Genomic DNA, 57671 nt, shown 5'->3' with positions numbered 1-57671 from the left:
TTCTGTTTGTTATAAACTAGATTTTTTTGATAATAAAGTCTACATCACTTGAAATACTTTGTGATGAGTTAGGTTTAGCATAGTGATGTTGTGCAAGCCAAGCGCGAACTTCCTCTTCAGATAACGCATGGAAACGATTTCCGATCAGTGAATCATCAATAATCCACCAGATGTTACCCATGCGATCGCTTGTCTGCCAAATAAAAGCAGTTGAACTATCCATCAAAGCTAGAGCGATCGCTCTAGCCGCATAATTCAAAGGTTGGCTGACTTCATTAAATTGAGGTCTAAATCCATCAGAAATAAACGTCAAATTGAGATATTTACAGCCAATTGTCCTCTTTGTGATGAAACAGTCCGTACAGTGCAAGAATTAGCTTGTTCAAATTGTGAAGTATTAGTCTATGATTTGCGTTCAAATCAGGAGCAGCAGACTTATCTAGCGAAAGCTGAACATTATGGAGTTCAGTCAGTTCCAGCCATCGCTATCAACGGAGTGTTAGTGCTGACAGGTAAACCAACTCGTGACCAATTGCTAGCAGTGGGTGTGGGTCAACCACTGAATTAAGTATGGATGTCAAACAAAGTCCAAAAAGCGCGATTGCCTTTAGCAGTGTCCTTCGGGCAATCGCATCTATCACGACACCAGTAAGGATGCGATCGCCTTGATTATGTAAAGAAACGTGTATAAGAAAAATATTTCATCCTCTTTTCATCTCTAGATGTAAATCTTAAAGTATAGGTTTTTGTTGAAGATAAAACGATCTAGCTATTTGATTGGAAAAAAATAACTTGATTTTTGCAAGAAAAGTGAAGCCAACAAAACTTGCATATTACTTGATTTCTGAGCAATTTTATTGAGTTTAATTTAAGATTTTTCGTCTCACAAGTTCCTCACAATCTCTCGATAATTTCATAAATATAAGTTGTCTTTAACTCCTAAAACAAGGTGGGGCTATGAAAACAAAAACATTTTTGTATGGCTTGGCCGGTCTATTAACCAGTGGTACGCTCGCTGGATTAGTAATTTTAAATAACGCACAAGCTCAGGTTTCAAACTCAGAACACAATACTCATCACCCATCTACAGAAACTACTCCTCCTCCCCAAAGAGGGATGATGACTAATATGGATCAACATTTCATTGAAATGATGATTCCTCATCACACTCAAGCAGTGGAAATGGCTGATATCGCATTAAGTCGCGCTCAACACCCAGAAATTAAAAAGCTAGCTCAAGCTATTAAACAAGAACAAAACCGCGAAATTCAGCAAATGAAAACTTGGTACAAGGCATGGTACGGGAAAGAAGTACCTGTAACAGCCATGACTCGTCAAGAAATGATGGCAATGCATCAGCGTATGTGCCAACAGATGAACCCAGGCATGATGAAAATGCCGATGAACTGCAACATGATGGGTATGAATGTAGATTTGGCAGCCTTGAAAAATGCACCAGATTTTGACAAAGAATTTATCCGTCAGATGATTCCTCATCATCGTATGGCTGTAATGATGTCGCAGATGGCGACTCAAAAAGCTACCAAGCCAGAAATTCGTAATTTAGCTCAGTCCATCATTAAAACTCAAACAGCTGAAATTAACCAGATGCAGCAGTGGTATCAGGCCTGGTATAAATCCAACCCCGAAGAAAGTTGAATTCCGGAGAGATTTTGACCTGACACGATTGACATCTGCTCTCAAGGAGGTCAATTATGTGGAATTTTTTTAGACGCAAACGCCCACAAGATAGTGAAAAGACTGCTGTAGACCCAGTATGTGGCATGACTGTAGAAAAGGCTACAGCATTGAAGTCCGAGCGAGACGGACAGACTTACTATTTTTGCAGCCAGACTTGCCTGCATACCTTTGAATCACAACCAGCATGATGAAGGAGTTCACTGAAAGATGGCAAGAACTCACGAGCATCGGGGACATAAACACGCAAGCGTTATACCCGAACCAGGCGGGATGGCGAAAGACCCTATCTGTGGCATGACAGTACCTAAAGCCACATCCTTGAGGACAGAAAGAGGTGGACGCAATTACTATTTTTGCAGCCAAACTTGCTTAAACACATTTTTAGATCCTGAGAGGGAACTCAAATCAATGCGGACTCGCGTTACCGTTGCCATGACGGGGGTACTGCTTTTAGCAATTATGCGAGCGGCTGCATTTTTGGGACTGGCAGCAGGCATAAGTATCTTAAGCTGGGTGCCGATTTCTGCTCTACCCTGGTTTACTTGGGGAGTCTGGCTTTTTATCCTGGCTACCCCTGTACAGTTCATTGGTGGCTGGTCATTTTACGTGGGAGCGTGGAATGCCATCAAAAGCCGCTATGTAAACATGGATTTCCTGATTGCTTTAGGAACCAGCGTTGCCTATTTCTATAGTGTGGCAGTGATTTTCTTTCCTAATGCTCTACCTGTTGGAGTTGAGGAACGTAGCGTTTATTTTGAAGTTTCTGCCGTCGTCATTGCCTTTGTTTTACTAGGCAAGTATATGGAAGAAATTATCAAAAAGAACTCATCGGCAGCAGTACGCAAACTTCTAGATTTAAAACCTGCCACCGCCAGAGTCATCCGAGATGGTATGGAGATGGAAATTCCGGCAGAGCAATTAATGGTGGATGAAACAGTTGTTGTCCGTCCGGGAGAAAAAGTACCGACGGATGGAATTGTGCTGGATGGATCTTCATCTGTAGATGAGTCAATGCTGACAGGGGAGTCACTACCAGTAGAGAAGCAAGCCGAATCTGCGGTGATTGGTGGTACTTTAAACAGAACCGGACTTTTCCGTTTTCGGGCGACTCGTGTGGGGGCGGAAACGGCTTTAGCTCAAATCATCAAAATTGTGGAGGAAGCCCAGACAAGTACGGCTCAAGTCCAACGGTTGGCAGATAAAGTAACGGGTTATTTTGTGCCTGCGGTTGTGGGAATTGCGGTACTGGCATTTCTCGGTTGGTTACTTGTCGGGAACTTTCCGCAAGCTTTACTGGCATTTATTGCTGTGTTAATTATTTCTTGTCCTTGTGCTTTGGGTATTGCTACTCCCGCCGCGTTGATGGTTGGTGTGGGTAAGGGAGCAGAAGGCGGGATTTTGATTCGAGGTGGTGAAATTTTAGAACGAGCTGAAAAGCTGTCTACCGTAATTTTCGACAAAACTGGAACCTTGACTCGTGGTGAGCCTAGTGTGACGGATATTGTACCCTTGGCAGAACGCCCAAACGATGAAATTCTGCGGTTAGCGGCGGCGGTAGAAGCGGGTTCAGAACATCCTTTGGGTGAAGCAATTGTGCGAGCAGCCAAACACCAGATGCTAGATATTCCCAAAGTGAGTAATTTTGAGGCAATTCCCGGACATGGGATTCGGGGAGAAATCAATCGAGATAGGATTTTGCTGGGTAATCGCCGCTTGTTCCGCGAGCAAGGCTATCAGATAAATCCGGCAACAGAAGAGATATTGACTCATCTGGAATCTGATGGTAAAACAGCCATGCTGGTTGGTTGTAATGGTCTGTTGATGGGGATTGTGGCAGTAGCGGACACCATCAAACCTGAAGCCAAGGAAGCGATCGCAGCTTTGCGTCGGGAAAAGGTCAAAGTTGTGATGCTCACTGGAGACAACCAGCGTACTGCCGAAGCGATCGCTCGTCAACTAGGAATCGATAAAGTAATTGCTGAGGTATTACCCGGTGATAAAGCCCAAGTCGTTAAAGATATTCAACGACGCGGCGAAGTTGTGGCAATGGTGGGAGATGGAGTGAATGACGCACCAGCCCTAGCAACTGCTGACATTGGGATTGCGATCGGTTCTGGTGCGGATGTGGCTAAGGAAACAGGCGGGATCATTTTGGTTAAAAACGATGTGCGAGATGTTGTCACCTCGATTCGCCTATCTCGTGCCACGATGCTCAAAATTAAACAGAACCTATTCTGGGCTTTTATCTATAACTCCATTGGCATTCCTATCGCTGCCTTCGGTTTACTCAACCCAATGATTGCCGCAGCTGCGATGGCTTTGAGTTCCTTGTCAGTGATTGTTAATTCATCGCTGTTGAAAGGATTCAAATTATCAACAAGTTGAATTGCAATTGCTAACTGCATTGGGGGAAAAATTCTATGAATCATCAATCTAGTCAAGATAGTTGGTGGCGAAGCCCCGCCAAAATAGCCTTATATGTTTTCCTGGCCATTGCTGCATTTTTTCTCATCACTGAACACTTAGCACATCTAGCTGGAATTCTGCCCTACTTGTTACTTTTAGCCTGCCCATTCATGCACTTATTTATGCACGGAGGACATGGTGGACACGGCGGACACAGTGACGGAAATGATCGTTCATCTCGGTAAAAAATATCAATCAACAGGAAATAAGAAATGAACAACGCACCCGCCTACGGTCTTTGGTCTTTGGTGATTATCAACTCTTTGGTATTTATCATCTTTGCGTTCAGCTTTACAAAACCAAAAAGTCCCCGTGATTGGCAAGCCTTTGGTGCTTTTTCTGCCTTTATCATGGCTTTGTTCACTGAAATGTACGGCATACCTTTAACAATTTACCTACTTTCAGGTTGGTTGCAAAGCCGCTATCCAAAGTTGGATTTACTTTCCCATGATGTAGGACATCTCTGGTGGACAATGCTGGGTATGAAAGGCAATCCTCACTTTAATGTGTTGCATATTTTGAGTAACATCCTCATTTTTGGTGGGTTTATCTTATTGGCATCAGCTTGGGAGGTGCTGTACAAAGCCCAGCGTTCTCACACATTAGCTACTACTGGCCCTTATGCAACAATTCGCCATCCCCAGTATTTAGCTTTTATCACTATCATGTTCGGTTTTTTGCTTCAGTGGCCGACAATTCTCACATTATTGATGTTTCCAGTGCTGGTGTGGATGTATACACGACTGGCACGCCAAGAAGAACGTGAGGTGCGAGCAGAATTTGGTGCAGAGTACGATCGCTATACCAGCAATATACCAGCTTTTTTCCCTCGTCTGGGAGACAGCACCAAGAGAAGTAATACCTAAAATATTGGGAGAACTAAGTAAGTGAAAAGACAGGAAAGAATCAAAATCCTGTTTAATCGTCAAAACGCCTTTGCATTGGCAATTTTGCTCCTATGTTTAGCCGTCTGTTATTGGCTACTGAATCCCCAGGTAAATATATTAACACCGGAAGGATTTAGACAAAAGGTTAAAAATTTAGGCTTACTTGGCCCATTTGTCTATATTGGTATTTTGGCTTTATCTGTAGTTATTAGTCCTATTCCCAGTGCGCCACTCGCAGTTATAGCTGGCACTATTTGGGGAGCAGTTATAGCAGGAATCTACAGTATAATAGGAGGTTTTCTAGGTGGTTTAATTGCTTATTTTTTGGGACGAACTTTGGGGCGAGCGGCAATAAAAGCTTTAACTGGTAAAATCATTTATTTCTCGAAAAACAAAGGAGAGACATATCTAAGCTGGTTAATTTTTATTACTCGGATGCTGCCAATATTTTCTTTCGATTTGATTAGCTACGCTGCGGGAATCGCTGGTATTTCTCTCCCTAAATATGCCCTTGCTACTTTTTTAGGCATGATTCCTTCAACATTTTTACTTACATATATGGGAGGAGCATTAAGCATAGGTACACCTTTAGGAATGGTTATTTCTGTTATTTTCCTCATTGTAATTATAGTGTTGCCTTGGTTGATTAGACGCTATAACTGGTTAGGAATGAGAGATATTGTGCGTGTGGAATAAATATATTTTTAAAAAATTGAATTTATTCAAGCTTTCCACTCAGTTAATCAGAGGTGAATTATGCTATCGCAAAGTCATCATCGAGAAAATCAACATAATGTCAGGCACTCTATTAACAAGTTAAACACGCGATCTCTTTCCCTGGCTACAGCTATCATTACAGGCTTAGTTTATATACTCTGCATTCTGTTTGTAGCAATAGCACCAAAAGCAGCAATGGCTTTTTTTAGTTATGTCCTGCACATGGACTTGACTAATATTGCTAGGGTGATTACCTGGGGAAGCTTTATTGTTGGTCTTTTATTTTGGACTGTAGGCACAGCTTTATATGCTGCCCTGATAGCTCGGCTCTACAACAGCTTTGCAACTAGGTAAAAAACTCAATATACATGAAAAGCCTTTGTAAATCTGGCAGTAATGTATTATTGCAAAAATTTTCATCCTACCCTACGGTTGATGCTATCACCTATGCCAGTAGGGTAGGGAGAAATTACAGGAATATTAAGTTGATAACAATGTGGCTTTATACTCGAAAAAAATAAAGATTGGGCATCACAAGGGTTAATAACTATCAAAATAAAAGAAAACCTATGAACCCTATTTTAAAAGACCCAGTTTGTGGCATGACCGTTCAACCAGGCAGAGAGATCACTGCCTTTTACCAGGAGCAAACAATTCACTTCTGCTCCGAATTCTGTCGAAACAAATTTTTTCAGCATCCAGAGCTATACATCACCATATTAACTACCACTAGTTACGACGAAGCCAAAGAAAATCGGCGGGTTGCCTATTTCTCGATGGAGGTGGCTGTTGGTTCTGCTATGCCAACTTACAGTGGCGGCTTAGGTATACTGGCTGGCGACACTTTGAAATCCTTTGCCGATTTGCGAATACCTGCGGTTGGGGTAAGTCTACTCTATCGCAAAGGTTACTTTCACCAAAAGCTGGATGAGTGGGGAGGACAGCAGGAATTTCCTGTTTTGTGGAGTCCCGAACATTTCCTGCACCTTTTGTCTGAAACTGTTCAGGTCGAAATTGAACAGAGAACTGTACAAGTTCGAGCTTGGCAATATGACATTGTTGGCTTAAGTAACTACAACGTCCCTTTAATTTTGCTAGATACTGGTGTTGAGCAAAATACCGATTATGACCGTACTTTAACTGATGTTCTCTATGGCGGAGATGAGCGATATCGACTAGCCCAGGAGATTCTGCTGGGAATTGGTGGTGTCAGAATGCTCAACGTCCTCGGTTACAGGGGAATTGAAAGATTCCATATGAACGAAGGACACGCCAGTTTGCTGCTTTTAGAGTTGCTAAAAGAACGAAACGGGATAAATACAGAAACATGGGATTTTAGTAGCATCAGAAATCAATGCGTTTTTACTACTCATACCCCTGTTCCAGCAGGACACGACCAGTTTGACTACGGCTTAGTGCAGTATAGTTTGGGACACATAGTGCCGTTTGATGTACTGCAAATGTTGGGGGGACGCGATCGCCTCAACATGACTATGCTAGGACTAAACTTGAGCCACTATGTCAACGGTGTTGCCAAGCGGCACGAGGAAGTTTCGCAAGAAATGTTCCCCGGCTACCCCATCCACCACATCACAAATGGTGTTCACTCATGGACATGGACTTGTGACAGCTTTAGAACCCTATACAATCGATATATTCCTAGCTGGAGTAACGATCCATCCATGCTTAGGCACGCTATTAGCATTCCCCAAAAGGAGATTTGGTCAGCCCATTTAGCGGCTAAAGCTCGTCTTTTAACTTACATTCAGGAACAAACTCATTTTTCTTTGTCTGCGGAGACTCTGACGATTGGCTTTGCTCGCAGAGCTACTCTTTACAAACGAGCAGATTTAATTTTTTCCGATATTGATCGACTTTTGGAAATTGCCAAACAGGTTGGTTCTTTACAGTTTGTTTTTGCTGGTAAGGCGCACCCCAAAGATTATGCTGGCAAAGAGTTAATTCGACGGATATTTGAAATTTCTCACCAATTACAGAAGCAGATACCTATAGTTTTTTTGGAAAATTACGACATGGAGCTATCCAAGCTGATTGTATCTGGCGTGGATTTATGGCTCAATACGCCACAGCGACCTTTAGAAGCTTCTGGAACATCGGGTATGAAAGCAGCACATAACGGTGTTCCCAGTTTCAGCATACTCGATGGTTGGTGGATTGAGGGACATATCGAAGGGGTGACTGGTTGGTCTATTGGTTTTAGAGAACCAGAGTTTTCTGGTTCAGATGTCCTGAACCGCCAGGATGCAGAGGACTTATATCAGAAGTTGAAAAACGTAATAGCTCCAATGTTTTATCAAGAGCGCGAGCGGTGGGTGGATTTAATGCGACATGCGATCGCACTAAATGCTTCATTTTTCAATACCCACCGTATGGTACAGCAGTATGTCACGAATGCCTATCTGCCCTGAAGGTTTTTCTAAAACTCAGGAGATATTTTTATGTTTCACAAGATTCTGGTTGCAATAGATTGTTCTAAAGTTAGCAAGCGTGTTTTTGAAAAAGCACTTTCTCTAGCAAAGCTCACCAAGGCTAACTTGATGATATTTAATGTTGTATGTCCTGAAGAAGATGGATATCTAGATAACTCTGAACTGTTAAATTACTATGATCCAGATAAAGACAGCGAAGCCGTAAAATATAGCCAAAAAATGTTAGATAAATTCTCCCAGCCAAAGTTAGAGATGTTGCGTTTATACACAACAGAAGCAACAGCAGCAGGTGTAGAAGTAGAATACAAACAACACGTTGGTCAACCTGGCGAAACCATTTGTGAATTTGCGCGAAATTGTCAAGCAGACTTGATTGTAATTGGACGGCTGCGGTGGCTTTCAGGTATGGAAGAATTTGTTTTGGGTCGTGTTAGCAATTATGTACTTCATCATACTTTTTGTTCCGTGTTAATAGTGCCATAATAGCTAGTCATAATTGCTCTGATTATTTCCTTATACTTTTTGTTCCGTGTTAATAGTGCCATAATAGCTAGTCATAATTGCTCTGATTATTTCCTTTGAAGGGCGAAGAAAAGCACGATTATTTCACTAATTACACCCGCAAGCATTCTATAGGCTGCTGAAGTGGCTCCGCTATTTCTGGTAAAAATCGAACTTTCACATACTACTAAATAAAGGTCGCAGCAACTACTGTTGCCAAGTTGATGAACCAGTTCTTTTCCTTGTGAATTACTAACCCTTGAAAAGTATTTTGCAGAGCCAATTAATTATAATCACTTATAATATTTATTGCATATTTCCTAACTTTAGTTAGAGCAGAAAAACAACATTATTCGCACATTAACTAATCAATAAATATAAAATTTATCTAAAAATTATGAATTTTAACCTAATATGCCAAAATTATTATTGACTCAATAGACATTTTGTACAACTTAGTTTATGTAGCTATTCAAACTAGTTTTAAATTATACTTTGACAATTTGTATACTGAGTCTTTGCTGTTTGATTATGTACCGTAAAGACTCTTAGCTGACTGTTTAGTCTTGTATAGCTTAATCCTAATTTTTAAGAATTTCATCTTAATTTCATAAGCTTCTGTCAATCTACTAATAGGGGTATCCCTATGGCAAACTATGCTAAAATCACAAATTTACAACGAACTTTTAAATACCCAGTTTGATATGAGGGTGCTATTAGTCGAAGATGAGCCGGATTTAGGGGCTGCTATTAAGCGTACTTTAAATCAACAAAAGTACCTAGTTGACTGGGTTATGGATGGTAATGACGCATGGGCTTACTTAGAAAATAGTTCGGCGCAATATACAGTAGCGATTCTTGATTGGATGCTTCCAGGAATTAGTGGTTTAGAATTGTGTAAAAGATTGCGTTATAAAGGTAATCCTCTTCCTATCCTGATGCTAACTGCTAAAGATAGAATGGAAGATAAAGTTGCCGGACTAGATGCAGGTGCCGATGACTATTTAGTAAAACCCTTCGGCATGGTGGAACTTCTAGCACGATTGCGGGCTTTGCAGCGTCGTTCTCCACATTTCCAACCCCAACAATTGACTGTTGGTAACTTGACTTTAGATTATGGCAACAGTACAGTTGTCAGACAAAATACTACAGGTGAACAGCAAAGTATTCCTTTAACTAATAAAGAGTTCCAACTATTGGAATATTTTATGAAGCACCCCAAGCAGATTGTCACTACTGAACAAATTCGCAATCAAATTTGGGAAGTTAATGCGGAATCTAGTAGCAATGTAGTGGCAGCGCAAATACGTTTGTTACGTCGTAAACTCACAAGTAACGACTGTCCTAACCCAATTGAAACTTTGCACGGTATGGGATATCGTCTTAATTTCTCAGATGAATCAAAATAAACTGTTTCGGCTCACCCGCCTTCGTTTAGCTCTGTATTACGCTATTGTTATGGGTTTGATTTTAAGCCTATGTGCCTTTAGCTTTTACAGGTCTGTGTTTCATGCTCATGTGGTAGCTTTAGACAGTGAAATTGAAACTGTAGCTGGGACACTGCACGACAGTATTGAACTAAAATTGCAAGAACCTGGACGTTTGGAACCTTTGGCACTCAAGTTATTTCCAAATGTAGATAAATGTAAAGTTGAAGATAGTAATTGTATTCAAAAACAACTGCATCCTAAACGTCATCTTCTGGGTATTATTACTAAAACTAGCTACTATATACGTTTTTTTGATATTTCAGGAAAATTAATTGCTAATGCTGGTTATTATCCAGAGGGATTACCTAATATTTTTAATCAAAAAACTTGGCAATTTCTCAAAGATAGCAAAGGCAGAGAATACCATCAAATTACTTTATCTCTGCATACCCAAAATTATCAGGATTGGGGACATATGCAAGTAGGGCGAAGTCTAGAAGAGTTTAATCATTATTTGGATAGCGTAAAGCTAATTTTGATATTAGGGCTGCCGATAGCTATGGTTATGATTGCAGGTGCCAGTTGGTGGTTGTCAGGATTAGCGATGCAGCCAATTTATCAGTCATATCGACAAATTCAACAGTTTACAGCCGATGCTGCACATGAATTACGAACGCCTTTAGCTGCGACAAGTGCAACTGTAGAATCAGCACTTTTAATGTCAGAAATAGATGAACAAGAAACACGAGATATATTGCAAACTATACAGCGTCAAAATCAGAGGTTAACAACTTTAGTCGTTGACTTATTGATGTTAGCACGTTTAGATAGACAAGCTCAAAAGTTACAGCATGAAGTTTGTTGTTTAAATGATATTGTTAGCGATTTAATTGAAGAATTTGAAGCGATGGCAACTACCGCAGGAGTAAAGTTGACATCATCAATCCGAGTTAAGCAAAATATGAATGTTATAGGGAATTCCGATCAGCTTTATCGATTGGTTTCTAACTTAATTGTCAATGCAATTCAATATACACTTAAAGGAGGGGAAGTCACAGTTATCTTAGAAAGCAATGATAATTATGCTGTAATTAAAGTTCAAGATACAGGTATTGGTATCCCACAACATGAACTGAGGCGAGTTTTTGATCGTTTTTATCGGGTAAGTAGCGATCGCTCTCGTAACACTGGTGGTTCTGGATTAGGATTAGCCATTGCTCAAGCAATTGTTCAGGCACATCAAGGCAAATTAAATGTACAAAGTGAATTCGGTAAAGGTAGCATTTTTACAGTTCAATTACCCAGGTAACATGAGTTATAATAATTTAATTGCAATTCTGTTTGTCGTGTATATTTAATTATTAATTTTCTAATTAAACTCATATTTAAAATATTCAGAATCTACTACTAATATTTATGCTTGCAAATGTGTATTATGAAATATATACAGAAACAACAAGTTGAATTAATTATCCAACAAGCTTGCAAGGAAAATTTTACTGATAGCGAGAAAGCTATTTACGATGACTTTATTCTGGAAGCGGGGGTAACAGACCCAGCCAAGATGACTGAAACTACTGCTGATATGTTGATTAGATACCTTGATGGCTGCGATGCATCTAACGAGTTTGTTGCTAATGTAGTGAATCGCCTCGCACAAGTTGCCCCTGTTCATATCATGACCAGGATTCTTCTCAGCGATAATGATGGTGATGGTGTGCCTTTATACCAAGAACTCCAACTTGGTACAAAGGCTACTGTATTTAATACTCCGTCGGAAATAGCTGCTGCACAACAAAAGCAATATCAGTTTTTTCCGATTCGGAACAGCGATATAGAATTGTAAGTTTAAGCCACCAATAAATTTTTTACAGCGATCGCAAGACTCCCAGCCCCAATAATCAGGCGATTCCCCTGTAAGTATAACTTTGGAAAATTACGCCAGTATCCTTATCTTCATCCCAAAACCACCAACCTTGGCATAGTTCAGAAAGAACGCGCATTAGTGCTAATTGTTGATGTGCGATTTCCCCACTACCGTAGCTGACGTTACTAGTGCCATCCCATGATTTAAGAATTGATTCTAAATTGTATCCATTGCCCATAATCCAACTGGCGTAGAAGCAGTCTTTGGATATTTCTTCCATGATGGCCAGTAGTTCGAGTGCGGCATCAGGATTGGGTGATTTCAGGGCTTCAAGTGCAAGACGGAGGTTTTCTTCTCTGTCTGCAATAAACTCTGAAAAAGCTGCTCTATTTGATGGTAAATTGTCTTTTTCAAGTGTGATTAATTTTCCATTTACAATCTTGACTGGAGTTATATTTGAGTAGTCAGTTTGGTCATCTTCACTTGCCTTTACTTTTATAGCTAAAGGATGCCAATGGATACGTTCAATTTTATTAGTCTGAGGATTTTTCCATGCCCAGAATAGTTTGTGAGATGCTGCACCCTTAACTGTAAGATAAGTTCTTTTATGTCGAATGGGATAGTCTACACCTTCTTCTTTTTTCGCTTGTAAAAATGCTTCTATTGACGGATATTCTTCATTGGGATATGCCATTATACGTGGTGCTGTCGCATATGTGTAACCTGATATGCTGCTATCACCATTTTTCAATGGTAACAAATTCCATTTTTCGTTTATTGGATTCTGTATCCAAAACTCAACTGATATTGTCTGTACAAACTGATCTAAAATCTGAACTACACAAGGATAGTAAAGTGTGAGTTGTTGGTTGCTATTAGTCATTATTATTCCATCCATTCAATAGGGGATATGGTTTCTTTTTTGGCGGGAAGTATTTTGACTTCATAGCCATAAATAATTAATTCGTGCAAAGTTGCTAGTAGTTGCTTGAGTGATATACTGTCCCATGGGCTGCACTCTAATATATGTTTCAATACCTGAGCGGGAGCATTAACCACCCAAAGACTATGAATTCTTTTGTTCCTAAATCCAGCACATAATTGAACAATTGGTTGTAACTCAACTGTTATTTTTGGTACATGAATAATTGCTGAACTTATAGGGATTACTGGTTTATATTCTAAATTTTTAGATTGTAAAAAATTGGGGTCACTGTACCATTGTCCGTCGATTTGATATGCAATCATTAGGTATGGCAATGCTTTAATCGCATTTATAGTTCCCCATCTAGCAGTTTGTCCTGCATGAAACCAGATATAAGAGCCGTTGTGTATTATCATGTGCAAGTTTTATAATTTTGACTTGAGGCTTTGCTTGTTCAGCTAATTGATAACTTCGTCTGTGGTAGAAAGTTTGGTTACTTGGTCTACTGAACAATGATTTCGTATTTGTATGAATACTTGGTTTCAAATTGCAAATATTATTCATTGCAGTAAACTTTATACTCAGGTACAACACTTTAGATATTAGTGATTATTTCCTGAATCACACATCATCAATGACTACCTTGCTGATGTGTGTAACAATTGTGGTAATTAATCTACTAGTTTGATGTGTGTTTTAAAACTAAATACTTGCTGTAAAATAAAAAGTGCGCCTTTTTAATTGATGACGCACTTTTATTAAAAATAAATTGATAGTTAAACGTGGTGAAGGATAATATTTATTGCGTCTTGAGTGCTAATTTTATATTGTGTAGCAAGTTTATTCATGTTGGCTTCACCATTTGCATGATCTTTGATGATTGCTCGAACAATGTTTGGTGAAACATTAATCTCACTATTGGTAACAACTGGTTTAGGTAAAATTTGAGAAATCAAGAATTCTTTTCTTCTTAATAAATGTATTTGACGATAATGTTCTTTTCTGGGTATCCACAGACAATTTCCGGGGGCAAAGTCACTCTCTTGATCAATACGAGATATAACTGTTCCTTCGGGTGCTAATCCCATATCTTTTAGAAATTGGGTAAAGTTATCACGCCAGGATGCATCAACTTCAATTCCGCACCCGCCATGATATTTGTACTGATGGTGGTTCTTGTTATAGCAGATACGCTTGATGTGTAACCAGGAGTTATACTCATGGCTTTTGCAGTGACCGTGGATAGTTTTATCGGTCTTGAGGCTGTCCCGTTGCAAACATCCGCAACTTTGTGTAAGCCCTCTTTTTAGGCTATTTTTACTAACATATTTTTGGGTTCCGCATCTGCATAAGGTAAGGAGGAGTAGTTCGCCCCTTTTCCCCTTAACTTCTACATCAGATATCACTGTTAGTCTCCCAAAATTTGCACCAACTGGGATAGATTCTTTTCTTTTCTTACAACCGCAGTTAGTTGAGCGGCCATTGGTGAGAGTGTGACTGTAAACAAGTTTTTGAATTCCACAATCACACTTACATAATACTTGCTTTCCTTGTTTTTCTAATACAGTCCAACTACCGAATTTTCCACTTATATTAATTACTCGCTTTGTAGTCTCCATAAATCATTTTGGTGTTATTACTGCTGGGTTAAATATTTAAAACAAGCTGTTTTTCTTGCTCCAGTTCCTTCTTTATCCAAGCAAGTTGTTGTCCAATGGCTAGGTGCTGCATGGGTATTTTTGTCTCGTATCCCTTCGCTTGTAAAATGGGTGTTACCTCCTGTCTGTAAAGCTTGCCCGTCAAGAACACAAACTCTATTTCCAAAGATGCAACTTGTATGAGGTTTTCTGCTACTTGTTCCGCCCATAGTATACGTTCCTGATGAGTTGACTAACTCCCCGGCGTAAATGCACGGGGATTATTCAGAGTCAAATTAGATTTGGTTGCCCATAGTCTAATTCTTCTCACGCTGGTCAAACAGCGTCTACCCAGTCTGCTTAAGTCAATGCCTAAGTTTCTGGCTACCTTGCGTAAAATGTTAGAGCTTCCATTTAAGTCGCTATTAATTAAACTACCGTCTTTAGAACGATACAAACCACGTTTAATTCTCTTACCAGATGCTTTCCACCCGTCTGGTTTCTCTCCATATTTGGGTAGGGAGTCTCCATCTAAATATGAGGCACAAGAAGTGTTAGCTTCTTCTGTTTCAACGTAGCGAATACTGTAAATACCGCACAGTTGTTTAATCCGTTCTTTTAATTTGGCTAATGGCATCTGGACAAATTGCTGATTGGATTTACGCCCCATATCAGCACCGTCTTTAATTTCTGCATTCCAGCCAATGACAATTGTTCCGATACCGTTAACTAAGCAATGGTTAATTGCAATTCTTGCTGCTTTATTAACCATGTCTCTCATCTGATGATTTCGCTTACGAGTGATTTTATCTAGAAAGTTATCCCAATATGATTGAGGTTTTCCTTCTTTGTAATTAGCAACTCGCTTGTTATAAAGTTGATTCATAGACTTAGCGTGTCTGGAATCAACTAGAAATGAATTACCCAGAGTGTCAACACAAGCCATTAAATTAGCAGAAGTTCCTAGATCAATTGACAGAGCTTGGTTAATATCTGGCTTAATATTGACTCGTTCTACTTCGTAGCTGCACTCTAGGTAAAACTTTCCATTCTTAGGGAGGATTGTAAACTCCTTGACTTTATTAAAATCAAGGTTGATAGGTAGTGGGAGAAAGAATTCTTTAACCTTAAACCACCGATTAATTTGCAATCCCAGAGGAAAGCGAATTAAGCCATTTTCTAGTAGAGTTGGTTTACCTGCACCAACGTTAGGGTATGCAACTTTAAACAAACCTCCAGGTGTTCTATAATTAGGTGGTTTTGGTTTTTGGTCTAACTCTCCCTTGAAAAATAGTTCTCGCAAACCTTTAAATGATTTGAATGCTTCAGACACACTTAATAAAGTTTGTTGCGCTGGAACCGATGGCATTACTTGTGCGTGGATATTATTCCCTACTTCATAAACCGGATCAAACTTAGAAATTATTCTCCCGGTTTTAAAGAATATTTGCCTTGCCCAATAAACACCACAGTTATACAAACTGTTCGATTGTTCGCATAAGAACTTAAGAATAGCTTTTGTATCTGTATCACAATAAATTAAGTTTTGCTGAATACCCATTAAAGGTTTAGTCTTCTTCTCTTTTTTAGTTTTAACCAGTACAATCACCTCCTGAGATTATTAATTGATTTTAATTCATTAAGTTAACCCTCTGCTTGGAGAGAGCTAATTTGTCGATTAATTTCTGTATTTATTTGCAATACTTAGAAGATACTGCCGCCAAAGATTAGAGACTTTAGTAGCAAGAGTGCTAATATCACTTGCTGCAATTTCTTCTGCTTAAGTTTCAAAAGCATCATCAAAGTGGATCTTGGCGTGATACTCCATACCATCAAAGTAAATATTGAAGCTAGGGTTAAGTTGAAAATCTTGAATCATATTTTTAACCTTCCTGGGGAAGATATAAACCCTTATTTTGTTCTGCTAGTCTATTTATTTCATAATTATCAAGAATCATTTTCTTAAATTCTTCTCTTGTTGCTCGCAAGTCGCGGAATATTTTGTTAGTGGGATAGAAGAATACCGACTGTTGACGGCTGTAAAACCAGACTAGTTGATTGATACGATAGGTGTCATTGCTATCAAGCAGAACATAACTAATTTGTTGGTAAAAATTTTCTACAGAGAAAGGACGCTTCTTGGCAGTTGTTCGTACATCAATAAGAGTATTTCCAGCGATTATCTGGCAATCAGCACCTCCAAGATATTCACTTAAAGGGTATGAAGCATTGCAGGTGATATTTCCACTCACTTGATTAGCTACAGTTTGCCAAGTACGGGGTAAAATACCGATAATTTGAGATGTATCTTGAATAGTAGGAAGCCATTTTTTGAAATATTCTGGTTCAAGTCGAAGGGTTTTTTCTCCTTGTAGAAAAGGTTGAATAATTTCATGTATGTTACGGCTGCGTGCATAATTTTCTAACGCACCCAGTAGCATACACTTTAGAGCTTCTTCTTCAAGTGAGTTGGAATTTGTAATGCAATAGTCGAAAGCATATTCTATTTTGAGGACTTTGGCTCCAACCTGAGCAAGACAATTAGTAAAGCATCTTTTATCTTCATAGATGCTTCCTAAATATTTAGCAAGTGCTTTGGCGATCGCATTTCCTACCAATGGAAAATCTACACCATTAACTGGTTTGATAATTCCTTGATTTTCTAATAGTTGGTTATGGCTAGTAATCATTTTAATAACTGTCTGGTTTAGTCTAGAGTCAAACCATCTCCTGATAGGTGAATTTCTGTTTTTTAATTCAGAGGTTAAGCTCACTTTTTGATTTTTCGCTTGAAATACTACATTGAGTATCTGCGTGAGCTTTACGTAGTAATTTCTCCTTGAATTGTGTAATTTAAAACAATGAACTAATCATTTAAATAAATGAAAAGCTTGTTGAATTTGAAATTTGCAACTGATGTCAATTTGCGGAACTTCTAAACCCAAGTTTTTATATTGCCAATGCAACTTTGCAAACTTGGTGACGGGTAATTTATAGTTCAACTTCTCTTGACTTGGTTTTAGGTGCAGCAGCGACAGTTTGCTTTTGAGGGGAGGGTATGTGTTCAGTAGGGGTATATTGCTGCCGAATTTCTTCTCCTCGCCATGCTTGTAAGTCATTCATAATATCTTTAAGCGGAACAAAATCGACGACTGTTTCTCCCTGCTTTTGTGCCTCAGTTGCCTTATAGGTCATAATCTTGAAGTACATCTCTCGCTGGTCGGCAATTGGTAACTTGCCGTTGTTCTCATTTATCCGTTGTAGAATTTCTTCATTGCCTTGATTCATTGCCCCTCCCCAGTCAGGGCCACCATGCTTGACCATATTTGCCCATTCCTTGGCGATGTAGGGGTGAACTGTGACAGGCAAATCGCCAACTGCTTGTATTACTCGTTTTTTGGGTGCATCTGCGGCTGTGGAAGTAGATTGTTCGTCACCAAAGATGTGTTCCAGGTTGAGTTTGCTGGCGTTTTGGGCAATAAACTTAATTTGGTTGATATCGTACTCAGAGATATTCATCTTGCTGACTTCTTTGGTAATGCCGGCTTCGGTTTTAGTTAGGTCAAACCGGACAAGTTCCTGAGTACCTTTTTCTTCGGTAGTTTTAAATAATTGCAAGCTGGCTCGATTTTTTTCGGGGTTGCGCGATCGCTTGATGGTAAATTCACTTACTGTAAGTTCTTCCTTATCAGCCTGGATGAGGACATTATTCAGGGTGTGCAACATCTCATTTTGTTTAAATACTTCCAGCGTTTTAATCGTGCCGGCAGGTGCAAGACTCCCCAAGCTGTTTGCTACATCACGGATATCGGCATTATTGAGATCAGGTAGCTTACCATTGTCGCCTAAGTATTCTGCCACAATGAGAAACTCCTGACGTTCAATAGGTAACATCTCTGTAGGCTTTTTCATGATTTTGGGTTCCTCTTTTTTGTTGAGTTTAAAATCCATCAAAGAGTTCTCCCACCCAAATAATTCATCACTGCGGCGATGAATGCTAACAGTGTCTCCCTGTTGGCGAATCACAAATGTATCGCTACGGTAAATACGTGAACCATCTTGTTCAAGAGTGCCGTATTTTTTTAACATTGCGATCGCAGTTTCAGCAATGTCTTTATTTTCCCCGTTGTAACGTTCTTCCCGCGCTTGTTTATTATTAATTTGATAAATAGGTACTTCAACCTGACGCGCCCACTGTTGCGCTGCTGGCTCTACATCTTGAGAATTAGCTACTTCTTGATAGGTAAATTCAGGTGCATATTTTTTTCGATTATTAGTTGCTTGCTCCTCTGGCTCTTGTATAAAAAACTGATTGGGAGTTACATTTTTATTTACCTCCTCTTCAGCTGGATTTTGAGATTGATGGTTACTAGTAACTATCCGTCGAATTTGAATAGTTTCTTCGGACTGTGCGATTTCTTCTTGAAGATTATTGACCACATCATCTTCAAGACTGTTATCTACCTCTATTTCAACAGATGAGTTTATTTCTTGATTTATGGGCGAACTGTTTTCATCTTGTATTAACTTATTGGTCGAAAATTGACTATCATCTAACGATGAATTGTCTTCTATAGCAGTTAAATTTTCATTATCATCTTTTGTATCTTTATAATTGTTAATCATGTCAGCAGATGGTGGTAGCAGCTTAATTAATGGTTCACTTGCCACATCTATTATTTCATCTGGAGTAAGTATTTCAGTGACGAGATTAGTTGTACATTTACCTTCGCTATTTTGTTCGTAGATAACGATTTGTTTTTCTGAACCATCTGACTCTAGATAAGCTGTAATTTTCAGAGTATTATCACTTGTTTGCTGATAATTATTATTTAAATTGGGTACATTTTCTACTAATCTTGCAGCAATTATTTGTGCTTGATAGTCAGTAAAAGGTTCAGTTTCTATTGTGTATTGGCCTTCTACTAATAAATCGGGCATTAACACAATATTAGTTTCTTGATTACTTTTTATACTTTGACTGGTTAAATCTACCTTTTCCCATTTATATGCACCAGGGGTAGATTCATCAGGTACAAGATTGTAAATATCTTTGCCAACTTCAACTGCTATTTTACTTGCTTCTTGGGCTTCTTTGAGTTTTTCGAGAATTACTTTAGTTATCTTAGTAAGTGCATTGATGAGGCTTTTACTTAATTCTCGACTTGTTTGAATTGCAGTATCGGCTGTACCTAAATATGATTCATTAATTTGAGTGTGCCTGGGGTCAAACATATATTAAATATGGTGAAAATAATCTATAAATTCAAACAGTCTGACTGTGCTTTATAAAAACCAGTTGGTCATCAAACTTAAAGTTTTTAGAAAAAGCTCTTGTACGCATCAACAGGTAACGGTGCATTGCCCGCTTGTACGGGTGCTTGTGGGATAGGGAACTTCCGATCTACTTCCTTGACTCGTAAATCTAAATCTTCCTGTGTGGGTTTTTTCTGGGTACTTTTCCTAGCAAGCTCTTTGATGAGTTTATCCCAGTTAGCTTCATTTTCTTGTTCTAATACAATGATATATTTGGGGATTTTGATGTTTTTTAATAGTGGTACTGAACCCTCATTTTTATTACTATAAGCTGGGTTAATAAATAGACATTTACCAGGTGGTAATTTGAGGAATTGGGCTGGCTCAAATAGCTTGCGAGTCCGTTCTTGTTCGCTGATAGATGTGCTGGCTTTACCCCCTCCCGTTGAGCGGGATTTTTGTTTATATTTAATTTCCTCTTCACCTAAATATGCAGAAAATAATCGTGCTGATTCTTCTTCACCAGGATTAAAAACAAATTTTGTACCGCACGCACCAAGGATAGCTTTAGAGATTTCTTTACCATAAATCTTTTCAAGCTGACCCATATTTTGCCAACCCAGGATACCGCAGAATCCTTCGGAACGAGATTCGTTAAGCCATCTAAATAAATCTGGAAGGAAGATACTTGGCAACTCGTCAAGACACACTACTAATGGGCCGTCTTCCTTACGTTTTTTGGCAATACTGCGGGAAACTACCATGTGAAGAATACTGGTCATTAGGGGGCTGACAGCATCGCGGCGTTCGCGGTCTAACCCGAAGATAATCATCTGTTTGCGTTTTACCTCCAAGGGCAAGGTTGTTTTACCGACAAAGCATCCCAATGTACCCCTTGCCATGAACCGGGTGAACATCAATGAAGCACTACCAGCAATACCCGCTACAGTTTTCTCTGAACCAGCCGAGCTAAATAATTGACCAAAAGCTATCCTAATCCAAGGGTTTAGTTCGGCTGCCATCAAGCGTTCGACCATCTTCTCGCTAGAAAGTATTGCCGCAGCCGTCATAATATCAGCGCGGTCGCCAAACTCTTTAGTTAGCATTAAAATAGCCTGCGTCAACTGGTCGCCGGCGGGGCCAAAGAAGGCATCCTCAGACGCATTACCTAACAGGCGGAAGTTTTTGTTAATTACCGTAGCTAACTGCCGTGCGGTTTCAGCATCGCTACTGTCGCGTAAAAAATCGATTGGGTTACATACCTCTGATTCGGGAAATCCCGGTGCAAAGATATGTACGTCATACCCCTTGGATTTGGCATAACTGGCGATTTTGGCTTGACTGGCATACTTAAAATCGTATAATACTATACCAAAGCCCTGGTCAATTGCTGAGTAAATCATCGGGTTGATAGCCGAGAATGATTTACCACTACCAGGTGCGCCAATTACAGCAGTTCCCCGTTGGACATCGGGTACATAAACTGGAACTCCCCCACTCCCCTTGGGTAATTTTTGACCCTTGTATTTGTGTACTCCAATATATAAACTGGCACTATCGCACTTAGGAGTGACGATTTGCTTGAGAGCTTTTTTCTTAGCTTGGGCGGTTTCCTTTGCTCCACCCCAATAGCTAGTAGCAAGCTTGCCTTTTTTACCATTACTAAAAAGCTGTAAAAGCAATAATAAGCCAATTCCCCCGGCCAGTGCCAAACCTTGAGGTGACATGAACTTATCTGTATACTTACTAAAGTCAGTATTGCTATTTTTATGAGCAGCTTTTACTTCTCTAACTGTCTTAGTTTTAGCAGTTGCAAACAGATAATTATTCATAATAATTTGTATTAATTGCATGAGGAAATCGAAGAAATATGCGGTGAAGTGAAGTTGCATATTTCTTCATTAGTTATCTGGTGTGTCCTCTCCAAGTCAAAAGTAAAAGAGGATAAATTCTTCTATGATTGCCTTTTTACTTGTTAATTTTTAGGTACGGTGAGGGGCGTACCAAGGATAATTGGGTCTATCTCGCGGTAGGTAAAGAAGGGAACTGGGCCAATGAAGTAGGGCGAGCAGCCCAAGTCAACCCACCCCCGCTTGCAGATACGAAAGAACATCGCGGTGGTGATACTGCCGTCCGCTTCGTTAATATCCCAGATGACTTGTTTAAATGATTTCCCAAAGGGGTGGCGACCTGTGGGTTCTTTGCCACCGTTGAGGCTGCCCAAGATGCCAAATCCGCCTTTAACTTTTTGGTCTTTACCGGACATCCATTGTGCGCCAGTCACAATATCGCTACCCGAAACTTCGATGTGACCACACGTTTTCTCGCACGGGACATTAAACCCAGCTTGATAGCTACCAGATATAGACTTCCAGCGTCCGCTTTCAAGGGAACCGAGGGGTAAGTCTACTTTGCCGATAAAGCTAACATCAGGGATGGGAACGCTGGGGAACTGATCGAACGGTACCTCAGCTAATCCCGGAACCTTACCAATTGTTGTATTTTGCCAGTTAGTAAAGTCCTTTAGCTGTGCATTCTCAATACCAGGGATGCTGGTTAGTTTATATTTATCAAGTTTGACATACTCACCAAGTTCCACTTCTCCCAGTTGGGGATAATTGTCCAGCACCTCACCAACAGTTTGGTAGCTTGCGGTGCTGCCTGTAACTTTGGTCACTAGTTCTTGAATTGGTGGGATGGCTGCGATTTCTGAATCTTCTAAATTAGGAATTGCTTCGGCGAGGTCTTCGAGTGTTTGCCAATCGAGTGTTTCAAAATCTGACAGTTTGAGATTTTTAAGTTGAACGCCCGTGATGTCAGCGATATCTCCAAGCGTGAAATCTTCAATATTGAACTCAGTTGCTTCAAAATCACCCAGTTCCATGACTTCGGCAAGGCTTTGCCCAGCACTCCAGGTGCGTGTCTCCTTCATACCAGGGTTTTTGATATTAGGGAATTCGACACTGCCAGCACCGCCAAATTTCATGTTTCTAAACGTGATACTGCTCCAATCGGGAGTAGGTGCGCCATTGACGTATTTAGTTGCAACGGGCTGTGGTTGTTTGGTTTGTTTTGTCTTATCTGTCGAAGTGTTCAAATTTGAATACTTCGATGAAACTGTTTGAGCTACCGCTTTATCGCCGAATAAGAGACTGCCGATATTATAGCTACCTCCATATCGGATTAATCCGTGCAGGGCAAGCCCTGCAATAAGTCCTGCAACCATTAGGTAGCGTAATTTATTAAATTTTTCCATCCGATACTCAAGCCCTCGATTGGTTTTGTTGTGAGTAGTTTCCTGACTTGCAGCTCTCACTGGTACAATCGCAGTTACCTCTGCTGTAGTATCTAAAATTTGGTTGTTAGCGGCCAGATGTTCGTTATACATCACTATTTATTTAAAACTTGATTTACCTGGATTTGTTGTTGTGAGAGGGTTATTGCGCTGTGTTGGTATTTCTAACAAGCGCTTTCCACCCAGTAGCATGAGTTTTTCAACCAATTGCATTGATACTCCGGTAGTGCTGGCGGCGACGACAAGTTCCTCTCCTTGCGATCGCAACTCCACAAGTTGGTTCAGACGCTTCCAAAGCTTGCTGTCTGTCGTAACCCACTGGTTTTTGAGGGCAACTTGCATCCCTTTGGCGATATATCTGCTATCAGATAATGCGGTGTAACTGACCTTTGGTTTTACTTCTTCAGGTTTGCTGGGAGTGTCGCCAATAATTTCAATTTGGCTGTACTCTGGTGTGCCACTGCCCGCTACAATCCGGAAGTGATAGCTTTTCCTTGTTGAGCCAGATTCGGTAATCACCGTCATGTGCGCCCCGTAAGGAGCTGGTGGTAAACCGGGGATTTTGACTGTCTCGATGTGGCGAATGTGAATTAGTCCCGCACCCGTGCTGTTTCCAGAACACTTACCCAAACCTTCAAGGCATCCGTCTACATCAAAAACAAACCTAGATGGGTCATCCAGCCAGATTTTCTTGATGATTTCTCTGGTGTTGTAGAACGATATTGATACCCCATGTCCAGGCCACACCTTAACTGTCTGTAATTGAGCATTTTCCCCTGATACCTGGGACGCTGCAACTTGACGAATAGTATTTGCTAGTACAAGTTGGTTTGGTGCAAGCACGGAGGCGATAGTGAGGCACCCGCTAAAGGCGATTGCGCGGAGCGCAGTGCCAGAGGCAATCGCCTTTGGCATCCTTAAACTAAAATCGGCTATATCTCTTAGTTTCACAGCTTGATTGACCTATCGACTTTGATTGTGATTTTGGTGTCTTTAGGCACATACCAAACATTGGGACGGCGGTTGATTTCGTCAGTAGCACGTTCTGTCCGCTTGCTGATTGTTTCGCCAAGTTTGCCAAAGGCACCTTCAAGGAAAGCAGCTCCCAGGTTGCGATTGTTATTGCGGCTGCGGGTTCTTGTCCCACCTAAAGGTAAATCTTCTGTGACTTCTTCATCCGGCTGGTTAATAATTTCCCCTACCTTGGCAAGACCAGCTATTGTCCCTAATGTGGCATCATATTTAGCAATTTCAGATCCCTTGTCGTCGTAAGGTCTGGCGATTAGGGGCGAACCCGCCTCTCCCAAAACTGATATCGTTCCAGGTGATAGAGGATATTCTGTGCCGTCTTTGAGAATGGCCATGACTTCGGCACGCACGCCTGATGTGCTATCAACCGAAATCATGGCGATAGTTACCTGTGTTCCTGCGGGAATAGCTATTTCACCAGTATTGCTGTAAAGCGGCTCGTCCAACCGGGCGACAAACCGTAATGTATTTGTCTGCTCCTGGGAACGACTGTTATTACTGGTTTGGGGCATAACGAGTGGAGTTACCAGGGTTGCACTTGCAAACGAACCGACAACTAAATACTGTGGTTGTGTTTCTTGGAGTATCTGCGCTTCTTCTGGCAGGTAGTTATTTGCAACTTGCTCAACTTGCTGAGTAGAGTTGTTTTCTTTATTACTAGCAAAACTGGATTCTACGGTCTTTTCTTTGTCAAGTTCTGAGCTAATTTGTGGTTCTTTTACCGAGAAGCTATAAATAACTGGTACGGCTTGATTGTTCTGTTTGTCATCAGTATTGCCATACTCAGGATTACTGTCATTTGTGGTTACAGGTTGCCAACGCGGGCGCAGTTCTTCAACTTGATTAGGAGTATTGGTAAATGTTTCGGTATTCTCGCTGCGTCGGCTACGGCGGCGACGGGAGCGATCGCTATTTTGTTTTGCTGGGCGTAATGTTTCTTCAGTTTTACCTGTAACTTCTTGTACTGTTGTGTTTGTAGGTTCACTGACAGTGGTACTGGCTAGCATATACTCAACTCGACCAACCGAACCCAGGTTACGCAGGCGTTCAAGTTCGGCTATTGGATCTTTGGCGACAGTCTGGTTGCTGGCAACTGTTTGTTTAGCAAATTTTGGCAGAGGAGCGCTAGGACGCAGAGGTGGTATTGGCTGTGAGGCCACTACTCTACGTGTTGGTCTAACACGTTCGGGTGTTTCTTCCCGGTATACACGTCTTCTGGAAGTAGGGGGAGTTTCTTGAGCAACTACCCTTCGTTGTCGAATAGAACGGGTTTTCTCTGGGTTTTTGGCTTGTTCTTCTTCAGTAGCTTCTTTTTTCTCCTCTTTGTCTTCTGTGTTAGCTTTACCATTTAGGGCATCAAGTTCTTCCTGTTGCTTGGCGAGAGCAAGCTTGGCATAAACATCGCCTTCTTTTTTCTCAGATGCGGCAACCGTGGGAGTTGGAGTAGTAGTTAATTCTGGTTTTTTGGCATTTTTACCACTCCCATTCATCATGCCGTTGAGGACAACAAATATAACTAAAAACCCAGCACCAAATGCACCACCAATAATTCCTAACCTCGACCAGGGAGATGTAACAAAGTCGTGTTTAGTTTGGATTAACGCGGGGTCTTCTACTTCAGTTTCATCTTCTTCAACCACCTCAAATTGTGAATTTTCAACTTCATCTTCCTCTGCACTATCGATTGGTAAAAGACTATTTACGGAAGATATATGTTTATTGGTAGCCTCATTCTCTAGCTGTAACATAGTTCTATGCTTGATTAATGATTTTTATTTCTTACCGAGGTTATAATCAACGATTTGAGTAATTTCTAAACCTGGTTCTCGTACTAAATAAATTTTCTTATCGAGTTCAGTTGGCTTATTTGGTAACTTGGGAGTATCGACAGCTTCGACAGTAATTGTTTTGTTAAAGGCGATTCCTTTGCCTTGATTTTCATTTCTATTAAAGCTTACGAGTGTAGCTATATAATCAACTTCCCACTGTCCATCCTTAACTTTTCTGGGTTCAGAGATATGGCGGGTGACGAGCGAAACTTGAACTTCACCGTTAAATACACCACTTGGCACGATTTCTGCTAATTTCTTGAGAAAGTTTGCCCGGAAATCTTGATTTTCAGATAGTGCAAATGCAGCTTCCCAGGCTCTAGTAGGAATTTTTTTTCTACTATTTTTTGTTGTTTGAATATCTATTCCCCTATCAGGTTTAGTAACATTTTCGCCATTCTCTGTTGCTTCGATTATTCCGTTCCAGCCAAACATTTTAATCATGCTATCTGAGATAAAGCGTTTGATAGTTTCGGCTTCGCGTTCGTTAGGAGCAGCAAATTTACCAGGTGAAATAGACCCATCTTGGAGTTGAACAATCGTCATGCCTTTGACATGATGATTTGTACTAGCACTCATGCCAATATTTATTATTTGCAATAGGGTAGATAAGATAGTTCCTCCTGCTGTTACGGCGATCGCCATTGCAATAGGTGTGGATGTGGATTGCCCATAACTGAGGAGCCGAGCTGGTTGAGATTTAGACTTAGGTTTAAGCATAATTATTTGTTAATTACTTTTTAACTTTGATTTTGGAACTAACAAATTTGGTGGCGTTGACAGCAACCGTAGCAGTTGTACTTGCTCCACCTGTAGCGATTCCTGCTGCAATTTCAGAGCCAAATGCTACTGTTTTACCTAATCCTGTCCAAACAGCTATTCCACCACCTGCGGCTAATGCAGATGCCAGGATAGGAGAAACTAACCCAACAAAAAGCAGAAATATCATCGGTTGGTTTTGTTCGGAATTAGCGATAAGTTGTCCGCACAAACCAATAATCATGTTGAAGCAGAGTTTCGCCATTCCAACGGTGAAATAACCAGTTAGCCAAGCGAAAATAGGTTTTGCGCCAAAGGGGAGTAGCGAACCGCCTATTGCCAACGGGCCAAGTAGGGCAGTTAAAAGCATCGTGAATTCGATACCCCACTGGTAAGCGTTATTGAGGGCGAGGAGGATAACTGCGACAAATCCGGTAATCATCGAACCGATTGTACTGGTGATAGTATTACCAATCTTTTCGGCGATTTGACCAGGGGAGAGATTTTCGAGCGCGTCTTTAGCATCAGATAAAGCCTGAAGTGGGTTAAATTCCCAACTACCGCTATCGGGGGCTTCTCCTTTAAATAGATCGGGGGCTGAGGTTTTAAGTTCTGTTTCTGCTTGTTGCAAGCAGATGATTGAATCTTGCGTGTTACCAGGAATGGAACGGCATCTTTCCATTGCCGCCCCTACTTGCTGCTGGAGGGCAATATTGCCGACTGCGCGGTTGAATGCTACTTCTAGGTTGGCTCCGGCAGCAGTAAATTCCAGGATGTCATTATTAACAGTATTAATGTATCCCCGGATGGCGAGTGTTCCACTTCTGAGTAAAGTGCCATTGTTAGCTAGTAGTCCGATAACCAGAATGGGCCATATCCAACTGGAGAGGGCTTTCATATCTTCTTGATTTATCCAGTTTTTGCCTAACTCAACCATAAAAAGGGTGAGTGTAGCGATCGCAAAAAACTGACCAACTTTGCACATCGAGCCGTACAAGTTACCGTTGAGGGTTTCTTGCCAAAGTTCATTGAAACCTTCTGCTACTAGTTGCGCTCCGGCTGACGCATTTTCTAAAATGTCTTGCCCGAAGAATGGGTCGGTTGCAATTACAAGATGTTCTAACATGGTCTGTATTATGTACCTGATAGAGAGTTGGTCATCTCAATTGCAGAGATGACCAACTAATTAGGGTGAATTATTCACCTGCGGTAGTTTTGAGACTGCTAAACCCACTGATTTCGATATACTGGGCGCTGATACCGTCCATCATCAGGTTTTGACGGCGGCGATCGCTTGCCCCTTGTTCGGCAAGTTGAGATAGCATCAGGTTAGTTTGCTGGGCATCGTGCCGTGTTTGCAGTCCGTCAATGCGAGATTGACCCAACATTGAGACAATTTGCGAGTTTTGGGCAGCAATGACCTTGAGGATGTTTTGTGAAGCATCCATTGGTTGTGCAGATTCTGCGAGTTCTTTGGCCTCAGCTACAGTTTGTTCAGTTGCTTCTATCTCATTTTTGGTACGTTCCTGACCGACTTCCCCTAAGACGCTGGCAATTGTAGCGCGGGTGGTTTCTCTCTCCAGTTCGTTAGCTGCACTGACCGCAGCTTCAACTGTGTTGCTTTCATTCCAGTTACCCTTGCTCTTGAGTTGCTCTTTGAGCTTTTCGGCTGAATTTACTGGATCTGGCATATCCATACTGCCAGTCTGAATAGCAGTTTTAGCTTCGCTTTTCATCCCACCCCATTTATTAGTTCCTGAAGTGAGTTCCTTTTTGGTTTCCTCAAAATAGTTATTGAATTTCCCTAAAACCTTGAAGAAATCGTCAATTGAAAAGGCATAGCTAGGTGCTGTACCGAGTAAAGTAACCAGACCAATTATTGACCCGATTATTACTCCTTTCTTAGTAAACTTGAATTTTGGTTTCATACTTTTCGTGGATAAAATAATCAATGTGGCAATTAAAGTTAAGCCACTTGTTTATTAGTTATTGATTCTTGTTTTTATAAATCTAGATTATTCTTAGCTTTTCTTCTATAATTTATGCTGACTTTAATTGCTGATTGTTATTGTTATCCAGTAATTGTTGTGCTTCTTGGCTTAACTCATCTCCCCGAAGCATTTGTATGTAGCTTTCTGAAAATTTCACCATACCCAGCATTGGATTATCGGCATATTTATTGAGAAATAGAGTGCGTAATTCTTGCTCATTCGGGTTATTTGCTACTGCTGCAAGTAAGCAATAAGCAGGATAATACCTACAGAAAGTAAGTTTGCCATTATCGTCAAGTAACCACTGTGAATAAATACTTTCGCGTTTTGGGAAGAATGCTTCGGTACTATTGCGCGAGATAATTTCATAAGGATATTTAAACCTGCTCACAAATGGGTCAACTGCCGATGTTTGAATCCGACCGATCAGGCGGGTTGTGATGTTAGCAAATATCTTGGAAGCAGACTTACTTTGGAAAATACTTTCTGGTTCTTGGGCAGATAAAATTACACGTATACCTGCTTTTGCACCGTTAGCGCAGAGTCTACCAATTAACTCGGCTATGCTCTCAAAATTGAATAAAATTGGTGCTTCGTCTAAGAAAAATATTGATACTTTAGATGATAAAGCTCTACGTAATGCTGCGGAATAAGCACTCAAGGCAAGGACTGCGGCATCGGCTTCACTCCCAAGCGATCGCAGTGCAAATACAAGCAATCGAGCATCAGTTCTAAAGCTAGATGGATTGGCGATTGATTGCCCAACTCGTGAATTTAACCAGAACTTTAATCGCAATCTGATTTGGTCAAGGGCATCGAGGATTTCTTTACTATTATTGGTAATGGAATCGAGCTTGATAAATCCAGGTGAACAATAATTATAGAAATCTTTAAGTGTGGGAATATCTGCCCATTCAGGTGTTCCCAATCCATTTTCTAGGGCTAGCTTGTACCGAAGTTTGATATCTTCATCGTTGTAAAAAGTTTCAATTGTAATTGTAATGATGCTTTCAATATTTGATACTGTTGTCGGACTTACCCCTACGGGATTTGTCCCTAACACCATAATCATTAATGTGGATTTCAAGAATTCCTTGAAATCGGTCATTCTCTCTTTAATAACTTCAGGCTCATATCCCCTTAAATCTGGTAATTCAAATAGATTATTCGATTCTTTACTAATATCGAAATATGCCCCTTCCTCTCCCATAAATTTGGTGTAGTCAGTAAACGTACTAGTACCATCGGGTTTGGGATAATCAAGTGCAATTACGGGAATGTTTTGAGCCAAGGCAGGTGTTAATAGACCTGCTACTAAGACAGATTTACCCGCACGGGTAGTACCAAAAATGGCAAGATTTTTGTGCTGCTTGTACAAGTCAAGATGTACTGGAGTTCCTCCTTCTTCAGCAATTAGCTCAAACCCGGATTTATCTCCTGTAGCCGTTCTGACTATCGGCATGAGTCCGGGAACTTCTGATGAGAAATAAGGGAGGCGACGGTTAAAGGGTCTTGTAAGTAGGTTTTCCCAAACAACAGGTACACATTGTAACCATGTTTTCCAGGCGTACTCGATTTCTCTATCAACTACAGCAGGTCGCAAGAAGCAACTAGAAAGGTATTGACAAGCTTCATCAAGTTTTTGACGACTGTGACGATGGACACAAAAAACAACAGCAGTATGAATCGGGAGACTGCCTCTGAGGATAGTTTCTTGTGCCTTAACTGCCTCCTCGATGTTCATATTGGCTTTTACGTCAATTGATCCCTTCTCCGAAGACATCGCGCTGGAGGTAATTGACTGTTTGGTAATCCGTTGCAGAGCAGTTTTGGCAAGTCCCTGGTTCGCTTTAGATAGCTGGCAGATAATCTCGGTGTCGGAGATTTTTTCTTTGGATATTACCTCCCAGAGATATCGAAGCTGTGCGTATTCGTCTACCCAGCCTTGGGGCTTTTCGCTAAACTGAAGAACGCCGATATACTTGTCTTGTAGTCTTACCCAGCTGCGATCGAGAAACGGGACAGATTTTTCATTCTCCAGCATCAGGTGGCGAATATGGAAATCGCTAGTTTGAACTTCTCGAAGTCCCTCTTCATCTAATATGAGGGGATTGGGAACTTTGGGTGCATCGCTACGGTTAAATTGACTCCAAAGAATTGACCATACTTCCTCACTCGTGACTGCTCGTACTGAAAGTCCCATCGAGTTTGTGAAAAGTTGTTCCCACCGTTGAAACCCAGAGGTAAAACTATCCCGTAAAATTGTTTCAATTCGTTCTTGCCGAACACCGTGAATTTGTCCAGTAAATTGGAACCAGGCATTTTGCAATTGTTTGATAGTTTTTTCAATTGCATCATTTGAGCGACTATCTTCAGAAGCAAGGACACTATAGGTACACCAGAAACGTAAAAACTTATTTTTACGAGTTCCTGCTTTAGTGAGTTCTCTTGCTCGCAGACGTTCCGATCGCACTAATAAAGTTAATTGCTCTAGGTCACATTTATCCTCTATCTTTTTTAGTTCCTGCTGCCGGAGGAAATCATCAGTGAACGAACCAAGATGAATTGTTAAGGTTTCGCGTTCGGGAAGTTCTTTGAGTCCGCCCTCAAGATTTTCAAAAATTGGCAGAATCTGTTCTTCTGGTAAAGATGGGTGGACTCCTTGTACGTCGAAGCAGAACTTAATTTGAATATCTTCTTTTTTCTGGAGGATGAGTGCGCCGATATCTCTACGACCAGCAAGCGAGATACTTGCAATCCCGGCTAAATGAGTAATATCCTCGAACGGTGTCAGATTTTTAACAACACCTAATTGTTCGGTATCGAGGGATTTTTTACCAATTTTGTCCTTTGTTTTCGTGGAGGCGGTCGAACTCATAGCCTGTAGTTTCGTTCGGTGATATTTTTTACTTGAGCAGCTTTATCTGCGTTTTTTCAGCTGGTGCTTTTTCTGGGATTGAGGTTGTAAAGGATTAACGAGAGAAACAAAAGGTTTATAGCCACGGGTGATGCGGGGTGTGCCGACAAACTTACCGAAGAAGGCTTTGTTGGAACTTACCGTCCACCAAGTTGCCCATCCCCAAGCAGTTACCATTCCAGTTGCCAGCCAGGAAGCTTGCATAAAACCCTTGACTACCATGTAGGAGATGAGAGCGATCGCACTCCAAGGAACAATTTGGTCGGCGGGAAATGGCCCAAGGCGCGGCTGTTCTCCTAATACGCGGTTGACAGTACGAAATTCCCGTTCTCTGCCCATTATTACGAAAGACAAAAGTCAGTTTTTGAAATCTTGATGAGTGGCACTTGTGGAATTGTGCCACTCTGGTGGCTTTTTTGACGAGTGACGTATCAGCCTGTTACCAGCCCTGCGAGCAAGTCTCCGACTACAACTGTGAGGGCAACGATAATTGGTGTACGGGCGATCGTTTGCCAATCTTCGTCGTTTCTGGCTGCTTGAACAACCCTAATAAGACCAATACCCAGGTAAATTAGGAACAAACCGCGCAGTACCGCAAATACGTACCTAATAATATCTTCATTGACACCAGTAAAGTATTCTGTGAAGAAGTCCTCTGCGTTTTGCATGAACTGGGCATTTGCAGGTGCAGTGGCGATATCCAACATAAATACTACACCTACCAAGCAAAACAGGACAGTATAAATATTGATGCCATACTTGCGCTGCCATTTCTCAAAGTTGGAAAGTAGCAAGTTTGCTTCCTTGGGTAGTAACGCTACAATGCCAGTTCCAAACGCGAGAGATGCCATCACCATGTGGTGGATGGAGATATCTGCAATCATCAAGCCAGTACCAACTGCCATCAGTCCGGCGATGCTGGCGTTTTCTTTCCAGTTGCGCTTTTTGCGGCGGGTGGAAGCGGGGTATCCGTATTCTTCGTGGGAAGGAATGCGATCTGCGCTTCGCAGCAGCGCTTCGCTATCGCTGCCAAAATCAGATTCGTAGTCTGTTCTCATAAAAAGATTATTTCAGAAATTAGTGGATGAAACTTTGTAGAGTAACTAAGGTCGAAACACTGCTTTTTACCAAAGTTTTTATTGGAGTAAATATCTGCTCCAACTTCTCACTTGTGGAATTATTTTATGGGATTAATAACCGTAAAATCATCTAAAAATTTTCTATTTTTAGACACTATGTTTTTCAGTAAATCATTCAGTAAAAACTCAGACAAATTTGCTTGACAAGTTCCAATAATTAAATCAGTTATTGATTTCATAATGTTTGACCCCCGATATAAGCTATATCGGGGGTCAAAGATTGATATATGATGTAGTGTAATTACGGTTGTTTACCGCTAGGTTGTTGTGATGGATCAACTCTCCGTCAACTAATTTTGCGTTTTGTTTGGGTTGAAATCGAGTTTGAGTTTCTTACCTACTTTGAGATTGAGGGTTTTAGTACTGTTAGCGGGTAGTTCAATAACCTGGTTAACAGAATAGATTGAATCGTACTTAGGACAGGTTTTGGTTTTGCAAGGGGGAGCAGCTTCTACGATTGATTTGATAACTCCATCTCGCAGGAATATCATATCTAAAGGAATATACGTATCTTTCATCCAAAGTTTAACTTTTTCAGGTTTATTGAGGACAAATAACATTCCGTGATTTTCAGGAATCGAGTTACGAAATTTGAGTCCGTGGGCATATTCTTTTCTATCGTCTGCTAATTCGAGTTGAACTGTTTGATTGTTACTGGTAAAGGTTGCGCCAATAGGTAAATACTGGGGCTGGCGAGTCCAAAAGTATAGCGGTAGGGGTGAGAGGGCAGCAGTAAAACCAGCAATTGGCCCCACAAATTTGATAAATTTGATGAATTTGAAAAATAGGCTTTTTTCTGGATTTTGTGCTTGTTTAGTTTGAATGTTGGTTTGAGCGGTTTGTCTTGTAACTTCCATAGTTTTAGCTAAATAAGGTAGTAAAGTGTTTAGAAATGGCAAGCATTATGAACTGTTGAAATGTTTTGGTTACATTTGCTTTCGTCCAAACATAATGAAACTTTGAATTGATTTATGAGGCGTGCTAGCTGAAAATCTCAATGTTGCCAACAGCAAATTTGCTTTCATCGAGGGGGCTACTAGGTAAAGCTTGTTGGTCAGCTTTGTTACGCATCGACTCGACTCTATCGGCTTCACGGATAGCAAGCGGGTTAATCTGACGGCGTTCTTCTAGTAATGCCTCGATTGTTAGTTCAAGTGCCGGGAATTGGCTTTCTGAGTAAGTATCTTCTGTTATGGTTTCGCAGAATATCGTACTAGCGGCGCGTTCTACAATTGTCTGGATTTCTGCACCTACACACCTATTGGTGGCTTTAAGAATTCTGCGCCACTGTTCCTCACTCCAGGGGTCGCCGCCATTGCGAAAGCGTTCGTCAAACCGGGCAGCGTGCAGTTTGAAGATACTATATCTTTCCCCATTATTGGGCAGGTCTACTTTAAATAAATAGTCAAACCGTCCAGCACGGGTGAGTTCGGGTGGCAGCCATTCCATACGGTTAACTGATGCGATGACCAGTACATCTGACGTGCGCTCTTGCATCCACGTCAACAGCTGACCAGCCAGCCGTTTGGCGAGGTCATCATCCCCGGCGAAGCCTTTATCAAAGTCGTCGAAATACAAAATTACTTGATTGAGCCTATCTGCCAGTCGCAACAAGCGTTTGAGTTTCATTTCTGCTTGGTTGCCAAAACTTCTAAAGTTGCCCCAATCGACCATAATGAGGGGAACACCCATGTTCTGGGAACAGGCTTTTGCTGAGTGTGATTTTCCCGTCCCCGGTGGCCCCACAAGCATAATCCCCTTGGGTACGCGCAGATTGTATTGTTTGGCACGCGGCGTAAGCAATCGCTTGAACTTTTTGAATGACTGCTGCATGAGTTCTAACCCACCAAGTTGGACTTTTGGTGGAGGTAAGAATTCGATGTCATACAAGCGGTTAAGCAGTTGAATTTTTTTTGCTAGTAGAAGCTTTGCTATCTCACTGGAATTTCCTAAGTCATGATTTTTTCTAATATCGGTTAGGCAAGAAATAATATCAGAAATATACAGACCAGCACTAGCGTTAGCAATTTCTAAATAGTCTTGTTCGGTATAAATTAAAGAAAATAAATTACTGTTGATTAAATTATCAATAATTTCTTGTGTATCTGGTAATTCTTGACTCCATAGTGGGATTTCTGCCGCTATCTCGCTTGCTATCTCGGCATTGGCTCCTAGTAATATGGTAGTCTTATCACTTTTGTTTGTATGAAATTTTAGATTAACTAACGACGACTTAATCCATTCTGATAGAAGAACAGATTCAGTATCTTTAGTTATGGTTTCTTTTAACCAAGGAAAAATATTCTCAACGATTAATACTCCAGTGCCAGAATAAACCCTCCAAAAATTGAGTACTTGAAAATAGTCTTCTGTCTTTTGTTTGATGGAAGGTTTATAGTCGTTAAACTCTTGAAAAATAAGATTATTTTCAGGGCTGACGACTAATTCTTTAATATTGTCTTCGCTTAAATTCCATATATAGACTTTTCTGCCTGCTTGCTCACAGGAAGTAGTAAGACGAATGAGGAAGCGGTGACGTTCTTGGAGGGGAGATTCACAGGCGATGATTGGATAATTGTCCGCAAGCAGGTCTTCTAGATACTCAAAGCTAGACTTCATCTTAGTTGCTTGTAGCGTAATCAGAAGCAATCTTACCTAGAAGAGATGCTGTACGATAACTGATAATTTTCTAATTTCTAAATCCAAAAAATTAGAAAAAAGTTGGTTTCTTTTCAGTATTTTGTTGATTGTGTAATGGTGTTGTGAATTTAGATAATTGCCAAGAGTTCTGATTTTCCAAGTTTTTCGATTTTCAGTTATGGCCAAAACACCGGAATATCCAATCGTTGTTATTCCAGAGTTAGTTAAAGACAGAAAACAGTTTACCCCTTTAGTTTTTCCGTCTGGACAAGGAGATGCACCAATTGGGGCAAGTGAGGGGCTGTTTGAAAATGTTCTCAAACATTATTTTGGTGAAATTGTTTCTCCCCAGCAGGTGATGTTTCCACCAGGGCATCGACTACCATTTACGGCTGATTTTCTGTTGATTGAACCAAATACTGGCTTACACATAGACTTGGAAGTTGATGAACCTATCTCATTTGCAACTGGGAAGCCTACTCACTGTATCGGCGAGGATGACTATAGAAACAAGTGTTTTGTCGATGCAAACTGGCTGGTTATCCGGTTTGCAGAAGAAGTGCGATTCGTTGTTAGCTGAATCACGGTAATCAGTCCGTACATAAGCTAACCAACCCCATCTAGCAATAGAGAAAGGTTGAACTCTCGGTCTGATATGGGTGAAAGTCCCATCTACCAGACTCAGGTATGACTCCCTATCTGCCCACGATGACCCGACTCGGTTTCGGGAGGTCGAAGCTGGGAACAGGGCATAATCAGACATCCGTTGTGGGATGACACTGGTGCTAAAGGGGAGTTCCTACGGTGAAATATAGCCTAGAAAAGCAACCTAGCAAAAAGCAGGACACAACATCAAAGCCTGACTTGATTGGAGATAAATCCCGCCGCATCCTATCTTCGATAGCAGCAAGAGTCTGGGGATTCCAATGGTTGAAGTGGCTACACCTAACGGAACTAATAATCAACCGAGGGAACGAATAAAAACGGATTGAAGGTCTAAGGGCGGTCGAACCCTAAGTAGGCTGGACGAGCAGCGGAATCCCTTCAATTCGGGTAGGACAGACCGTAATTGGTCTGAGGTGTTCAGAATACACAAATCGGAGCAGAGCATGATTAGACACAGAGGCAACCCTAGTGAATCCTGGAAGACTTTACCGTGGAAGCAATTCCGCCGTAACCTATTCCGCCTACAAAGACGCGTGTATAAAGCTGTTCAAGTTGGCGACAAGCGGAAAGCGAAGTCTCTACAAAAGCTAATTCTGAAATCCACCGCAGCAAGATTACTGGCTATCCGTCAAGTAACACAGCTAAATGCTGGGAAAAAGACAGCGGGAATCGACGGTAAAACCGCGCTCACATTTGAGCAAAGGTTTGAACTAAGTGAAAAACTTAGAACCGAAGCTAAAAACTGGAAACACCAGGGATTACGTGAAATACCCATCCCCAAAAAGGATGGTAAAACCCGGATTCTCAAAGTCCCCACTATTGCGGACAGGGCATATCAATGTCTTGTTAAGTACGCATTAGAACCAGCACACGAAGCAACTTTCCATGCTAGGAGTTACGGATTCAGAACGGGACGCTCGGCGCACGACGCTCAGAGACAATTGTTCAACAGTCTAAACTCTCAAACTAATGGAATAGATAAGAGAGTCATAGAACTCGATATCGAAAAATGCTTTGACACGATCAACCACGCCGCCATCATGGACAGACTCATCGCTCCTTTGAGCATAAAACAGGGAATTTTCCGATGTCTCAAAGCCGGAGTCAACCCAGAATTTCCAGAACTTGGAACTCCCCAAGGTGGGGTGGTAAGTCCACTCTTAGCTAACATCGCCTTAAATGGGATTGAAAGTATTCATAGATACCATCGGGATTCTAATAGAAGAATTACTGACAAAACCTCGGCAGAAAGTATCATCGAACCGTCTGTCCGCTACGCAGATGACATGGTGATCATACTCAGACCTCAAGACGATGCTACCGTTATACTTGACAAAATCAGTCAGTTCCTAGCAGAGCGGGGAATGAAGGTAAGCGAGAAGAAGACACTCGTTACCGCCGCGACAGATGGTTTTGATTTTCTCGGCTGGAACTTCAAAGTCCAGAACAACGGCAAGTTTAAATGCGTTCCTTCAGTGGACAACTACAAAGCTTTTCGCAAGAAAGTCAAAGCTATCGTCAATAACTCGAATTATGGTGCTACCACAAAGGCGGAGAAATTAGCCCCGGTAGTTAGAGGTTGGAGGAATTACCACCGCTTCTGCAAGATGGATGGGTCGAGATTCTCTCTATGGCACATCGAACACAGAGCATTCCAGGTATTCAACAAGGAAACTAAGCAGAATTGCCATACCTGTAAACAATTACTTAAAAAGGCATTCCCACAAGTTCCCTACTCCGAAAACAAATACATCAATGTCACAGGAGAGAAATCACCCTATGACGGAGATTTAACTTATTGGAGCGAACGCAACAGTAAGTTATACGACAACAATACCTCTAAAGCCCTGAAACGGCAAAACCATAGATGTGGACATTGTGGTTTAAAAATGCTTAGTGATGAGAAGGTACATCTTCATCATGTTGATGACAACCACCAAAACTGGAAAACTAAAAACCTTCTAGCCATTCATGAAAGCTGCCACGATTATATCCATATCAGCAAAAGCGCAAGCTAAGAACATCGGGAGCCGGATGCCGTGAAAATGGCACGTCCGGATCTAACTGAGAGGTGCGGGGAATAATATCCCTCATCGACTCAACCCAAGTCTCATCTCAGCCAGAACGCTGCGCTCGATTTATTGCTGGTGCGATCGCCCAACTGACAGATAATAATACTTATCGCCAGAAGCTACTTCATGTAGAGAAAGTTACTCCTATGCGTCAGTGGTCTGCGCGTCAAGCTTCCAGATTAAAGAAAAGTGATTACCGCCAAGGCTACCTTGGCCAGAGAAGAAACTAAGGATGTGAAAAAGTATTTCGAGACAATTTGATGAGAGCCATTAGCGTTCATCAGTATTGAGTTAATTTGAAATTTATTGATAAGGATGCTGAATGTTTACTTGGGCTTTGCCTTTGTTCAAGCTGCTTGGCAAGTCTGGGTTTTGTTTGCTCTGTACGGTTTGCATTTGGGTATGAGTCAGGGCGTATTGTTAGCACTGGTAGCACATAAAGTTCCAGGTGCATTACGAGGTACTGCATTTGGATTTCTTAATCTAGCAGTAGGCATAGCACTTTTACCAGCAAGTATTTTAGCTGGTGAATTATGGCAGCACTGTTATTAGTGTTCAATAATTCAAATCATTTATAATTAATAACATTGTAAAAGTTTGTAACTAAAATCATTCCTAACTTGATGTTACTAAGCTGTATAAGTTAAGAGATGAAGTATTATGAGAATTTTGATAATTGAAGATGACGATCGCATTGCTAAACCATTAGCCGAGTATTTAAGGCGACAACACCATATTGTAGATATCACAACCGATGGGCTTGAGGGATGGGAATGGTCGCAATCAGGATTATATGAGTTAATCTTATTAGATTTAATGCTGCCTAAATTAGATGGCATTACTCTATGTCAGCGTTTACGTGCTGCTTCATCTAATGCTCTGATTTTAATGCTGACAGCACGAGATACAACAGGAGATAAAATTATTGGACTCGATGCTGGTGCTGATGATTACTTGGTCAAGCCATTTGAGCTAAAAGAGTTAGCAGCACGTATCAGAGCTTTAGCGCGGAGAAGTACACAGATGCGCCCACCAATTTTAATCCACGGTGATTTGCAATTAGATCCGGCCAACCAACAGGTTACTTATGCAGGAAATATTATGTCATTAACGCCTAAAGAATACATGATATTAGAGTATTTTTTGAGACATCCAAATCAAGTTGTGACTCGTTCAGCAATCTTTGACAAGCTGTGGGAATTTGATAAATCTTCCGGGGAAGGAAGTATCAAAACTCATATTACAAATTTGCGGAATAAACTCAAAGCTGCTGGAATTTCAGAAGACTTAATTGAAAATGTTTATGGCATTGGTTATCGTTTACGACATCAGTAAAATAGTTTAATTAGAAATATTGGTCTCAATCATTACTTATATGTGTACCATCCTAAATTTTAGTTAATAACCAATAATTTGCTATCCCTAAAAATGTGTTTCAACAAATTCGATATCGTTTATTGTTGTCTTACTTGGTGGTTTTTGCATCACTGCTAGGAATATTTGCGCTCGCAGTCCGAATTGTTTTCGCTCATAGTCTGACTCAACAAATTAAAGATAAACTCACAGCTATCGGACAAGGTGCAGCTGCAAATATAGAATTTGAGGCAGGTCGCCTGAAAGTTGAAAGTGACTTTCATCCACAAGACCTAATTGCTCGTCATCAAGCATTACAGTGGTTTGATACTCAAGGTCATTTAGTTACTCAACAAGGAAAAACTGTCTTAAACTCACCATTATTACCAAGCAAAATGGTAGAAGTTCAGAGCGGCAAAGTTCGTATCCAAGCTGCAACTATACCAATTATTGATAGCGACAATAATCAGTTGGTTGGGTATGTGAGGGTGAGTCAATCTTTAGAAGAATTTGATGAAACTCTCAAAAAATTAGACTGGGGATTAGGCGGTGGAATTCTTATAACTTTGGTTCTTAGTGGGATTGGTGGCATTTTCCTAACTCGTCAAGCGATGCAACCTATTGAGGAGAGTTTTCAAAGGCTCAAACAGTTTACTGCTGATGCTTCCCATGAACTACGTAGTCCTTTAATGGCAATCAAAATTAATGCTGAGTTACCGTTAGAATATCCTATGGAAATCGGGCCAAAAGATGCAGAAAAGTTTCAGGCGATCGCCAGTGCTACTAACCAGATGACTCGCCTCACAGAAGACTTACTGTTCTTGGCACGTACGGATAAAGTTCCGAATGGGGATTGGAATAGTCTCAATTTAACGTCAATCTTAGAAAACTTATTGCTACTTTATAAACCTCAAGCCCAAGCCAAGCAAATTAATTTGATCTCTCAGCTAACAGAGAATCTTTACTTGATGGGTGACTCAGTTCAACTAACGCGGCTATTTTCTAATTTGATTGAAAACGCGCTCCATTACACACCATTAGAAGGCGTGATTGAAATCAAAACCACTCGTGTCGGTTCTCAAATTTATGTCAAAGTGCAAGATACAGGTATGGGAATTGCACCAGAGCATATCGACAAAGTTTTTGAGCGTTTTTGGCGAGCAGATAAATCACGTTCTTATAATTCTGGTGGTTCTGGTTTAGGATTGGCAATCGCTCAAGCGATCGCCCACAATCACAGTGGATTAATTACTGTTACTGGTCAATTAGGAGTTGGTAGTTGTTTTACTGTGCGTTTACCAGCTTCTTAACTACCAAAACTCGATCAATAATAAATAATATTATTTCTTCTGTAGAGGAAAATGACGTAATAAATACAAGAATATCGCTACATTCACTAAAAATACTATCAACTTTAGTATTGTTACTCCTTTAATTAATTCAAATATTTCTGGAGGTATGCTAATTCCAACTAATCCTAGAACTAACAGTGTTGCCCAAGATTTCTCATACCATAAACCAATGGCTTCAATTGCCGTTACAATAGCATAAACTCCAATAGCTATTCCACTAAATTTGAGTTTTGCTGGACTAATATTGAGAATTTTATCTATTAGCCATTCAATAATTGTGAATTTAGTTTCTAAAACATAAGATTCAGAAAACAGAGCCAAATTCTGATAATTTTTTAGGGTAAATAGCAAGGCTATAGATGTAACAGCTAGTAGGGAAGCAACAAAAGCCTTATAAATTACAATTGCTAATAAACCAGTTGAACGCTTAGATATCACTTCACCTTTCCACAGTATTTAAAGTTTCCTTAATTATAATGAGCTTGTATCTACAAATTAGGGATTTATGAAGGTTATCTTCAACAATCCCCATGTATTAGATGTTTAGTTAGTCTAGGCTACAACAGTTTCTTACTTACCATCATCATTGGTTTCGCGCTCACCATCATCAGTCTCTGAAACTTGAATACTACTCTTGGGACGAATAGCTTGATTTTTTTCATCTTCTTGATTGTCATTTTCGGCATACAAAACCTTGCCATTACCAGCATCAACTTTCACATCTTGCTGACCAATTTTTACAGAGTAAACTAAGTTGCCATCATCATTTTCCAGTTTGACGCTACTGGCCTTAGCTCCTGTAGATGCTTCAGCAGCTTGTTGTGCTTGTTTTGCTGTAATTTTAGCTAGTGGTTGCAGTTTTGCTGCTTCTTGCTGTTCTTGTACATCATCGTTTGTTTCACCATCACCATCACTGGCTTGGGCAACTTGGGTAGCAATATGATGCTGATGTACAACTGCTACTGGAGATTGTGGTTGTTTTGCTCCTACAACTCTCGACAATCCAGCAAAGCCCAAAGTCCCAACAAAAGCTACTGCCAAAATGATTTTTGTTGAAGTTTTCATACTTGTAGAATCCCTAAAATTCTGGATTTGTAATTTCACGATAGGTAATAAAAGTTCAGATATAGTCAAGATTAAATTGAATTTTGTAGATTAAATATTAAATAGCATAATTCACTTTTAATTAGAAAATTTAGCTATTTTAAGTCTATTTCTCAGAAATAAACGTCATTAAAAATCAAATCTTGACTTTTTCTTGACTTTCGCTGTGTAAAGTCTAATTATTCTGCACGTAATTCAAATTATGAAAAAATTGACAGAATAAGTAGTTGTGTCATCAATTTGGGATAAATAGCAGGAGATTTGTTATTAAGGACGCTAAATTTAGGCTAGAAAAATAGGTTTATCGAGTATTCTCTAATTTCATTTCTACCGAAAATCAAGGATAACAAATATCATGGTAAATATTTTAAATAGAGTTCCAGAAGTAACAATTTACTTCTGGATTATTAAGATTATGGCAACCACAGTAGGCGAAACTGCGGCTGATTTTTTATCAATAACGCTCAACTTGGGTTTAAGTATTACATCATATATTATGAGCTGCTTATTACTGATTGCACTTATAAATCAGTTTAGGCTAAAACGGTATGCTCCACTGAGTTACTGGTTAGTCGTCGTTTTGATAAGTATCGTTGGGACATTAATTACTGATAGATTGGTAGACGATTTTGGAGTTAGTTTGGTGACAACTACCATAATTTTTAGTTGTCTATTGTTGGCAGTTTTTGCGTTTTGGTATTTCAGCGAAAAGACATTAGCCATGCACTCCATCAACACAGCTAAAAGAGAACTTTTCTACTGGATAGCTATTTTACTGACATTTGCTTTGGGTACTTCAACAGGCGACCTATTAGCCGAGGCTTCGGGATTAGGTTATGCACAATCAGCATTAGTATTTGGGGCGGCAATTGCAATCATAACTAGTGGTTATTTTTACTTGAGGATGAATGCAGTTTTGGCATTCTGGTTAGCTTACATCTTGACTCGTCCATTTGGAGCATCGATAGGTGATTTACTATCTCAACCTACTAAAAATGGTGGTTTTGGCTATGGTACGGTTGGAACCAGTATGCTTTTCCTCTGTATCATTATCAGCCTCGTAATTTACTTAAGCCTTAAGCGGAAGAAATCAGGCTTAGTGCCTTAGTGCCGATTGACCGAGAAGATTGATAATTTGCGATCGCCTGACTCATCTGTTCACTGTTCAATAGCTTTTAAAGCTGTAGTGCCTATGGGACATAGCTTAGAGCTTTTCTTACTGCCAATGATGACTTAGTATTTTTTGGGAAACATACATGAATAAAGTTGCAAAAGTCACAATTTACTTCTGGATTATGAAGATTATCGCCACGACGCTCGGTGAGACCGCAGGTGACTTCATTTCAATGACTCTTGGACTGGGGTATTACATAGCTTTTGCTGTAACGTTCGCCATTTTAGCTATTCTCTTATTTTTTCAAATTCAAGGAGATAGATATCGTCCAGCCCTTTATTGGGTGGCGATCGTTGCCACAACCACAGCCGGGACTGAAGTTTCAGACTTGATGGATCGATCTTTCGGGCTGGGATACGCAGTGGGATCGCTGATTTTGGTAGCCTGTCTCTTGAGCGTTCTTGCTATCTGGTACTACCGAGATCGAGACCTGAGTGTTTATCCCATCATTAGGAAAGACGCAGAGACAACCTATTGGCTGGCTGTGGTGTTCTCTAACAGTTTGGGAACAGCTTTTGGTGACTTTCTTACCAGCAACTTAGGACTAAGCTATATTCAGGGCGCATTGGTGACAGCTAGCGTCATTGGTGTTGTTATCGCCCTTCACTACATGACAAAGTTGAGCGATGTTCTCCTATTCTGGCTCGCGTTCATCTTTACACGCCCCTTTGGAGCCACTTTCGGAGATTTTTTGACTAAGCCAATCAAAAATGGTGGTCTCTCACTACCAAGGGAATATGCGTCAGCGATCGCTTTTATCTTGCTAGCACTTGTCCTCTTCTTTTCCGTGCAAAAGGAGAAAAAAATACGTCATCCACTTGAGTAGAAAACGAATGCTTATTTTGAAAAATTTTTCCCCATTTTAGCTAATAACTGTATTTCCGCCGACCTACGCTAGCAGTAGGTAGGTCTTTTGACGATGAATAACATTTAAATATGCTACGACAACTTTCTCATTTCTGGTTGCGTTATATACATCCTCGTTTAGTTACATTAATTGCTGCTATTGGTATTGTTGGACTTGTTAGTTGTCTGCTGATTCTTTTTATTTTAGCAAAACTAGCCGAAGAGGTTTTAGAGCGAGAGGCTTTTGCATTTGATACTAATTTTTTGTTATGGCTACATCAGTTTGCCAATCCCAACTTAGATAATTTCATGTTGTTCATTACAAATCTTGGTAATCCTAAAACTGTAGTTGTGGTTGCAGGAGTTACTTTGTTATTACTTTGGTGGCGACGTTATCGAGAAGATGCAAAAATTTTTGTACTTGCTTGCTTGGGGGCATTGATTTTAAATACAGGGCTAAAGTTGTTTTTTTCTAAACCTCGTCCTGAACTTTGGCATCGCTTGATTTCTGAAACATCTTTTAGTTTTCCTAGTGGTCACGCACTAGGTTCTATGGTGCTTTATGGTTTCATTGCTTATGAGTTGGCAACTCACTATCCTCAGTTTGCCAAAGTTATCTACAGTTTGACAGTTATTTTAATTGCTGCTATTGGTTTGAGCCGCTTATATTTAGGAGTCCATTGGCCCACAGACATAATTGCCGGTTATGGGGTCGGTTTTTTGTGGCTGATGATATGTATGACGATGCTTAAATTGCAAAAACTAAGGTAAAAAATTTAAGAAAATATGTAGGCAGCGGCGGGCGTAGCCATCGCCCAGGATTGTCCTTGTCGTCCTTGGGGATTACCGTATTCTGCATTGCAGTACTGTCGCGCAAATAAAGCACTTCCAGCACCATGTCTTCCTTGTGTGTTGATGCCAAATACAAAAATCTGGTTTTCTGCTAGTTTGATAACTCTATCAGGAATAATTTTGTAGGGATGATTATTTGACATTTGGTTCTTTTACCCAAAAGAAAAGATTGGGATATCTGTGGTTAAATTTTTTTACTTCTGCTTGAGCAGCAGTTAGGTTATCCCATAATTCCATCTCTCCATAATCACCTCTTATCATTGCTTCTTGTCTAGAATTTGGATGATTGAAAATTAGGGGTGATGCGTCTTTACTAGAATTTTTTCTTCGCCAACAAATACAATACTTGTCCATTTTATATAAACTGATAATAGAATTAATTACTATCAGTTTATATTTTTATTATGCTGACTGCTTAATCTGGTTTAGAGCTATTAACATTTCTTCTCGATTGAGATGTCGTTTCTTGCCTGTTTTAGATACTTGAATAGCGTAACTCCATTTTATTCCAGCTTGTGAACATCTTTTTCTTAACTGTTGAACAGTGATATGTTTGTTTGTAGATCCTTGATTTTTGTTAGATATCCGAAGTTTGGATTTATCAGTTAAATTTTCGATTTTACTTACAGTGGGTTTTATGGATGTAGTGCAGTTGCAGTGCTTTTCAAAAGCGATAGATATCTCTAGCAAGAATTGGAAAATGAAGAAAGTAGAAAATCCGTAAATAAGAATGTAGAGAAGCCCTGTTAGCATATACTGTGCTAATTCCATTGTTTTAACTCCTGTTGATATAACTAGTAACTGGCTATTTAATGAAGCGGTATACCAGCTTTCTATTTATATCAAAGCGTTAGCTTGTGAAAATTTACTCTGAAGTAAAGATCCGATAATAAATTAATGGTGTAATAGTAGTGAAATATCTTACGCTTGGTTTACTTAAATAAAGATGCCACTCTACATATATTTAACAACTGTTCTAATATTATCAACTAACTGTAGTATCATTCCCAAAATAGCTTTCCAGCCAAGTATTATTCCCCAAAATCCGCTAACAAATAGACCAAGTACTGATTTAAGGAAGATAACTCCTCTGTAATTTATCTCGACATTTGATTCGGCTTTGGCATAGATAACACCATCTCCAATTTTATTTTTCAAATTCCTTATTTTTTGTTCTTCTTCTCTAATCCTTCTTTCTTCTTGCACTTTCCAGCCCCAAGGGACAAATCCCAAAATAATCGAAATTGGAAGGTAGAATGGCCAGTTATATATGTAGCCAAGAGAAGCATATATGATGAAAAAGGTTAGCCCCAAACCAGTACGCCAAATTAAACACCAAATAATAAACAAACTGTTGATAATAGCGTTACGGATAACTATATTTCGATTTTGATGATATGACATTTGAAGGTGGCTCCCGATAGCTAATATTTAATTTTTATTTATGGTGATTGCATACCTTAAGATTAAACTTAAGGCTAGTTTGAATTATTATCTTGATAGTTGGAAATTATAAAATACATAATAAATTGCAATTAATTATTGAACTACACCAAATAATGTTAAATTTACCAAGCTATCATAACAATATTTGTAATTAGACCGGCACATAATTACTGCTGCTAAAATTGATATTTACTGTTTTACCGATTATATCTTCACTGATTTTAAATCTAAGCAAAGGTTTGATGATTTTTTTAATAAGTTTAAAATTGAGGTATTTTTTTTAAAAAAATAAAAATGATTAAGATTTGACTCTTAACCATTTGATGATATATTTGTAAAATGATGGGATATACCTGTGTTTGATTTACATGGTTGAGGCGTATGCCATTAGTTGTGGTTTTTCTTGTTGCGCCCCTTAGTAGCTGATTGCACCTTAAATCGTACCTGTTTCCCAATAGTTATCTCAGCAACATCGCTAATATCTTTACCAGATTTATAGGCTTCAAGAATTGCCTTATTATTAGCTTGGTACTTAATAACTCTAAATTCATCAGGAAAATCTTGATCATCTACCTCTACTAGTAAGTTAGCGACTTTGGGTGGGTTATCCCTGATTTCAATTACCCTTTCCTTACCAACATTTTTGTCACTGATTAATCCAATCTCGTGCAGATGGATCAGGGTACGCTTGATTTGTTCAAGTTGAGTTTTACGACGTGAAATTACCCGATCGTGGAGTTCGGCTACTCGCACTTTTCTTTCTTCCCAGGTTTCAAGGTCAAGATTTAACTGGTCAACTACCCAGGCGATCGCATCAATTTTGGTTTCGATACCATCTTGAACACCCATAAGTTCTTGTACGAGTTGTTCTACTTTACCTTCTTCGCCTAACTCGCTTGCTTCTTCTATCTGTGACCAGAGTTTAGCAGCATCTAAGCTTAACTCTTTGAGCGTGAGTTGATTGATTTCGCGTTCAATTGCTTGAGTCATGATTTACTTTTTGATATGAAAAACCAGTAGCAGTTACCTAGTTACCTGCTACTGCTTGTTTACTAGGAAGAGGTGATGCTTGAAGGGAGATTGAATCTAGTACCCGTACCGCAAGTGATAGTAATCTGACTTTTCTTGTGCTAATTCTGCTTCGTAGTCATAGTAATCCGCCTCGCTTAGTATGGTGCTTATTTGTTGAATTTGCTGGACAGAGGTTACTAATTTTTTGTTAGCTTTTAGATGAGAATTAGTAGTAATTTTCATGTCTATACAACTTCAATTTTTCAATGAAGTTATTGCGTCAGCAAATGTTGTGATATTGACTTAGAAAGATAATATTTCTTTTTTACATTTCTCATAACTATCTACTATTAATTTGTCTTTAACTACTGGCTTTTCTACCACAAAGATAGTTGTCCTGGTGATATGTTTCCCCGTCGTCGCGTATGGAACAGCAGATGACAACCTGTGCATAAAGCCGCGAGATTCTCAATTCGATTATCTTCGGGCAGATAATTCCAATGGTGAACCACTAAAGTTTTAATACTGCGTTCTCTACGATTTAAGCCATCTCTTTTATCAGTTGGGCGTAAGCATTGTATACCACAGCGCGTGCATTTCCAGTCGGATTTTGATTTGACCTCAAGTGCGATAGTATCCCAGTTTGAAGAATAGCGACTGCGGGTTTTGCTAGTCATTAATCAGTCCTTTTGGGTTACACAAAAATAATTTTGATTATATCGTTAATGTTTATCATAATATACTTAATTTTTTATATTCAGTTTGGTTTGTAAATTTATTTACGTATTTAAGGAACTCTTGACTTTTAAAAAAGGATAGATATGCACTGATTATTGTAATTAAATAACGCAGGTTACGCCAAAAAATAAAATATAAGTCTTTGATATCGATATGGATTTCTAGCGGAGCAAGCTAATGATTGACGCAGAGGATATACTACTCTTGCGGTTGCTCCTTTGATGAATTTGATGCAATATTATTGTTTTTATATTGAGTATTTAAGCAGAAAGTTTTTCGGAAAAATTCACCTGCGACATAACTTGTGCGCGTACTGAATTAGCAGCTGTCTCTGCAATTTCTGCTCTATCAGAATCAGTAAGAAGTACTGCAAGTAGCGATTTGAGAGCTTCGCGGTTAGATATAAACTCTTCACTGTATAAATCATCTTGCAGCAGGGTGGCTTCTAAGTGAGGTAATAGCTCAGGCGCAGGAGATAGTAACCGCTCTTTAATGCGTGTTCTTGCAGTCTCCGTTGCCGCTTTTGTACCTACACCTAAATCCCATGTTTCAATTATTAGTCTGATTTCACGGTTAAGTGATACACGCAGCGTTGATAGGCGACCAAATAAAGGAAGGTTAAGCATTAAAGGTGGTAGTGCATTACCCCAATCCAAACCAGCACCAATAGTGCAATTGGCTTCATCTTCGATACGAACAGCTTCATCGAGCCATCCTTCCCCAAAAAGTAAATCTATAGCTTCTTGGGTTGTTACTGGCTCATTCACCTGAGAATTATTATTTTGCTGTTGATGATTCATAAATTGTTACTTTATCTCCGTCTCAATGCCCCATACTCAAAGTAAACCAAATTATCGTATTCTTCTTCAGGCCCGCAGTTAAACATATTTTGTTTTTCGTAAAATCCTACAGACCTTGGTAAAGAATGCAACCCAACTCTACCTTCATACCCTAGCTCAACACTTCTAATTCTTGCAAAATTTAAAAGTGCTTGACCAACACCTTTGAATTGAGGCGGACGCTGAATTTCAATTCGGTTAGTGGGGGCAGTTGCAATACCATCAACATAAACTAGTCTCTTACCAATATTCAACCGTGAACCGTGCATTTGTGTTTCTATTATCATTAAACCTTGAGTCGTGTTTCCGCACTCAACTGCATAACCTTCAAGATTTTCTTGATTGGCAATATATCTTAATTTAAATATCCAGTCCCAGTATTTATCTTCTTGAGTAAATAACCTTAAATTTTCGACCCAATCATTGACATAATCATCAATATGTTTTTGTCCTAAATCTATTAGATAGGCTTCAACAGGTGTATTATCAACACCCCTTTTTAACTCGATTTTTCGCTGCACCTAAAGCTCCTAATTGTCAACTGATTGTTAAAGCTTGTGACTGCTATTTGACTGGTAGATAAAAGAGTAAATGTGAATGCGTATATCAATAGCTTTATGCCAACCAGCAAGCACAGCATCATCTGAAATGTCTCCAAGAACTACCAAACTATCTTCTTTATCCACATAGTAAGGTAAAGGTTCAGCCTCTAACCAACCATAAGCGATCGCTTGGGAGTTTTGCTCGTCAAAAACTGAAACTTTTAAGCACTGCTCGTACCTGAAGTAGTAATAGGGTAAATAGCAAGCTGGATATTCTCTTAAAGATTCGCGATTAACTGTGTATGATTGCCAACGTAGTCGCTCACCCTTAATTTCTTTTGGATTAGCTTCTAGCCAATCATAAAGTTTTTTAGCTTGCCGCAATGCGTGGTCGTTGCCTTCAAAAACAACGCTGGGAAGAAAAATATCGCCGTCAAAATGTACCGCAACTTCAAATAAATCTTCATCCTCATCTTCGGCTTCTGCTTCTGTTACCTCAATGATTCCAGCCTTATATAGTTCGCTCATTTCCTAGCATTGCTTCGTCAGATATACCCCTACATTATTAAAATTTTAGCTTTCAGTTACAAAATAATCAGAACGCTCTGTTGCTTCTAATACCTTATCTGGAAGGAAATTTTGTTTGTGTAGACGAGCTAGTGCTGTGGTGTTAGCGCGGTTCGGCAGTCCGGTTTTGGAGGTTTTCTCCTGGAGGAACTGCCGTGCATGGTTTCCTACTCCAGTCCCCACAATGGAGCTTCCCCCGGCAAGCGATTGGCTCGACTTGAGGCGACTGGCGTGCGGTTTATAACCACACTTTTAAGGTTAATTTGGCACTAATAAGCTACCGTTGCATCCAAACAAGAACTGCTATAGTTTCTGCTTTTTACAACGCCCTTAAAAATTTTGCGTCATTTTTTAATACTGCCCTGTTAAGCAAGTGAACACCCTCAAACCTTGAAACTCAGGCAGCTGAATTATGGCTAATATGTCTCCAGCCTCTAAGCGTCGCAAGAGACACCAACTACTACAAATGTATGGAAACCATTGTTGCTGGTGTGGTAAGCAAATGACCAAATCGGAAAGAACCATTGAACACTTGCTTCCCAAGAGCCTGGGTGGATCTAATAGTCTCTCGAATTTGCGTTTGGCTTGTTTCAGTTGCAATAATTCCCGTGGTAACAGTCTGTTACCTCCACGGTTAAGAAATGTTTTTGATCTGGCAAATAAAACTTCCTAAGAACAAGCATCCAGTTGAATTTTATGAAAAGATGCCCCCGAAAATTATTAGATATCGCTATCTAGCCAAATGCCATAATAGCGATCGCAAAAACCGCCTGTTAAAAAAGTGGCATGGATGACCTAGAGCAACAGTTGATCGGTTTAATTACGCAGATACGTCAACACGTACCTAAGAGCCTACAATGGCGATTAGCCATGAATCGATTACTACTTGAAATCCAGCAATTTCCAGGATTACGCAAATCCTCTCATCCTGATTATCCAGAAGCCCTAAATCGTACATTCGAGTGGGTTAGCAATAATATTTCTGAATTTGAGCCTTATTCTGACTCGGTTGCAGAAAGTTTGGTGAGATGGGTTAACGGTTACCTTCGCTGGCGAATTCAAGATTTATACTCTCCTGATAAAAATGCTCCACTCAGCTTAGATGTGAACATTGCTTCAGACTTTGGAGAAATAACTCTGTTAGATAAATTACCCAATTCTACTTTGAGTGGTTTGGATGCTCTAATTGAAAATTCTCAGAGAGAAAGTAAGCAACGAATTGGTCTAGAATTAAAGCTTTATATTGAGCAAGATCCCGAAGAAAAGCTCAAAAATAGTTATCTTCGTTCTTCTGTTGAGTGTAATTGCCAATTTCTCAGCCAAAGATTAGTACTCAAAGAACCACCTGACAAAGTTGCAGAGATAGCGCGAGACTTGAGCATTCCTAGAACAACTGTCAATTCGCATTGGAAGAGAAAATGCGAACCAATGTTGCAAAAAATTGCTGAAAATTTGGGATATAAACAGGAGCAATCGTTATGAGTAGTACAACTTCCCCTTTATTAATGGTTCCGCTAGATTTAGAAATTCATTCTAGAGCCAGACATTTAGCGGCTCAACAAAGCACAGTAGAAAAAGGTAAGCGAGTTTATTTGAATGCGTTAGCAGTTTACGCAGTTCATAGCTATTTAAAATGGTTGCAAATACCAACAAATTTTCAGGAATCAGATTGTTGGAATCCAGTAAAAGCAGCTTTATCAAATGCAGCTGATTTGGTAATTCCAAATGTGGGAACTTTAGAATGCCGTCCAGTTTTACCCCAAGAAACTGTCATATTATTACCAAGCACTAGCGAAAATCGGATTGGCTATGTAGCTATACAGTTTCAGGAAAGCCTAGATTCAGTGCAACTATTGGGATTTGCACCTGCCTTTGATGAAGTAAATCTGCCTGCACAGCTAGAAGTGTCACAACTCCAACCTATTGACGCTTTGATTGAGCAAATCACCCGTCTTGAAGAAGCGATCGCTTTTCTACAAACTGATGACTCAGTGGCAGTACAAGTACGTTCTGTATTAGACAATAAACCTTTATCAGAGATTGTGGCACAATTTGAGCTTCTTTACCGGACTGTCGATGAATTTGAGTGGCGGTACGCCGGAGGAGAAATATTAGCTGGAGATACTCTTGCTGTTGGTGCTACCCGTGAAACAATTCAGCAAGATGATAGCGAATTACAAGATTTAGCCCAAATGCTATTGGAGAAGTTAGCTGAAATTTGGGGAGATGTTGCGTAGTTTGAGCGGTTGGGAATGATGTATATAACTACCCAAAACATCCAATTGTCATGGCTAAAGGATTCGGCTATCAAAAATTACCAGATTTTACTCAACGCCAAAAAGCTTATTTCAAGCTGATTAAACAGCTACTCAACTGTCCTAGTGGCAGGGAAATGAAGATTCTCAGGAAACACGCACACTTGGTTGATGCTGGGTTTGTAGAAACTTTGGAAATGGTAGCTCAAATCCGGTTTAACCAAGGAGATATTCGTTCTGCTTACTTTTTGAGAAATTTAGCTCATTGGCTAGGTGAGGAACTGGAATTATATAGAGATGAGCCTTCAGCAACAGATAATCTTATCAGACCTCCTGCTTTTTTAGGTGAAATATTGTGGGCGATCTCACAAAATAAAAGCAATCCACAAGCCCTTGATCGTCTACTTAAAGCTAACTTAGATCAACTCAATGATGATTTTTATGAACAGTTTAATTACTGGATAAACTTTAGCCTACTCAACAACGACTCAATAACAGAACAAGTAATATTAGTAGGATTGGGTATTGTTGATTTCTGCACCTCGCTTGGGCAGTTTCGTAAAGGAAACAGGGCAATTAACTTAGAAATTAGCATTACAGGTTTAGAAGCAGTTGCCAAAATTTTTAACCGTCAAATTGTCCCAGAAACTTGGGCGCATATTCAAACTAATTTAGCACCAGCCTACCGTAATCGAATACGAGGAAATCACTCCGATAATCAAGAAAAAGCAATTGCTGCTTGTAATAATGCCCTACTCATCTATACCCGTGACGGTTTTCCCCAAGAGTGGGCAAGAGTGCAAAATAATCTTGGTCTTGTTTACACAGACAGAATTACAGGAGACAAAGCTGAAAATATCGAAAAGTCAATTGCTTGCTATGAAACTGCTTTAAAAGTTGTTAACCGCGCTCAACTTTCTGAACTTTGGGGTAGCCTTCAAAATAATTTGGGCAATGCGTACCTTTTTAGAATTCAAGGTGATAAGGCACAGAATTTAGAAAAGGCGATCGCTTGCTATCAAGTAGCACTACAAGTACGTACCCGTTCCACATCACCCTATTATTGGGCTAGTAGTCAATTTACTCTTGGCACTGCCTATACTCGAAGGATTCTAGGCAATAAACAACAGAATTTAGAAAGGGCAATTTCAGCATATATTAATGCTTTAGAAGTTTACACAATTTCTGATTATCCTGAACGATGGGCAAGAGCAAAAAGCAATCTGGGAAATGCCTATTATGAAGCCAGTCAAATTACTGAGGCACTTGACTGTCTCCGCGCTGCTTTGCAAGTGTTCACTCCTACCGATTACCCCAGAGATTGCATACAAACCGGATTAATTTTAGGTAAAACAGCCTTGGCTGCTGGCATGAAAACAGAAGCTTTTGCAGGTTATGCCGTTGCCATTGAAGCTGTTGATCAAAGCCGAATTTGGGCAGGTATTTCTCATCAACAAGAGATTCCAGAAGAGATACTTGCCTATACAAATATGGTGGTATTTTGCATTACTAATGGGCAACGAGATAAAGCCAGTGAGTATGCCGAACGTTCTGGTTATCAACACCTTTTAAATCTTTTAGATAGTAATGAAATTCAACAAATTTCCTTAAATTCGCAATTTCTTGAGCAGGTATTACAAGCAACGAGCGAAAGCAATGGTGACTCACAAGCTGTATATCAAATACTAGAAAATAACCTGAATCAATTAGACGAACAATTTGTTCATTACTTGCAAAGGCTTGAGGATGTTTGCAAAGAGATGACATCAGGGCAAGCCATTCAACTTGCTGCAACTACTTTAAGTTTTAGCAATTTAATTCGGGAGTTTCCCCAAGGCGATACAGCAATTAACTTAAGAATTGCTGCTACAGGTTATGAGGTAGCGGCTAGTGTTTTTACTAAGAAAGATTTTCCTGAACAATGGGAACAGATTGAAGATGCGAGCCGCGAACTATTTCAGATTCAGCTATTTGAAGCAGTTTTCAAGAACCTAGACAATCCTAAAGCTGTTGTATATCCATTACTGGAAGCAAATAAACACAAACTTGATGAACGCTTTGCGACTGTATTGCGTTTGAAGACAGAAGCTATGCTGTCTGAAGCACCGCCAGAATATGCACAAGACCTTGCTGCAAGCCTTGTAGGTTTGAGCCTTCTGATTAAAGAATTTCGACAGGGTAGTGAGGCGAATAATTTAGAGATTGCCATTACAGGGTATGAACTTGCCTCTAAAGTATTGACTTACGAAGATTCACCAGAAGTATGGTGTCTGTGTCAAAGTATGCTGGGCAATGCTTACCACCGTCGAATAAAGGGTGAGCAAGCAGAAAACCTGGAACAATCACTGTCTTACTTACACAATGCTTTGCAAGTGTGTAACTGTGAACAGTTTCCTGAACTCTGGGCAACAATTCAAAATAGTTTGGTCATTACTTATGGTTATAGAATTCGTGGCGATCAAGTAGAGAATGCAGAACTAGCAATTCAGGCTGGTGAAGCTGCGATGCAGGTTTTCACATACGATCAAGATCCTGAACAATGGGCGCAAATACAAAACAATCTAGGTCTTGTTTACCGCGATCGCATTCTCGGTGACAAGGCTGAGAATTTAGAAAAAGCGATCGCTTGTTATCAAAATGCTCTTTCCATTCGTACTCGTGAAGACTTCCCGGAACTTTGGGCGCAAACTCAATTCAACATTGGCTCTGCTTATCGTCAAAGACTCAGAGGTGATGCAGCAGAAAATGTGGAAATGGCGATCGCTGCTAATCAATCTGCTTTACAAGTCTACACAAAAGCAGCCTTCCCCCAAGGTTGGGCAGAAGTACACATGAATTTAGCTAATGCCTATCTTCACCGAATTCATGGGGATAGGCGCGAAAATTTAGAAAAGGCGATCGCTGCTCATCAATCAGCTTTACAAGTCTTAACCAAAGAAGAATTTCCGCGACAGTGGGCTATGGCTCATCTGAATCTAGGAAATGTCTTCTTAGAACAAGAGCAAATAGAAGAAGCGATTAGCTGTTATCGTTCAGCTTTAAAAATCTTCACTCCCACCGCTTTCCCTAATGAATGCCTAAAAGTAGGACAAACCCTGGGAAACACTGCTTTTAACATTGGTGATTGGGCTGAAGCGATTAGGGGCTATAGTGTGGCAATTGAAGCTGTAGAAACCAGTCGCACTTGGGCAAGTTTAGAATCACGCCGTCAAGAAATCTTAGCTGATTCTCTCCATGTTTATGAAAATATGGTGCAAGCTTGTATTAATAATAAACAACTGAATAAAGCTGTTGAATATGTCGAACGTTCTCGCTCAAAACGACTCGTAGATTTAATTGCCAGTAATGACCTTTATTCAGATGGTGAAATTCCTGATGAAATTCAACAGTATTTACAAGATTTTGAAGCTATACAGCGGCAAATTGATAATGAACTAAGACAGCATAATAATAGCAGTAACTTTGATGGTAGTAAACTCGGTAAAAGCCCACAGAACCGTGCTGCTATCGAAGCTCATAACAAAATAATTGCAGATTTGGAAGCTGACAAACAGCAAATTTGGGAACAAATGCGCCGTCTAGATCCTGTCCTGGCTGGTCAAATTCAAGTAAACCCTATGAATTTATCATCCATACAGCAGTTAATTGACCTACCCACCACAGCTATCCTGAGCTTTTATACTACCTCGAATGACACTCATATCTTTATCATCCGGCAGAGTCAAATTACTTTGCACACTTGCACTGGCTTAGGATTTGAGACTTTACAAGAATCTATTTTAACTCACTGGTTAGGGCAATATGTTCATCACAAAGATACTTGGAAAGAGCAATTTATTTTTTTAATAGCAGAACTAGCTGAAGTCTTAAAGTTAAATGATTTAATTGCACAACATCTGAAAAATATTGATGAATTGATTCTTATTCCTCATCTGGCATTACATCAAATTCCTTTTGCTGCTTTACCAATTGGAGAAAATCAATATTTGGGGGATAAATTTATCATTCGTTATGTTCCTAGCTGCCAAATTTTAGAATTTTGTCACAACCGCCCCACAGTAAGTAGTCTTATGAATTACGGTATTGTTGAAGATGCTACTGAAGATTTACCCTACGCTAGTTGGGAAGGAGAACAACTAGCAAATTTATATAATATTCCCAATCATCAACGTTTAAAAGGTAGTCAAGAAGCTAGTGTCAGCAACTATCGGCAACTGATACAAAAAGTCCAAGTAATTCATTCTAGTCATCACGCGCGCTCGCGGCTCGATAATCCTCTAGAATCCGCATTATTTTTAGGAGATGGCTGTATTACATTAAGTCAGTTATTAACTCCAAGTTGGCGCAATCCCCAGTTAGAAGATGTATTTCTATCTTGCTGTGAAACTGGTTTAAGTGTGACTGAAATAACTGACGATATTCTCACTTTTTCAACAGCTTTCCTTTGTGCTGGTGCTAAAAGTGTTATCAGTACACTCTGGGCAGTAAATGACTTGGCAACAGCACTCTTTTCAGTATTTTACTATCAATCCCGACATCAGGGGAATAAACGACTGCAATCAATCAGACAAGCTCAATTTGAACTGCGTACCCTTACAGGTGAAACTCTTACCACTATTTACAAACCTAAGTTAAGTTATTTTTTGACGCAGAAAGGCAAGGAAACTGACACGCTGCGTAAAAAAATTCAAAAAGAACGGGATAGCTATTCCCATAGTTCCCTATTATATGAACAATGCAATGAAGAATACAAAAAATACGACAAAATCGGAAAATTGATTTATCAAGCAAAAAAAGATTTAGAACTTTTTTGTCGAGAATCTAAACCTTTCTCTCATCCTTATTATTGGGCAGCTTTCACCTGTTCCGGGTTAAATTGATAACTGCAATCTCTGAAGTATTCAGTCTAAATTCAAAAATTATTAAAATTAATAAAAATTCTAACTTGCCGGATGATATAATCCCGTATCCTGATTAAATTCCCATCCTAACCCTGCTCTATCCTTGCCTTTGCACCATCCCACAAAAAGCGGTGGTGGCAGATTAATTCGCTGCTCGCGTATAGTTTCTACACTTACACCAAGTCTTGAAGCTAAACCTTCTTCCGTTAGCGGTTGGATTCGAGGAGTTTGCCCTTGATAATATGAATTGTTGTTGTACGATTTCTTCTGCCGTTTCGGTTGGTTGTTGAGATAATTTTGAATTTTAATAATCGCCTCAGCAAATTGTTTCATTTGGGCTGTTATCTCTTCAGTTTTTTGTTCTAAAGAGTCCAAACGTTTATCTTCATTACCAGCAATTGCATCAAGATCATCTAGAGAACCATCTAGGTATAGCTCAATAAAACGGGTGAGCGTCGCTGTTGCCGTCGTGCCTTTCGAGTTGCAACGGGCGATAAACTGCTCCCACATCTTTTGG

At 40.0% G+C, this 57671-nt stretch carries 58 protein-coding genes and 2 pseudogenes; 26 read left to right on the top strand and 34 right to left on the bottom strand.

What is annotated here, in order from left to right; all coding sequences use genetic code 11:
- Nucleotides 1–16 precede the first annotated feature (16 nt).
- Nucleotides 17–313: a hypothetical protein gene (locus tag AACU25_RS35815; protein WP_190445664.1), complete on the bottom strand. Its 297-nt coding sequence runs from the start codon at nt 311–313 to the stop codon at nt 17–19.
- Between AACU25_RS35815 and AACU25_RS35810 the strand changes: the two genes are divergently transcribed.
- The 10 genes from AACU25_RS35810 to AACU25_RS35765 all read left to right on the top strand — a co-directional run bounded on the left by AACU25_RS35810 (nt 296) and on the right by AACU25_RS35765 (nt 8704).
- Nucleotides 296–568, top strand: a complete 273-nt coding sequence (locus AACU25_RS35810; protein WP_096585454.1) for a thioredoxin family protein — start codon at nt 296–298, stop codon at nt 566–568. The two genes, AACU25_RS35815 and AACU25_RS35810, sit on opposite strands and share 18 nt — an antisense overlap.
- Nucleotides 569–957: 389 nt before the next feature.
- Nucleotides 958–1659 (top strand): DUF305 domain-containing protein, encoded by a 702-nt coding sequence (locus AACU25_RS35805; protein WP_096585221.1) that lies wholly within the window; start codon nt 958–960, stop codon nt 1657–1659.
- 56 nt (nt 1660–1715) lie between these two features.
- Nucleotides 1716–1889, top strand: a complete 174-nt coding sequence (locus tag AACU25_RS35800; RefSeq protein ID WP_096585218.1) for a YHS domain-containing protein — start codon at nt 1716–1718, stop codon at nt 1887–1889.
- A gap of 19 nt (nt 1890–1908) precedes the next feature.
- Nucleotides 1909–4086 (top strand): heavy metal translocating P-type ATPase, encoded by a 2178-nt coding sequence (locus AACU25_RS35795; RefSeq protein WP_096585215.1) that lies wholly within the window; start codon nt 1909–1911, stop codon nt 4084–4086.
- 35 nt (nt 4087–4121) lie between these two features.
- Nucleotides 4122–4352, top strand: coding sequence for a DUF2933 domain-containing protein (locus AACU25_RS35790; RefSeq protein ID WP_096585212.1), 231 nt, complete (start codon nt 4122–4124; stop codon nt 4350–4352).
- Between the two features lie 27 nt (nt 4353–4379).
- Nucleotides 4380–5033, top strand: coding sequence for a methyltransferase family protein (locus AACU25_RS35785; RefSeq protein ID WP_096585209.1), 654 nt, complete (start codon nt 4380–4382; stop codon nt 5031–5033).
- Nucleotides 5034–5054: 21 nt separating this feature from the next.
- Nucleotides 5055–5750 (top strand): TVP38/TMEM64 family protein, encoded by a 696-nt coding sequence (locus AACU25_RS35780; protein WP_096585206.1) that lies wholly within the window; start codon nt 5055–5057, stop codon nt 5748–5750.
- 60 nt (nt 5751–5810) lie between these two features.
- The gene (locus AACU25_RS35775) at nt 5811–6125 is read left to right on the top strand and encodes a DUF5676 family membrane protein (RefSeq protein ID WP_096585203.1); all 315 of its coding nucleotides are present in this window, start codon (nt 5811–5813) and stop codon (nt 6123–6125) included.
- A gap of 215 nt (nt 6126–6340) precedes the next feature.
- A complete protein-coding gene (gene glgP / locus AACU25_RS35770; RefSeq protein ID WP_096585201.1) occupies nt 6341–8200 on the top strand; it encodes an alpha-glucan family phosphorylase in 1860 nt (619 codons plus the stop codon).
- 30 nt (nt 8201–8230) lie between these two features.
- Nucleotides 8231–8704 carry a universal stress protein gene (locus AACU25_RS35765; RefSeq protein WP_096585198.1) on the top strand — a complete coding sequence of 158 codons (474 nt, stop codon included), beginning with the start codon at nt 8231–8233 and terminating at the stop codon, nt 8702–8704.
- An 86-nt stretch (nt 8705–8790) separates the two neighbouring features.
- Here AACU25_RS35765 and AACU25_RS35760 read toward each other — a convergent pair.
- Nucleotides 8791–9005 (bottom strand): annotated as a pseudogene (locus AACU25_RS35760) (hypothetical protein); the annotation flags it as partial.
- A gap of 373 nt (nt 9006–9378) precedes the next feature.
- On the opposite strand from AACU25_RS35760, the gene rppA reads away from it, so the two are divergent.
- The 3 genes from rppA to AACU25_RS35745 all read left to right on the top strand — a co-directional run bounded on the left by rppA (nt 9379) and on the right by AACU25_RS35745 (nt 11998).
- Nucleotides 9379–10131, top strand: coding sequence for a two-component system response regulator RppA (gene rppA, locus AACU25_RS35755; protein WP_096585195.1), 753 nt, complete (start codon nt 9379–9381; stop codon nt 10129–10131).
- Nucleotides 10118–11461, top strand: a complete 1344-nt coding sequence (rppB, locus tag AACU25_RS35750; RefSeq protein WP_096585192.1) for a two-component system sensor histidine kinase RppB — start codon at nt 10118–10120, stop codon at nt 11459–11461. The genes rppA and rppB overlap by 14 nt, the downstream gene beginning before the upstream one ends.
- 126 nt (nt 11462–11587) lie before the next feature.
- Nucleotides 11588–11998, top strand: coding sequence for a hypothetical protein (locus tag AACU25_RS35745; RefSeq protein WP_096585188.1), 411 nt, complete (start codon nt 11588–11590; stop codon nt 11996–11998).
- Between the two features lie 55 nt (nt 11999–12053).
- On the opposite strand, the gene AACU25_RS35740 is transcribed toward AACU25_RS35745, so the two are convergent.
- From AACU25_RS35740 to AACU25_RS35650, 19 genes are all read right to left on the bottom strand, one after another.
- On the bottom strand, nt 12054–12902 hold the full coding sequence (locus tag AACU25_RS35740; RefSeq protein WP_321206609.1) for a hypothetical protein: 849 nt from the start codon (nt 12900–12902) through the stop codon (nt 12054–12056).
- A 2-nt stretch (nt 12903–12904) separates the two neighbouring features.
- Nucleotides 12905–13360: a hypothetical protein gene (locus tag AACU25_RS35735; protein WP_096585182.1), complete on the bottom strand. Its 456-nt coding sequence runs from the start codon at nt 13358–13360 to the stop codon at nt 12905–12907.
- A gap of 360 nt (nt 13361–13720) precedes the next feature.
- Nucleotides 13721–14563 carry a hypothetical protein gene (locus AACU25_RS35730; protein ID WP_096585179.1) on the bottom strand — a complete coding sequence of 281 codons (843 nt, stop codon included), beginning with the start codon at nt 14561–14563 and terminating at the stop codon, nt 13721–13723.
- A 28-nt stretch (nt 14564–14591) separates the two neighbouring features.
- Complete coding sequence (locus tag AACU25_RS35725; RefSeq protein WP_339382133.1) at nt 14592–14816, bottom strand: DUF6884 domain-containing protein; 225 nt, start codon at nt 14814–14816, stop codon at nt 14592–14594.
- Between the two features lie 18 nt (nt 14817–14834).
- A complete protein-coding gene (locus AACU25_RS35720; protein WP_321206611.1) occupies nt 14835–16142 on the bottom strand; it encodes an RNA-guided endonuclease InsQ/TnpB family protein in 1308 nt (435 codons plus the stop codon).
- A 322-nt stretch (nt 16143–16464) separates the two neighbouring features.
- The gene (locus AACU25_RS35715; RefSeq protein ID WP_096585176.1) at nt 16465–17271 is read right to left on the bottom strand and encodes a hypothetical protein; all 807 of its coding nucleotides are present in this window, start codon (nt 17269–17271) and stop codon (nt 16465–16467) included.
- A 301-nt stretch (nt 17272–17572) separates the two neighbouring features.
- Nucleotides 17573–19816 carry a hypothetical protein gene (locus AACU25_RS35710; RefSeq protein ID WP_096585173.1) on the bottom strand — a complete coding sequence of 748 codons (2244 nt, stop codon included), beginning with the start codon at nt 19814–19816 and terminating at the stop codon, nt 17573–17575.
- Nucleotides 19817–19902: 86 nt separating this feature from the next.
- Entirely contained in the window at nt 19903–21669 is a 1767-nt protein-coding gene (locus tag AACU25_RS35705) for a type IV secretion system DNA-binding domain-containing protein (RefSeq protein ID WP_096585451.1), read from the bottom strand.
- A 143-nt stretch (nt 21670–21812) separates the two neighbouring features.
- Complete coding sequence (locus AACU25_RS35700) at nt 21813–23225, bottom strand: hypothetical protein (RefSeq protein WP_096585170.1); 1413 nt, start codon at nt 23223–23225, stop codon at nt 21813–21815.
- Between the two features lie 6 nt (nt 23226–23231).
- Nucleotides 23232–24083, bottom strand: a complete 852-nt coding sequence (locus AACU25_RS35695) for a hypothetical protein (protein ID WP_190445660.1) — start codon at nt 24081–24083, stop codon at nt 23232–23234.
- The gene (locus tag AACU25_RS35690; RefSeq protein WP_096585167.1) at nt 24080–25909 is read right to left on the bottom strand and encodes a TrbI/VirB10 family protein; all 1830 of its coding nucleotides are present in this window, start codon (nt 25907–25909) and stop codon (nt 24080–24082) included. Before AACU25_RS35690 ends, AACU25_RS35695 begins: the two co-directional genes overlap by 4 nt.
- A gap of 24 nt (nt 25910–25933) precedes the next feature.
- Nucleotides 25934–26710: a hypothetical protein gene (locus tag AACU25_RS35685; protein WP_096585165.1), complete on the bottom strand. Its 777-nt coding sequence runs from the start codon at nt 26708–26710 to the stop codon at nt 25934–25936.
- A 13-nt stretch (nt 26711–26723) separates the two neighbouring features.
- The gene (locus tag AACU25_RS35680; protein ID WP_096585162.1) at nt 26724–27875 is read right to left on the bottom strand and encodes a hypothetical protein; all 1152 of its coding nucleotides are present in this window, start codon (nt 27873–27875) and stop codon (nt 26724–26726) included.
- Between the two features lie 70 nt (nt 27876–27945).
- Entirely contained in the window at nt 27946–28677 is a 732-nt protein-coding gene (locus tag AACU25_RS35675) for a hypothetical protein (protein ID WP_096585159.1), read from the bottom strand.
- Between the two features lie 112 nt (nt 28678–28789).
- Complete coding sequence (locus tag AACU25_RS35670) at nt 28790–31618, bottom strand: hypothetical protein (protein ID WP_096585156.1); 2829 nt, start codon at nt 31616–31618, stop codon at nt 28790–28792.
- A gap of 42 nt (nt 31619–31660) precedes the next feature.
- Nucleotides 31661–31996, bottom strand: coding sequence for a hypothetical protein (locus AACU25_RS35665; RefSeq protein ID WP_045873818.1), 336 nt, complete (start codon nt 31994–31996; stop codon nt 31661–31663).
- Between the two features lie 92 nt (nt 31997–32088).
- The gene (locus AACU25_RS35660; protein ID WP_096585151.1) at nt 32089–32715 is read right to left on the bottom strand and encodes a hypothetical protein; all 627 of its coding nucleotides are present in this window, start codon (nt 32713–32715) and stop codon (nt 32089–32091) included.
- A gap of 371 nt (nt 32716–33086) precedes the next feature.
- Entirely contained in the window at nt 33087–33653 is a 567-nt protein-coding gene (locus AACU25_RS35655; protein ID WP_096585148.1) for a DUF192 domain-containing protein, read from the bottom strand.
- A gap of 124 nt (nt 33654–33777) precedes the next feature.
- Nucleotides 33778–35415, bottom strand: coding sequence for an AAA family ATPase (locus AACU25_RS35650; protein WP_096585145.1), 1638 nt, complete (start codon nt 35413–35415; stop codon nt 33778–33780).
- Nucleotides 35416–35614: 199 nt separating this feature from the next.
- Here AACU25_RS35650 and AACU25_RS35645 point away from each other — a divergent pair.
- The 6 genes and pseudogenes from AACU25_RS35645 to AACU25_RS35620 all read left to right on the top strand — a co-directional run.
- Nucleotides 35615–35995, top strand: a pseudogene (locus AACU25_RS35645) (hypothetical protein); the annotation flags it as partial.
- A gap of 550 nt (nt 35996–36545) precedes the next feature.
- A complete protein-coding gene (locus AACU25_RS35640; protein ID WP_096585142.1) occupies nt 36546–38120 on the top strand; it encodes a group II intron reverse transcriptase/maturase in 1575 nt (524 codons plus the stop codon).
- 53 nt (nt 38121–38173) lie between these two features.
- A complete protein-coding gene (locus AACU25_RS35635; protein ID WP_422641129.1) occupies nt 38174–38404 on the top strand; it encodes a hypothetical protein in 231 nt (76 codons plus the stop codon).
- Nucleotides 38405–38489: 85 nt separating this feature from the next.
- Complete coding sequence (locus AACU25_RS35630; protein ID WP_321206610.1) at nt 38490–38726, top strand: hypothetical protein; 237 nt, start codon at nt 38490–38492, stop codon at nt 38724–38726.
- A 108-nt stretch (nt 38727–38834) separates the two neighbouring features.
- Complete coding sequence (locus AACU25_RS35625; protein ID WP_096585139.1) at nt 38835–39509, top strand: response regulator transcription factor; 675 nt, start codon at nt 38835–38837, stop codon at nt 39507–39509.
- 95 nt (nt 39510–39604) lie between these two features.
- Nucleotides 39605–40837, top strand: a complete 1233-nt coding sequence (locus tag AACU25_RS35620; RefSeq protein ID WP_096585138.1) for a HAMP domain-containing sensor histidine kinase — start codon at nt 39605–39607, stop codon at nt 40835–40837.
- A 30-nt stretch (nt 40838–40867) separates the two neighbouring features.
- Here the strand turns inward: AACU25_RS35620 and AACU25_RS35615 are convergent, their stop codons facing one another.
- Both AACU25_RS35615 and AACU25_RS35610 read right to left on the bottom strand, forming a co-directional pair.
- Nucleotides 40868–41317, bottom strand: a complete 450-nt coding sequence (locus AACU25_RS35615) for a DUF2127 domain-containing protein (protein ID WP_096585135.1) — start codon at nt 41315–41317, stop codon at nt 40868–40870.
- A gap of 132 nt (nt 41318–41449) precedes the next feature.
- Nucleotides 41450–41944, bottom strand: coding sequence for a PepSY domain-containing protein (locus AACU25_RS35610; protein WP_096585132.1), 495 nt, complete (start codon nt 41942–41944; stop codon nt 41450–41452).
- Between the two features lie 394 nt (nt 41945–42338).
- On the opposite strand from AACU25_RS35610, the gene AACU25_RS35605 reads away from it, so the two are divergent.
- The 3 genes from AACU25_RS35605 to AACU25_RS35595 all read left to right on the top strand — a co-directional run bounded on the left by AACU25_RS35605 (nt 42339) and on the right by AACU25_RS35595 (nt 44774).
- Nucleotides 42339–43091: a COG4705 family protein gene (locus AACU25_RS35605; protein WP_096585129.1), complete on the top strand. Its 753-nt coding sequence runs from the start codon at nt 42339–42341 to the stop codon at nt 43089–43091.
- A gap of 148 nt (nt 43092–43239) precedes the next feature.
- Complete coding sequence (locus tag AACU25_RS35600; protein WP_096585126.1) at nt 43240–43983, top strand: COG4705 family protein; 744 nt, start codon at nt 43240–43242, stop codon at nt 43981–43983.
- Between the two features lie 110 nt (nt 43984–44093).
- Nucleotides 44094–44774 carry a phosphatase PAP2 family protein gene (locus AACU25_RS35595; protein ID WP_096585123.1) on the top strand — a complete coding sequence of 227 codons (681 nt, stop codon included), beginning with the start codon at nt 44094–44096 and terminating at the stop codon, nt 44772–44774.
- Between the two features lie 5 nt (nt 44775–44779).
- Here AACU25_RS35595 and AACU25_RS35590 read toward each other — a convergent pair whose 3' ends face one another.
- From AACU25_RS35590 to AACU25_RS35550, 10 genes are all read right to left on the bottom strand, one after another.
- Nucleotides 44780–44998: an A1S_2505 family phage non-structural protein gene (locus AACU25_RS35590; protein WP_096585120.1), complete on the bottom strand. Its 219-nt coding sequence runs from the start codon at nt 44996–44998 to the stop codon at nt 44780–44782.
- A gap of 259 nt (nt 44999–45257) precedes the next feature.
- On the bottom strand, nt 45258–45626 hold the full coding sequence (locus tag AACU25_RS35585) for a hypothetical protein (RefSeq protein ID WP_096585113.1): 369 nt from the start codon (nt 45624–45626) through the stop codon (nt 45258–45260).
- 183 nt (nt 45627–45809) lie between these two features.
- Nucleotides 45810–46259 carry a hypothetical protein gene (locus tag AACU25_RS35580; protein ID WP_096585110.1) on the bottom strand — a complete coding sequence of 150 codons (450 nt, stop codon included), beginning with the start codon at nt 46257–46259 and terminating at the stop codon, nt 45810–45812.
- A 429-nt stretch (nt 46260–46688) separates the two neighbouring features.
- Nucleotides 46689–47291 (bottom strand): siphovirus Gp157 family protein, encoded by a 603-nt coding sequence (locus AACU25_RS35575; protein ID WP_096585107.1) that lies wholly within the window; start codon nt 47289–47291, stop codon nt 46689–46691.
- Between the two features lie 96 nt (nt 47292–47387).
- Complete coding sequence (locus AACU25_RS37105) at nt 47388–47555, bottom strand: hypothetical protein (protein ID WP_479688193.1); 168 nt, start codon at nt 47553–47555, stop codon at nt 47388–47390.
- Nucleotides 47556–47689: 134 nt separating this feature from the next.
- Entirely contained in the window at nt 47690–47989 is a 300-nt protein-coding gene (locus AACU25_RS35570) for an HNH endonuclease (protein WP_096585104.1), read from the bottom strand.
- Between the two features lie 321 nt (nt 47990–48310).
- Nucleotides 48311–48850 (bottom strand): hypothetical protein, encoded by a 540-nt coding sequence (locus tag AACU25_RS35565; RefSeq protein ID WP_096585101.1) that lies wholly within the window; start codon nt 48848–48850, stop codon nt 48311–48313.
- An 11-nt stretch (nt 48851–48861) separates the two neighbouring features.
- On the bottom strand, nt 48862–49410 hold the full coding sequence (locus tag AACU25_RS35560) for a GNAT family protein (protein WP_096585098.1): 549 nt from the start codon (nt 49408–49410) through the stop codon (nt 48862–48864).
- A 27-nt stretch (nt 49411–49437) separates the two neighbouring features.
- A complete protein-coding gene (locus AACU25_RS35555; RefSeq protein WP_096585095.1) occupies nt 49438–49959 on the bottom strand; it encodes a hypothetical protein in 522 nt (173 codons plus the stop codon).
- Nucleotides 49960–50004: 45 nt separating this feature from the next.
- Nucleotides 50005–50181 (bottom strand): hypothetical protein, encoded by a 177-nt coding sequence (locus AACU25_RS35550; RefSeq protein ID WP_190445661.1) that lies wholly within the window; start codon nt 50179–50181, stop codon nt 50005–50007.
- Between the two features lie 229 nt (nt 50182–50410).
- Here AACU25_RS35550 and AACU25_RS35545 point away from each other — a divergent pair, with 229 nt between their 5' ends.
- The 4 genes from AACU25_RS35545 to AACU25_RS35530 all read left to right on the top strand — a co-directional run bounded on the left by AACU25_RS35545 (nt 50411) and on the right by AACU25_RS35530 (nt 57133).
- Nucleotides 50411–50671: an HNH endonuclease gene (locus AACU25_RS35545; RefSeq protein ID WP_096585091.1), complete on the top strand. Its 261-nt coding sequence runs from the start codon at nt 50411–50413 to the stop codon at nt 50669–50671.
- 113 nt (nt 50672–50784) lie between these two features.
- A complete protein-coding gene (locus AACU25_RS35540; RefSeq protein ID WP_096585087.1) occupies nt 50785–51480 on the top strand; it encodes a hypothetical protein in 696 nt (231 codons plus the stop codon).
- Complete coding sequence (locus AACU25_RS35535) at nt 51477–52235, top strand: DUF1822 family protein (RefSeq protein WP_096585084.1); 759 nt, start codon at nt 51477–51479, stop codon at nt 52233–52235. Before AACU25_RS35540 ends, AACU25_RS35535 begins: the two co-directional genes overlap by 4 nt.
- 50 nt (nt 52236–52285) lie before the next feature.
- Nucleotides 52286–57133: a CHAT domain-containing protein gene (locus AACU25_RS35530; protein WP_096585081.1), complete on the top strand. Its 4848-nt coding sequence runs from the start codon at nt 52286–52288 to the stop codon at nt 57131–57133.
- A gap of 60 nt (nt 57134–57193) precedes the next feature.
- Here the strand turns inward: AACU25_RS35530 and AACU25_RS35525 are convergent, their stop codons facing one another.
- Nucleotides 57194–57664, bottom strand: a complete 471-nt coding sequence (locus AACU25_RS35525) for a hypothetical protein (RefSeq protein ID WP_096585079.1) — start codon at nt 57662–57664, stop codon at nt 57194–57196.
- Nucleotides 57665–57671: the final 7 nt, after the last annotated feature.

The sequence above is a fragment of the Tolypothrix tenuis PCC 7101 genome, assembly GCF_963874875.1.
GTDB lineage: Bacteria > Cyanobacteriota > Cyanobacteriia > Cyanobacteriales > Nostocaceae > Aulosira > Aulosira tenue.
The sequence above is the reverse complement of the archived record's forward strand: the minus strand, read 5'-3'. Positions and strand labels throughout refer to the sequence as shown.

Coding starts and splice junctions, on each gene's coding strand:
- AACU25_RS35805 (WP_096585221.1), top strand. CDS start 958: ATGAAAACAAAAACATTTTTGTATGGCTTGGCCGGTCTATTAACCAGT.
- AACU25_RS35800 (WP_096585218.1), top strand. CDS start 1,716: ATGTGGAATTTTTTTAGACGCAAACGCCCACAAGATAGTGAAAAGACT.
- AACU25_RS35795 (WP_096585215.1), top strand. CDS start 1,909: ATGGCAAGAACTCACGAGCATCGGGGACATAAACACGCAAGCGTTATA.
- AACU25_RS35790 (WP_096585212.1), top strand. CDS start 4,122: ATGAATCATCAATCTAGTCAAGATAGTTGGTGGCGAAGCCCCGCCAAA.
- AACU25_RS35785 (WP_096585209.1), top strand. CDS start 4,380: ATGAACAACGCACCCGCCTACGGTCTTTGGTCTTTGGTGATTATCAAC.
- AACU25_RS35775 (WP_096585203.1), top strand. CDS start 5,811: ATGCTATCGCAAAGTCATCATCGAGAAAATCAACATAATGTCAGGCAC.
- glgP (WP_096585201.1), top strand. CDS start 6,341: ATGAACCCTATTTTAAAAGACCCAGTTTGTGGCATGACCGTTCAACCA.
- AACU25_RS35765 (WP_096585198.1), top strand. CDS start 8,231: ATGTTTCACAAGATTCTGGTTGCAATAGATTGTTCTAAAGTTAGCAAG.
- rppA (WP_096585195.1), top strand. CDS start 9,379: ATGCTAAAATCACAAATTTACAACGAACTTTTAAATACCCAGTTTGAT.
- rppB (WP_096585192.1), top strand. CDS start 10,118: ATGAATCAAAATAAACTGTTTCGGCTCACCCGCCTTCGTTTAGCTCTG.
- AACU25_RS35745 (WP_096585188.1), top strand. CDS start 11,588: ATGAAATATATACAGAAACAACAAGTTGAATTAATTATCCAACAAGCT.
- AACU25_RS35740 (WP_321206609.1), bottom strand. CDS start 12,902: ATGACTAATAGCAACCAACAACTCACACTTTACTATCCTTGTGTAGTT.
- AACU25_RS35735 (WP_096585182.1), bottom strand. CDS start 13,360: ATGATAATACACAACGGCTCTTATATCTGGTTTCATGCAGGACAAACT.
- AACU25_RS35730 (WP_096585179.1), bottom strand. CDS start 14,563: ATGGAGACTACAAAGCGAGTAATTAATATAAGTGGAAAATTCGGTAGT.
- AACU25_RS35720 (WP_321206611.1), bottom strand. CDS start 16,142: ATGGGTATTCAGCAAAACTTAATTTATTGTGATACAGATACAAAAGCT.
- AACU25_RS35715 (WP_096585176.1), bottom strand. CDS start 17,271: ATGATTACTAGCCATAACCAACTATTAGAAAATCAAGGAATTATCAAA.
- AACU25_RS35710 (WP_096585173.1), bottom strand. CDS start 19,816: ATGTTTGACCCCAGGCACACTCAAATTAATGAATCATATTTAGGTACA.
- AACU25_RS35705 (WP_096585451.1), bottom strand. CDS start 21,669: ATGAATAATTATCTGTTTGCAACTGCTAAAACTAAGACAGTTAGAGAA.
- AACU25_RS35700 (WP_096585170.1), bottom strand. CDS start 23,225: ATGTATAACGAACATCTGGCCGCTAACAACCAAATTTTAGATACTACA.
- AACU25_RS35690 (WP_096585167.1), bottom strand. CDS start 25,909: ATGTTACAGCTAGAGAATGAGGCTACCAATAAACATATATCTTCCGTA.
- AACU25_RS35685 (WP_096585165.1), bottom strand. CDS start 26,710: ATGCTTAAACCTAAGTCTAAATCTCAACCAGCTCGGCTCCTCAGTTAT.
- AACU25_RS35680 (WP_096585162.1), bottom strand. CDS start 27,875: ATGTTAGAACATCTTGTAATTGCAACCGACCCATTCTTCGGGCAAGAC.
- AACU25_RS35675 (WP_096585159.1), bottom strand. CDS start 28,677: ATGAAACCAAAATTCAAGTTTACTAAGAAAGGAGTAATAATCGGGTCA.
- AACU25_RS35670 (WP_096585156.1), bottom strand. CDS start 31,618: ATGAGTTCGACCGCCTCCACGAAAACAAAGGACAAAATTGGTAAAAAA.
- AACU25_RS35665 (WP_045873818.1), bottom strand. CDS start 31,996: ATGGGCAGAGAACGGGAATTTCGTACTGTCAACCGCGTATTAGGAGAA.
- AACU25_RS35660 (WP_096585151.1), bottom strand. CDS start 32,715: ATGAGAACAGACTACGAATCTGATTTTGGCAGCGATAGCGAAGCGCTG.
- AACU25_RS35655 (WP_096585148.1), bottom strand. CDS start 33,653: ATGGAAGTTACAAGACAAACCGCTCAAACCAACATTCAAACTAAACAA.
- AACU25_RS35650 (WP_096585145.1), bottom strand. CDS start 35,415: ATGAAGTCTAGCTTTGAGTATCTAGAAGACCTGCTTGCGGACAATTAT.
- AACU25_RS35640 (WP_096585142.1), top strand. CDS start 36,546: ATGATTAGACACAGAGGCAACCCTAGTGAATCCTGGAAGACTTTACCG.
- AACU25_RS35630 (WP_321206610.1), top strand. CDS start 38,490: ATGCTGAATGTTTACTTGGGCTTTGCCTTTGTTCAAGCTGCTTGGCAA.
- AACU25_RS35625 (WP_096585139.1), top strand. CDS start 38,835: ATGAGAATTTTGATAATTGAAGATGACGATCGCATTGCTAAACCATTA.
- AACU25_RS35610 (WP_096585132.1), bottom strand. CDS start 41,944: ATGAAAACTTCAACAAAAATCATTTTGGCAGTAGCTTTTGTTGGGACT.
- AACU25_RS35605 (WP_096585129.1), top strand. CDS start 42,339: ATGGTAAATATTTTAAATAGAGTTCCAGAAGTAACAATTTACTTCTGG.
- AACU25_RS35600 (WP_096585126.1), top strand. CDS start 43,240: ATGAATAAAGTTGCAAAAGTCACAATTTACTTCTGGATTATGAAGATT.
- AACU25_RS35595 (WP_096585123.1), top strand. CDS start 44,094: ATGCTACGACAACTTTCTCATTTCTGGTTGCGTTATATACATCCTCGT.
- AACU25_RS35590 (WP_096585120.1), bottom strand. CDS start 44,998: ATGTCAAATAATCATCCCTACAAAATTATTCCTGATAGAGTTATCAAA.
- AACU25_RS35585 (WP_096585113.1), bottom strand. CDS start 45,626: ATGGAATTAGCACAGTATATGCTAACAGGGCTTCTCTACATTCTTATT.
- AACU25_RS35580 (WP_096585110.1), bottom strand. CDS start 46,259: ATGTCATATCATCAAAATCGAAATATAGTTATCCGTAACGCTATTATC.
- AACU25_RS35575 (WP_096585107.1), bottom strand. CDS start 47,291: ATGACTCAAGCAATTGAACGCGAAATCAATCAACTCACGCTCAAAGAG.
- AACU25_RS37105 (WP_479688193.1), bottom strand. CDS start 47,555: ATGAAAATTACTACTAATTCTCATCTAAAAGCTAACAAAAAATTAGTA.
- AACU25_RS35570 (WP_096585104.1), bottom strand. CDS start 47,989: ATGACTAGCAAAACCCGCAGTCGCTATTCTTCAAACTGGGATACTATC.
- AACU25_RS35565 (WP_096585101.1), bottom strand. CDS start 48,850: ATGAATCATCAACAGCAAAATAATAATTCTCAGGTGAATGAGCCAGTA.
- AACU25_RS35555 (WP_096585095.1), bottom strand. CDS start 49,959: ATGAGCGAACTATATAAGGCTGGAATCATTGAGGTAACAGAAGCAGAA.
- AACU25_RS35545 (WP_096585091.1), top strand. CDS start 50,411: ATGGCTAATATGTCTCCAGCCTCTAAGCGTCGCAAGAGACACCAACTA.
- AACU25_RS35540 (WP_096585087.1), top strand. CDS start 50,785: ATGGATGACCTAGAGCAACAGTTGATCGGTTTAATTACGCAGATACGT.
- AACU25_RS35535 (WP_096585084.1), top strand. CDS start 51,477: ATGAGTAGTACAACTTCCCCTTTATTAATGGTTCCGCTAGATTTAGAA.
- AACU25_RS35530 (WP_096585081.1), top strand. CDS start 52,286: ATGGCTAAAGGATTCGGCTATCAAAAATTACCAGATTTTACTCAACGC.
- AACU25_RS35525 (WP_096585079.1), bottom strand. CDS start 57,664: ATGTGGGAGCAGTTTATCGCCCGTTGCAACTCGAAAGGCACGACGGCA.